Annotated in this window: 52 protein-coding genes and 1 pseudogene; 25 read left to right on the top strand and 28 right to left on the bottom strand. The window is 69.0% G+C overall.

From position 1 onward, the window contains the following. Positions 1-29: 29 nt before the first annotated feature. Complete coding sequence (locus tag ASF53_RS12115; RefSeq protein ID WP_056198219.1) at positions 30-1,463, top strand: mannose-1-phosphate guanylyltransferase/mannose-6-phosphate isomerase; 1,434 nt, start codon at positions 30-32, stop codon at positions 1,461-1,463. A 48-nt stretch (positions 1,464-1,511) separates the two neighbouring features. Here ASF53_RS12115 and glpD read toward each other — a convergent pair whose 3' ends face one another. The 4 genes from glpD to ASF53_RS12095 all read right to left on the bottom strand — a co-directional run bounded on the left by glpD (position 1,512) and on the right by ASF53_RS12095 (position 3,819). Continuing rightward, positions 1,512-3,017 (bottom strand): glycerol-3-phosphate dehydrogenase, encoded by a 1,506-nt coding sequence (gene glpD, locus ASF53_RS12110; protein WP_056198217.1) that lies wholly within the window; start codon positions 3,015-3,017, stop codon positions 1,512-1,514. After that, a complete protein-coding gene (locus ASF53_RS12105) occupies positions 3,014-3,316 on the bottom strand; it encodes a hypothetical protein (protein ID WP_056198215.1) in 303 nt (100 codons plus the stop codon). The genes glpD and ASF53_RS12105 overlap by 4 nt, the downstream gene beginning before the upstream one ends. 8 nt (positions 3,317-3,324) lie before the next feature. Continuing rightward, complete coding sequence (locus ASF53_RS12100; RefSeq protein ID WP_056198213.1) at positions 3,325-3,510, bottom strand: hypothetical protein; 186 nt, start codon at positions 3,508-3,510, stop codon at positions 3,325-3,327. Between the two features lie 99 nt (positions 3,511-3,609). Beyond that, positions 3,610-3,819: a hypothetical protein gene (locus ASF53_RS12095; protein ID WP_056198211.1), complete on the bottom strand. Its 210-nt coding sequence runs from the start codon at positions 3,817-3,819 to the stop codon at positions 3,610-3,612. A 328-nt stretch (positions 3,820-4,147) separates the two neighbouring features. On the opposite strand from ASF53_RS12095, the gene ASF53_RS12090 reads away from it, so the two are divergent. Then, a complete protein-coding gene (locus ASF53_RS12090; RefSeq protein ID WP_056198209.1) occupies positions 4,148-5,788 on the top strand; it encodes an inorganic phosphate transporter in 1,641 nt (546 codons plus the stop codon). Between the two features lie 12 nt (positions 5,789-5,800). On the opposite strand, the gene glcE is transcribed toward ASF53_RS12090, so the two are convergent. Both glcE and ASF53_RS12080 read right to left on the bottom strand, forming a co-directional pair. Further along, positions 5,801-6,991, bottom strand: coding sequence for a glycolate oxidase subunit GlcE (gene glcE, locus ASF53_RS12085; protein WP_056198207.1), 1,191 nt, complete (start codon positions 6,989-6,991; stop codon positions 5,801-5,803). Positions 6,992-7,090: 99 nt separating this feature from the next. Then, a complete protein-coding gene (locus ASF53_RS12080; protein WP_056198205.1) occupies positions 7,091-8,551 on the bottom strand; it encodes a lipopolysaccharide biosynthesis protein in 1,461 nt (486 codons plus the stop codon). Between the two features lie 161 nt (positions 8,552-8,712). Here ASF53_RS12080 and ASF53_RS12075 point away from each other — a divergent pair, with 161 nt between their 5' ends. Further along, positions 8,713-9,354, top strand: coding sequence for a MarC family protein (locus ASF53_RS12075; RefSeq protein WP_056198496.1), 642 nt, complete (start codon positions 8,713-8,715; stop codon positions 9,352-9,354). A 27-nt stretch (positions 9,355-9,381) separates the two neighbouring features. Here ASF53_RS12075 and ASF53_RS12070 read toward each other — a convergent pair whose 3' ends face one another. Further along, complete coding sequence (locus tag ASF53_RS12070; protein WP_056198203.1) at positions 9,382-10,386, bottom strand: magnesium transporter CorA family protein; 1,005 nt, start codon at positions 10,384-10,386, stop codon at positions 9,382-9,384. A gap of 215 nt (positions 10,387-10,601) precedes the next feature. Here ASF53_RS12070 and groES point away from each other — a divergent pair, with 215 nt between their 5' ends. The 3 genes from groES to ASF53_RS26675 all read left to right on the top strand — a co-directional run bounded on the left by groES (position 10,602) and on the right by ASF53_RS26675 (position 13,105). Beyond that, positions 10,602-10,892, top strand: a complete 291-nt coding sequence (gene groES, locus ASF53_RS12065; protein WP_003603800.1) for a co-chaperone GroES — start codon at positions 10,602-10,604, stop codon at positions 10,890-10,892. Positions 10,893-10,982: 90 nt separating this feature from the next. Then, positions 10,983-12,623: a chaperonin GroEL gene (gene groL / locus ASF53_RS12060; RefSeq protein WP_056198201.1), complete on the top strand. Its 1,641-nt coding sequence runs from the start codon at positions 10,983-10,985 to the stop codon at positions 12,621-12,623. 272 nt (positions 12,624-12,895) lie between these two features. Then, positions 12,896-13,105 carry a hypothetical protein gene (locus tag ASF53_RS26675; protein WP_286134354.1) on the top strand — a complete coding sequence of 70 codons (210 nt, stop codon included), beginning with the start codon at positions 12,896-12,898 and terminating at the stop codon, positions 13,103-13,105. A 141-nt stretch (positions 13,106-13,246) separates the two neighbouring features. Here the strand turns inward: ASF53_RS26675 and ASF53_RS12050 are convergent, their stop codons facing one another. Both ASF53_RS12050 and ASF53_RS12045 read right to left on the bottom strand, forming a co-directional pair. Beyond that, positions 13,247-13,771 (bottom strand): hypothetical protein, encoded by a 525-nt coding sequence (locus tag ASF53_RS12050; protein ID WP_056198197.1) that lies wholly within the window; start codon positions 13,769-13,771, stop codon positions 13,247-13,249. Then, positions 13,761-14,660 carry a ParA family protein gene (locus ASF53_RS12045; RefSeq protein ID WP_056198195.1) on the bottom strand — a complete coding sequence of 300 codons (900 nt, stop codon included), beginning with the start codon at positions 14,658-14,660 and terminating at the stop codon, positions 13,761-13,763. Before ASF53_RS12045 ends, ASF53_RS12050 begins: the two co-directional genes overlap by 11 nt. Positions 14,661-14,964: 304 nt before the next feature. On the opposite strand from ASF53_RS12045, the gene ASF53_RS12040 reads away from it, so the two are divergent. After that, positions 14,965-15,363: an MAPEG family protein gene (locus ASF53_RS12040; RefSeq protein ID WP_056198193.1), complete on the top strand. Its 399-nt coding sequence runs from the start codon at positions 14,965-14,967 to the stop codon at positions 15,361-15,363. An 18-nt stretch (positions 15,364-15,381) separates the two neighbouring features. On the opposite strand, the gene ASF53_RS12035 is transcribed toward ASF53_RS12040, so the two are convergent. Next, positions 15,382-16,449, bottom strand: a complete 1,068-nt coding sequence (locus tag ASF53_RS12035) for an adenylate/guanylate cyclase domain-containing protein (RefSeq protein WP_056198493.1) — start codon at positions 16,447-16,449, stop codon at positions 15,382-15,384. Between the two features lie 295 nt (positions 16,450-16,744). Beyond that, a complete protein-coding gene (locus tag ASF53_RS12030; RefSeq protein ID WP_056198490.1) occupies positions 16,745-18,928 on the bottom strand; it encodes a transglycosylase domain-containing protein in 2,184 nt (727 codons plus the stop codon). Between the two features lie 495 nt (positions 18,929-19,423). Here ASF53_RS12030 and ASF53_RS12025 point away from each other — a divergent pair, with 495 nt between their 5' ends. Next, a complete protein-coding gene (locus tag ASF53_RS12025) occupies positions 19,424-20,725 on the top strand; it encodes a PepSY-associated TM helix domain-containing protein (protein ID WP_056198192.1) in 1,302 nt (433 codons plus the stop codon). Between the two features lie 2 nt (positions 20,726-20,727). Here ASF53_RS12025 and ASF53_RS12020 read toward each other — a convergent pair whose 3' ends face one another. The 3 genes from ASF53_RS12020 to ASF53_RS12010 all read right to left on the bottom strand — a co-directional run bounded on the left by ASF53_RS12020 (position 20,728) and on the right by ASF53_RS12010 (position 23,489). Then, complete coding sequence (locus tag ASF53_RS12020) at positions 20,728-21,510, bottom strand: restriction endonuclease (RefSeq protein WP_056198191.1); 783 nt, start codon at positions 21,508-21,510, stop codon at positions 20,728-20,730. A gap of 219 nt (positions 21,511-21,729) precedes the next feature. After that, a complete protein-coding gene (locus ASF53_RS12015; protein WP_056198190.1) occupies positions 21,730-22,245 on the bottom strand; it encodes a Ros/MucR family transcriptional regulator in 516 nt (171 codons plus the stop codon). A gap of 593 nt (positions 22,246-22,838) precedes the next feature. Then, on the bottom strand, positions 22,839-23,489 hold the full coding sequence (locus tag ASF53_RS12010) for a class II aldolase/adducin family protein (protein ID WP_056198487.1): 651 nt from the start codon (positions 23,487-23,489) through the stop codon (positions 22,839-22,841). A gap of 330 nt (positions 23,490-23,819) precedes the next feature. Between ASF53_RS12010 and ASF53_RS12005 the strand changes: the two genes are divergently transcribed. Continuing rightward, positions 23,820-26,519: a bifunctional acetate--CoA ligase family protein/GNAT family N-acetyltransferase gene (locus tag ASF53_RS12005; RefSeq protein ID WP_056198188.1), complete on the top strand. Its 2,700-nt coding sequence runs from the start codon at positions 23,820-23,822 to the stop codon at positions 26,517-26,519. Positions 26,520-26,597: 78 nt separating this feature from the next. Here the strand turns inward: ASF53_RS12005 and ASF53_RS12000 are convergent, their stop codons facing one another. Then, positions 26,598-27,125: a Dps family protein gene (locus tag ASF53_RS12000; RefSeq protein WP_056198186.1), complete on the bottom strand. Its 528-nt coding sequence runs from the start codon at positions 27,123-27,125 to the stop codon at positions 26,598-26,600. 147 nt (positions 27,126-27,272) lie between these two features. Then, positions 27,273-29,009 carry a L,D-transpeptidase family protein gene (locus ASF53_RS11995; protein WP_056198184.1) on the bottom strand — a complete coding sequence of 579 codons (1,737 nt, stop codon included), beginning with the start codon at positions 29,007-29,009 and terminating at the stop codon, positions 27,273-27,275. A 437-nt stretch (positions 29,010-29,446) separates the two neighbouring features. On the opposite strand from ASF53_RS11995, the gene ruvB reads away from it, so the two are divergent. Continuing rightward, the gene (ruvB, locus tag ASF53_RS11990; protein WP_056198182.1) at positions 29,447-30,517 is read left to right on the top strand and encodes a Holliday junction branch migration DNA helicase RuvB; all 1,071 of its coding nucleotides are present in this window, start codon (positions 29,447-29,449) and stop codon (positions 30,515-30,517) included. Next, positions 30,510-31,451, top strand: a pseudogene (locus ASF53_RS11985) (metallophosphoesterase). The gene ruvB and the pseudogene ASF53_RS11985 overlap by 8 nt, the downstream one beginning before the upstream one ends. Positions 31,452-31,516: 65 nt before the next feature. Here ASF53_RS11985 and ASF53_RS25725 read toward each other — a convergent pair. Further along, entirely contained in the window at positions 31,517-31,744 is a 228-nt protein-coding gene (locus tag ASF53_RS25725; protein WP_156635523.1) for a hypothetical protein, read from the bottom strand. A 13-nt stretch (positions 31,745-31,757) separates the two neighbouring features. Between ASF53_RS25725 and ASF53_RS11980 the strand changes: the two genes are divergently transcribed. Beyond that, a complete protein-coding gene (locus tag ASF53_RS11980) occupies positions 31,758-32,474 on the top strand; it encodes a DUF4142 domain-containing protein (protein ID WP_056198181.1) in 717 nt (238 codons plus the stop codon). A gap of 170 nt (positions 32,475-32,644) precedes the next feature. Continuing rightward, complete coding sequence (ybgC, locus tag ASF53_RS11975) at positions 32,645-33,076, top strand: tol-pal system-associated acyl-CoA thioesterase (RefSeq protein WP_056198179.1); 432 nt, start codon at positions 32,645-32,647, stop codon at positions 33,074-33,076. Here ybgC and ASF53_RS11970 read toward each other — a convergent pair. Both ASF53_RS11970 and ASF53_RS26670 read right to left on the bottom strand, forming a co-directional pair. After that, positions 33,063-33,908: a methyl-accepting chemotaxis protein gene (locus ASF53_RS11970; RefSeq protein ID WP_286134351.1), complete on the bottom strand. Its 846-nt coding sequence runs from the start codon at positions 33,906-33,908 to the stop codon at positions 33,063-33,065. The genes ybgC and ASF53_RS11970 overlap by 14 nt on opposite strands. A 43-nt stretch (positions 33,909-33,951) precedes the next feature. Further along, positions 33,952-34,314: a hypothetical protein gene (locus ASF53_RS26670; protein WP_286134350.1), complete on the bottom strand. Its 363-nt coding sequence runs from the start codon at positions 34,312-34,314 to the stop codon at positions 33,952-33,954. Positions 34,315-34,747: 433 nt separating this feature from the next. Here ASF53_RS26670 and tolQ point away from each other — a divergent pair, with 433 nt between their 5' ends. From tolQ to tolB, 4 genes are all read left to right on the top strand, one after another. Beyond that, a complete protein-coding gene (gene tolQ, locus ASF53_RS11965) occupies positions 34,748-35,464 on the top strand; it encodes a protein TolQ (protein WP_056198177.1) in 717 nt (238 codons plus the stop codon). Between the two features lie 34 nt (positions 35,465-35,498). Then, positions 35,499-35,948, top strand: coding sequence for an ExbD/TolR family protein (locus ASF53_RS11960; protein ID WP_056198174.1), 450 nt, complete (start codon positions 35,499-35,501; stop codon positions 35,946-35,948). Positions 35,949-35,962: 14 nt separating this feature from the next. Then, positions 35,963-37,336 (top strand): cell envelope integrity protein TolA, encoded by a 1,374-nt coding sequence (gene tolA, locus ASF53_RS11955; RefSeq protein WP_056198172.1) that lies wholly within the window; start codon positions 35,963-35,965, stop codon positions 37,334-37,336. Between the two features lie 77 nt (positions 37,337-37,413). After that, positions 37,414-38,754, top strand: a complete 1,341-nt coding sequence (tolB, locus tag ASF53_RS11950; protein WP_056198170.1) for a Tol-Pal system beta propeller repeat protein TolB — start codon at positions 37,414-37,416, stop codon at positions 38,752-38,754. 776 nt (positions 38,755-39,530) lie between these two features. Here tolB and ASF53_RS11945 read toward each other — a convergent pair. After that, positions 39,531-40,166 (bottom strand): glutathione S-transferase N-terminal domain-containing protein, encoded by a 636-nt coding sequence (locus tag ASF53_RS11945; protein WP_056198484.1) that lies wholly within the window; start codon positions 40,164-40,166, stop codon positions 39,531-39,533. A gap of 269 nt (positions 40,167-40,435) precedes the next feature. Here ASF53_RS11945 and ASF53_RS11940 point away from each other — a divergent pair, with 269 nt between their 5' ends. From ASF53_RS11940 to gltX, 6 genes are all read left to right on the top strand, one after another. Further along, positions 40,436-40,717, top strand: coding sequence for a hypothetical protein (locus ASF53_RS11940; RefSeq protein ID WP_056198168.1), 282 nt, complete (start codon positions 40,436-40,438; stop codon positions 40,715-40,717). Between the two features lie 162 nt (positions 40,718-40,879). Then, complete coding sequence (locus tag ASF53_RS11935) at positions 40,880-41,314, top strand: DUF4345 domain-containing protein (protein WP_056198166.1); 435 nt, start codon at positions 40,880-40,882, stop codon at positions 41,312-41,314. Continuing rightward, the gene (locus ASF53_RS11930) at positions 41,311-43,347 is read left to right on the top strand and encodes an FUSC family protein (RefSeq protein WP_056198164.1); all 2,037 of its coding nucleotides are present in this window, start codon (positions 41,311-41,313) and stop codon (positions 43,345-43,347) included. Before ASF53_RS11935 ends, ASF53_RS11930 begins: the two co-directional genes overlap by 4 nt. 8 nt (positions 43,348-43,355) lie before the next feature. Then, on the top strand, positions 43,356-43,550 hold the full coding sequence (locus ASF53_RS11925; protein WP_056198162.1) for a DUF1656 domain-containing protein: 195 nt from the start codon (positions 43,356-43,358) through the stop codon (positions 43,548-43,550). Next, positions 43,547-44,626 carry an efflux RND transporter periplasmic adaptor subunit gene (locus tag ASF53_RS11920; RefSeq protein WP_056198160.1) on the top strand — a complete coding sequence of 360 codons (1,080 nt, stop codon included), beginning with the start codon at positions 43,547-43,549 and terminating at the stop codon, positions 44,624-44,626. The genes ASF53_RS11925 and ASF53_RS11920 overlap by 4 nt, the downstream gene beginning before the upstream one ends. A gap of 56 nt (positions 44,627-44,682) precedes the next feature. Further along, the gene (gltX, locus tag ASF53_RS11915; RefSeq protein ID WP_056198159.1) at positions 44,683-46,032 is read left to right on the top strand and encodes a glutamate--tRNA ligase; all 1,350 of its coding nucleotides are present in this window, start codon (positions 44,683-44,685) and stop codon (positions 46,030-46,032) included. Here the strand turns inward: gltX and ASF53_RS11910 are convergent. The 5 genes from ASF53_RS11910 to ASF53_RS11890 form a co-directional block, all read right to left on the bottom strand. Beyond that, positions 46,029-46,808 carry a class I SAM-dependent methyltransferase gene (locus tag ASF53_RS11910; protein WP_056198158.1) on the bottom strand — a complete coding sequence of 260 codons (780 nt, stop codon included), beginning with the start codon at positions 46,806-46,808 and terminating at the stop codon, positions 46,029-46,031. The two genes, gltX and ASF53_RS11910, sit on opposite strands and share 4 nt — an antisense overlap. After that, positions 46,805-47,293 (bottom strand): VOC family protein, encoded by a 489-nt coding sequence (locus ASF53_RS11905; RefSeq protein ID WP_056198156.1) that lies wholly within the window; start codon positions 47,291-47,293, stop codon positions 46,805-46,807. Before ASF53_RS11905 ends, ASF53_RS11910 begins: the two co-directional genes overlap by 4 nt. A gap of 88 nt (positions 47,294-47,381) precedes the next feature. Then, entirely contained in the window at positions 47,382-48,596 is a 1,215-nt protein-coding gene (locus ASF53_RS11900; protein ID WP_056198154.1) for an MFS transporter, read from the bottom strand. Between the two features lie 173 nt (positions 48,597-48,769). After that, positions 48,770-50,881 (bottom strand): OmpA family protein, encoded by a 2,112-nt coding sequence (locus ASF53_RS11895; RefSeq protein WP_056198481.1) that lies wholly within the window; start codon positions 50,879-50,881, stop codon positions 48,770-48,772. A 163-nt stretch (positions 50,882-51,044) separates the two neighbouring features. Continuing rightward, the gene (locus ASF53_RS11890) at positions 51,045-52,136 is read right to left on the bottom strand and encodes a DUF2865 domain-containing protein (RefSeq protein ID WP_056198152.1); all 1,092 of its coding nucleotides are present in this window, start codon (positions 52,134-52,136) and stop codon (positions 51,045-51,047) included. Between the two features lie 73 nt (positions 52,137-52,209). Between ASF53_RS11890 and ASF53_RS11885 the strand changes: the two genes are divergently transcribed. Further along, the gene (locus ASF53_RS11885; RefSeq protein ID WP_056198150.1) at positions 52,210-52,764 is read left to right on the top strand and encodes a CreA family protein; all 555 of its coding nucleotides are present in this window, start codon (positions 52,210-52,212) and stop codon (positions 52,762-52,764) included. A 13-nt stretch (positions 52,765-52,777) separates the two neighbouring features. On the opposite strand, the gene ASF53_RS11880 is transcribed toward ASF53_RS11885, so the two are convergent. Continuing rightward, complete coding sequence (locus tag ASF53_RS11880; RefSeq protein WP_056198148.1) at positions 52,778-53,101, bottom strand: hypothetical protein; 324 nt, start codon at positions 53,099-53,101, stop codon at positions 52,778-52,780. A gap of 328 nt (positions 53,102-53,429) precedes the next feature. Between ASF53_RS11880 and cysS the strand changes: the two genes are divergently transcribed. After that, positions 53,430-54,869, top strand: coding sequence for a cysteine--tRNA ligase (gene cysS / locus ASF53_RS11875; protein WP_056198146.1), 1,440 nt, complete (start codon positions 53,430-53,432; stop codon positions 54,867-54,869). A 48-nt stretch (positions 54,870-54,917) separates the two neighbouring features. Here the strand turns inward: cysS and ASF53_RS11870 are convergent, their stop codons facing one another. Continuing rightward, complete coding sequence (locus tag ASF53_RS11870) at positions 54,918-55,709, bottom strand: class I SAM-dependent methyltransferase (protein ID WP_056198144.1); 792 nt, start codon at positions 55,707-55,709, stop codon at positions 54,918-54,920. Continuing rightward, on the bottom strand, positions 55,709-56,311 hold the full coding sequence (locus ASF53_RS11865; protein ID WP_056198142.1) for an LOG family protein: 603 nt from the start codon (positions 56,309-56,311) through the stop codon (positions 55,709-55,711). The genes ASF53_RS11870 and ASF53_RS11865 overlap by 1 nt, the downstream gene beginning before the upstream one ends. Between the last annotated feature and the right edge of the window lie 209 nt (positions 56,312-56,520).

Here is a 56,520-nt window from a genome sequence, read left to right as displayed (position 1 = left end):
CGCCTCTCGATACGCGACGGGGCTGGGCAATGGCCGAGGCAGACCACGAAACAATTCTGCCCGTGATCCTGTGCGGCGGCTCGGGCACGCGGTTGTGGCCGGCCTCGCGCGAGAGCATGCCGAAGCAGTTCACGCCGCTGGTCGATCCCACGACCTCGACCTTTCAGGCCACCGTCCGCCGCGTCGCCGACGCCGCGGTGTTCGCCAAGCCGACGGTCATCGCCTCGGCCGAGTCCCGCTTCATCGTCGCCGAGCAGCTCGCGCAGAGCGGCATCCGGGCCGACATCCTGCTCGAACCCGAGCGGCGTGATTCTGCCGCCGCCGTCGCGGTGGCCGCGCTCCACGGCGCGCGGCGCGGGCCGGAGACGGTGGTGCTGGTGATGGCCGCCGACCACGTCATCGAGGACGCCGCCGCCTTCGCCCGCGCCGCGCAGGAGGCGGCTCTGGGCGCCCGGCTCGGCCAGATCATGACGCTGGGCATCACCCCGACCCGACCCGCGACCGAGTACGGCTATATCCGCACCGGCGGCACGCTTGCCGACGCACCGGGCCTCTTCCGGGTCGAGCGCTTCGTCGAGAAGCCGGACGCGGCCGGCGCCGAGCGTCTGATCGGGGAGGGCGCCCTGTGGAATTCGGGCTACTTCCTGTTCCGCGCCGATGTGATGATCGCCGAGCTGGAAGCGCACGCACCCGACGTGCTGGAAGCCGCCCGCGGCGCGCTCGCCAACGCTGCCACCGATCTCGACTTCATCCGGCTCCAGGCGGAGTCCTTCGCGCAGGCGCCGAAAACCTCGATCGACTACGCGGTGATGGAGCGCACCACCCGCGCGGGCGTGCTCGCGGTCTCCTTCGCGTGGTCGGATGTCGGCACCTGGGACGCATTGTGGCAGGTGCTGGCACGCGACGCGAAAGGCAACGCCGTGCGCGGCCGCGTCGAGCTGGTGGAGACCACGGGCAGCCTTGTCCATAGCGAGGGCGACGGGCTCACCACCGTGGTCGGGCTCGACGACGTGGTGGTGGTCGCGACCCCCGACGCGGTGCTGGTCGCCTCCAAGGCGAAATCGGGCAAGGTCAAGGATCTCGTGACCGTCCTGCGCGAGAAGGCGCACCCGGAAGCGGATGCCCACCGCCGGATGTACCGCCCCTGGGGCTGGTATCAGCGCATCGATATCGGCGAGCGCTTCCAAGTGAAGCGCATCATGGTGACGCCGGGCGGCCGGCTCTCGCTGCAAAAACACTTCCACCGGGCCGAGCACTGGGTGGTGGTGAAGGGCACGGCCGAGGTGACGCTGAACGATTCGGTCGTTCTCGTGCACGAGAACGAGGCGGTCTACCTGCCGATCGGCTCGATGCACCGGCTGACCAATCCCGGCAAGATCCCGCTCGAACTGATCGAGGTGCAGGTCGGCTCCTATACGGGTGAGGACGATATCATCCGCGTCGAGGACGTCTACGGGCGGTAGAGCATCGTCTTTCTCCGAAAGCCGGAGGCCACCTTTCGGGATGATGCTCTAAGCGCCGGGATCGGCGGGCGTGTGGTTGAGGGTACGCCCGAGCCGCGCGACATCCGCCCGGCCGATCCTGAGCCCGAGCTTCGAGCGCCGCCACAGGATGTCGTCGGAGGTGCGCGCCCATTCGTGCCGCACGAGGTAATCGACCTCGCGCGCGCTGAGATCGCCGCCGAAGGTCTCGCCGAGATCGGAGAGCGCCCGCGCATCGCCGAGCAGATGCTCAACGCGGGTGCCGTAGGCGCGGGCGAGCCGGCGGGCGCTCGGCTCCGGGAGGAAGGGCCGCTCGGCCACCAGCCTCGCCAGGAACCGCTCGAAATCCGCGCCGTCCATGTCACCGCCGGGCAGGGGGGCGGTTCCGGTCCAGGCCGGCTTCAGGCCGGGCAGGTGCGGCCCCAACCGGTCGAGGGCGTGCTCGGCGAGCCGGCGATAGGTCGTGATCTTGCCGCCGAACACCGACAGGACCGGCGGACCGTCGGTATCGAGTTCGAGCACGTAGTCGCGGGTCACCGCCGAGGCGTTCGCCGCCGCGTCGTCGTAGAGCGGTCGGAGCCCCGAAAAGCTCCAGACCACGTCGTCCGGGCCGATCGCCCGCGCGAACGAGCGGTTGATGCAGGCGCAGAGATAGCGCGTCTCCTCGGCCGAGATCGCGACCGGACCGGGGCCGCCCTCATGCGCGACATCGGTGGTGCCGATCAGGGTGAAGTCGCGCTCGTAGGGGATGGCAAAGACGATGCGCCGGTCCGGCTGCTGCAGGATATAGGCCTGATCGCCCTCGTAGAGGCGCCGGACGACGATGTGGCTTCCCTTGACGAGGCGCACCTTTGGCCGCGCCTCGACGGAGAGCGTCCGCAGCAGGGTCTCGCCGACCCACGGCCCGGCGGCGTTGACGATCGCCCGCGCCCGTATGCTCTCCCGCCGCCGCCTGTCGGAATCGTAGAGGGTGACGGTCCAGGCGCCGTCGTCGCGACGGGCGGATTCCACGGCGGTCCGGGTGCGGATCTGCGCACCGCGCTCGGCGGCGTCGAGCGCGTTCAGCACGACGAGGCGGCTGTCCTCGACCCAGCAATCGGAATAGGCGAAGCCCCGCGTCAGCCGCTTCTGAAGCGGCGCGCCGGCCGCATCGCGATCGAGGCGCAACGATGTCGAACCCGGCAGCGTCTTGAGGCGCGTGAGGTGATCGTAGAGGAAGAGCCCGAGCCGCAGCATCCAGGCGGGCCGCAGCCCCGCATCGTAGGGCAGGACGAAACGCAGGGGCCAGACGATGTGCGGCGCCAGCCGCATCACCCGCTCACGCTCGGCCAGCGCCTCGCGCACCAGCCGGAACTCGTATTGTTCGAGGTAGCGCAGGCCGCCATGGATCAGCTTGGTCGAGGCCGACGAGGTATGCTCGGCCAGATCGCCCCGCTCGCACAGCAGAACCCGCAAGCCCCGACCGGCCGCGTCACGGGCGATCCCGGCACCGTTGATGCCGCCACCGATGACGAGGAGGTCGAACGGGTCGCTCACAGGCGGGCCAGACCGCTGACGCTGACGACGATCCCGATCAGTACGACGGCGCCGAGGCAACGCCGCCACGGATTGACCCCGCGGGCGATCTCATCGACCGCCCAGACGGTGAGGCTCAGGAGGGCGACGACACGAAGGCCCACGAAGACCGGAGCCGGCAGGCCGGGCATCGTCGCTTCGAGGAGCCATTCCAGGGCCGAGGCCGCGGCGAAGATCCAGAGCGGCCCATTCGGCCATTGGCCGATCACGACGGCGCCGGTGCGCCGGTCGCGGAAGAACCAGTCGAAGGCGCGGCGCAAGCGGGGCCTCAGATCGCGCTCGTGCCTCGGGCGGACCGGATCGGCTCGCAGATCTTCGGGCTGATCCGGTCGAGATGCGGGCAGGCATTGGTTTCGTACCAGCCGCGCAATTCGGGCTGGTTCGGCGCGACGTACATGGCCGTCAGTACGAAGCCGCCCGCGAGCACGATCAGAAGCAGAAGAAGGTTGCGCAAGAGACGTCTCCAATCCGACGAGCCTCGGAGCGGAGGCCGGTCCATCGCGGCAGACGCGCGAGGGCCGGGAGAGTTCCCTGGCCGTACGCCGCAGCGCCGTCATCGGCGCATGTCATCCAGCGTCTGCGGCCGGGTATGGGTCAACGGCCCCTGCGAGCCGGGTAGGAGCCCGAGATCCTGAAGCCAGAGCATGGCGAGCACGCCCGCGATCAAACTGCCCAGCCCCATGAGAAGGGTGAGGTGGCGCCGCCGGACGATGATGAGGATCACCACGACGAGGAGGGCGAGCGAGAGCGCGAGCGTCAGCATGAGCGTCCTTCTACGACGATCCGGAGCCCGGCGTCCCGTGGTTCGATGCAACCGCCGAGGCCGCCATGCACTGCGCCGGTTTTCAATCCAGACTCGGCCGACGAACTGCACAGATCGGGATGGCCGAAAGTGAGGGCCGCCGAAATCTGCTTTTGCCTCATGTCATCCAACCTTCACGGAACCTCTCCACTGAGCATCATTTGTAAGCTTGGCGTTGGGTCGGTCGATGGGCGGGCACCGCCGCGCGACCGGCTGCGACAAAGTCCAAGACCGTATGACCCGGTCCCCGGCACAGCCGAGGGCCGCGGTCGTTTCCTTCGAGGTTCGGATGTCAGATGCGCTCAGCCTGCAGGACGGGGGTCCGGCACCCGCCGAAGCCCGTTCGTCCCGGGGCCCCAATCTCGACGGCCGGATGCATCCGGGCGGAACGGTCCTCTTCCTGCTCGTGCTGGTGGGCGGGATCGGCTACGCGCTGTTCAACCTGATCACGGACATGCAGGCCGCCGGCCAGCCGCCGCTGGCGATCGGCGCCTTCGCGCTGCTCGGCCTCGCGCTGCTCATCGCCCTCGGCTTCGAGTTCGTGAACGGCTTCCACGACACCGCCAACGCCGTGGCGACGGTGATCTACACCCACAGCCTGCCGCCGGTCGTCGCCGTGGTCTATTCCGGCGTCTTCAACTTTCTCGGCGTCCTCGTCTCGACCGGCGCCGTCGCCTACAGCGTCGTCACGCTTCTGCCCGTGGAACTGGTGCTGAAGACCGGCTCCTCGGCCGGCTACGCGATGATCTTCGCGCTGCTCATCGCCGCGATCGTGTGGAACCTCGGGACATGGGCGCTCGGCTTGCCGAACTCGTCCTCGCACGCGCTGATCGGATCGGTTCTCGGCGTGGGCATTGCCAACCAGCTCCTCGCCACCGAAGGCTCGGAAACCTCCGGCGTGCAGTGGGATCAGGCTTGGAGCGTGCTGCGCGCCCTGCTGTTCAGCCCCCTCCTCGGCTTCGTCATGGCGGCGGCGCTGCTGCTGACAATGCGGTTCGTGATCCGCAACCGCACCCTCTACCAAGAGCCGGAGGGCGACGCGCCGCCCCCGCTCTGGATCCGCAGCCTGCTGATCCTCACCTGCGGCGGCGTCTCCTTCGCCCATGGCGGCAATGACGGACAGAAGGGCATGGGCCTGATCATGCTGATCCTGATCGGCGCCGCGCCCACCGCCTACGCACTCAACCGCACCATGTCCGAGTCGGAAACCCCGCATTTCGTGCAGGTCTCGGAGCGGGCCCGGACGGTGTTCCAGAACCGGGCGGAGCAGGCCCCGATGCCGAGCCCGGCCGACGGCCGCGCGCAGATCACCGAGGCGCTGGGGAAGAAGGATCTCGACCAGCCGGAGATCCACGCGGCCCTGGCCGCTCTCTCGGACGACATCGCCACGAAGGTGAAGGAATACGGCGCGATCCGCCACGTTCCGGCAGCGGCGACGCCGAATCTGCGCAACGACATGTACCTCGTCTCGGACGCCATCCACAGCCTGAAGAAGCACGAGGGTCTCTTCGTCGGCGCGGAGGCCGAGGCGCTGAAGGCCTACGAGACGAGCCTCAACGACGGCACCCGCTACATCCCGACCTGGGTGAAGGTGTCGGTCGCCCTGGCGCTCGGCCTCGGCACGATGGTCGGTTGGAAGCGCATCGTCGTCACGGTCGGCAGCCGCATCGGCAAGAAGCACCTGACCTACGCGCAAGGTGCGTCCGCCGAGATCACGGCGGCGGGCACGATCGGTCTGGCGGAAGCCTACGGCCTGCCGGTCTCGACCACCCACATCCTGTCGAGCGGCGTCGCCGGGACCATGGCCGCCAACGGCTCGGGCCTGCAATGGGGCACCGTGCGCAACCTCGCCGCCGCGTGGCTGCTCACCCTTCCGGCGGCGATCACCCTGGCCGGGCTGCTCTATGCCGGCCTGCGGCTCGTGTTCTGAGGCTGCGTTCGACTACACGCCCGCATACATCCGGCCGGGGTTGAAGATCCCGGCCGGATCATGCGCGGCCTTGATGCCGGCGGTGATCCGCATCAGCGGTTCGGGCAGCGGATCGAAGACGGGGACGGCCGCGCGCAGGGTCTCGGGCGCGCGCACCAGCGTGGCGTGCCCGCTGCCGGCGGCCTTCACCGCGGCTCGGATCACCGCGGCCCCGGCATCGTCGGCAGCGTCGGTGGCGAGCCAGATCAGGCCGCCGCCCCAATCGTAGAACCAGCGCGCGGGGCGATCGGCGGCAATTGCCGCGGTGACCGCCGGGCCGCGGGTCGGCGCGGTGGAGATGCGCCAGATCGCGGCCTCGCGCGGCTCGGCCAGCGGGGTCGCGTCGCGCACGGCCCGCCAGAGTGCCGCGCTCTCCTCGCCCTCGACGATCTGCGGCTCGCCGTAGCGGCGCAGCAGGCGGCGCAGCTCGCCGAGACGGTAGCCGACGGATTTGGCGAAGCCTTCGACGCGCATCAGCGTGCGCGGCTCCGACCCGCCGAGACCGGCTGGCCAGTGGGCGGCGCCGGTCAGTTCGAACGGCGAGCCGAGGGCGGTGGCGAGCGCCTCGACCGCCGCGGCATCGGCCAGACCCGGCAGCACGAGGGTCGCGACCTGCTCCTGCACCGGCAGCACCTTGAAGGTGACTTCCGTCAGCAGGCCGAGCGTGCCCCAGGAACCGGCCATCAGCTTCACGAGGTCGAGGCCGGTGACGTTCTTCATCACCCGCCCGCCGGACTTGATCGGCTGGCCGCGGCCGTTGACGAAGCGCACGCCGATCAGGCTGTCGCGGGCCGCGCCCGCATTGATGCGCCGGGGGCCGGAATTGTTGGCCGCCGCCACCGCGCCGAAGGTCGGCGCGCCGGTGGAGCCGAGGAGCGGGCGGTGATCCATGGGCTCGAACGGCAGCATCTGCCCGCGCCCGGCCAGGAGTGCCTCGACCTCGGCGAGCGGCGTGCCGGCACGGGCAGCGACCACCATCTCGGCGGGCTCGTAGAGGGTGATGCCGGTTAGCCCCGTGGCGGCGAGCGTCGCCTCGTCCTGCGGCGGACGGCCGAACGCCGCCTTGGTGCCGCCGCCGACGAGACGCAGCGGTTCCGACCGGCCGGCGGCCTGCGCCACGATGGCAGCCGCCTCCTGCTCGCTCGCCGGCGCGTATGAGGTCATCGTTTCCGTCCCGTGGGATTTTTCTGAAGCTTCGAGAAGCTCCCGGACTCAAACCCCGTTTGGCCGGAGGTGGCAAGCCGCGTCTGTGGTCGGCTACGTCTAGCGCGCGGCGGCCGGAAGCCGCTTCGGGAAACGCTGGCGCACGGCGCTGCGCAGGCCGGCAATGTCGAGAAACCAGACGAGGGCCCCATAGACCAGCACGCCGGCGGCGATGCAGGCGGGCAGGGCGAGCGCCGGCTCCAGGGCGCGGAACGGCAACACGGCCAGAACCATGGCGAGGCAGGCGGCGGCGGTGAGGGCGAGGTCGCGGCCCGGCAGGCGCAGGCGCTCGATCCCCGTCAGCGCCCGCAGGCCGAGCACGGCGACCGCCGCGACGAGGCCCAAGGTCTGCGCGACAGCGACGCCCTGCGGCCCCATAACCCGCGGCAGCAGGACGAGGCCGACGGCGTTGACCGCCAGCCCGATGAGCGCGGCGGCGACCACCGGGCTCGTCCGGCGTCGGATCTGGAAGATGGGATTGAGGGCGAAGTTCATGATCGAGAGGCAGAACAGGCCCGGGATCAGCAGGTCGGTATAGTCCGCGAACGGCCCGCGGAACTCCTCCGGCACGATCAGCGCCTGGAGGGCCGGCGTCACCGCCCAGTAGCCGGCGGCGCAGGGCAGGAGCAGCGCCACGACGATGGCGATGTTGCGCGCGACCTGGGTCTCGGCGGCCTCGCGGCCGTGATGCTCCTCGGCCTGCACGGCGATCTGGAACAGCAGGAGATCGAGCGCCGCGCCGAGCGTCGAGAAGGCCCGCGAGCTGAGATCGGCGGCGAGCGCGAAATAGCCGGCCTCGGCAAAGCCGGCGGTGCCGGCAATGGCGGCGCGGTTGAGGAACGGCATGATCTGATAGACGGCGTTGGCTGCGATCAAGGGCAGGCCATAGGCCGCGAACAGGCGCAAAGTTTCACGGGCGCGGCCATCGGGCAGGGCAGGGGCGTGCCCCAGTGCCGTGTCGCCCAGGATCTTGCGCATCGGCAGCACCGCCAGGAACTGGCTCATGCCCCCCGCGATCAGCACCCAGACCGGCTGCGGAAACAGCCACGCGGTGCCGGCCATCAGCACGAAGGCCAGCACGTTCTTCCACACCACGAGCCGGAGATAGGCCCCGCCGATGAAGCGGGCGCGGGCCAGCGCCGCGTGATAGTCGAACAGCCCGATGCCGATGGCCGCGACCATGGTGCCGGCGGTCATGACGAGCCGGCCTTCAGGAGTCGGATTGACGGCGATTCCGAGCCCGGCGCAGAGGGCGGCGGTGGCAAACAGCGCCAGCGCGATGACGCAGTAAGCCCGGTCGAGACCGTGGCGAATCCACGGCTCGGCCTCGCGCACCCGCGCCGAGTAGAACCGCGTTGCCGAGAGCCGCAGCCACTCGAACAGGATCGTGTTGAGCACGACCGCGCCGGCCGTCGCCAGGGCGAACCGGCCGAAATCGGCCGGCCCCAGCATCCGGGCGATGGCGATGCCGAGGACGAAGTTCAGCCCGGCATTGAGGACGAAGGCGGCGATGACGGCCATGGATTGGGGTGCGCTGCTCGCTCAGCCTGGAGCCTGAGGACGAGCCTCGCAGCTAGCCGCCAACAAAGCCTGAATTGTGGGGCGAGCGCGTGATGAACCATCGGCGCCGGGTCGAGGCCAGAGCCATGCTATGGCTCCGGATCTCGAAACCGGGGTTCGCGATGTCTGTCGATCTGTCCTTCGTCACGAAGGTCTTCGCCGCGCTGTTCGCCATCATGAACCCGATCGCGAATGTGCCGGTGTTCCTCTCCCTCACCGATGGCGCGTCGGACGCCGTGCGGCGGCGCGTTGCCGTCATCGCCGCGATCGGGACGACGATCGGCTGCCTCGTTTCGATCGTGGCCGGGCAGGCGGTCCTCGATGCCTTCGGACTCAGCGTCGACGACTTCCGTCTGGCGGGCGGGCTCATCGTCCTGACGATCGCGCTCTCCATGCTTCAGGGCTCATCGAGCCAGACGCACGGCCGCAGCCCGAAGGAGAAGCAAGACCCGATCGATGCGGAAAGCGTCGCCATCTACCCGCTGACCATCCCCCTGCTCGTCGGGCCGGGGACGATCGCGACGCTCATCGTGTTCGGCCATACCGCCAAGGCGCAGGCCAAATGGCCGGAACTGGCGCTCGGTGTCGGCGCCTTCCTCGCGCTTCTGACGGTCGCGCTGCTCTCAGCCCCCTGGCTCGGCCGCCACCTGTCCGCGACGGCCACCGCGATCACGCGCCGGCTGATGGGCATGATCCTGGCCGCGGTTGCGATGGAGATGATCGTGACGAGCCTGCGAAACCTGTTCCCCGGCCTCAGCCATTGAGCCGCGGGGCGCTCCCGAGACGCGGCGTTACAGCCAACCCTTCGCCTTGAAGTAGAGCAGCGGCACGATCGCCGAGATCGCGATCAGGGCGAGGCCGTAGGGGTAGCCGTAGGCCCAGTCGAGTTCGGGCATGTGCTTGAAGTTCATGCCGTAGAGCGAGGCCACCAGGGTCGGCGGCACGCCGACCACGGACACGACGGTGAGAACCCGGAAGGCGTTGTTCTGCTCGATATTGATGAGCCCGAGCGTCGCGTCGAGCAGGAACTGGACGGTCTCGGAGAGCCGCGTCTCGAACTCGTCCAGCGAGGCGATGTCCTGCGCCAGCGTGTCGAAGCGCGGCGCGTCGCCCTCCTCGAGGGTCTGCCCGCACTCGCTCTTGGCGAAGGCGATGATGCGTCCGAGCCCGAGCAGGCTGGCGCGGACCTTCGACAGCGACTTGCCGTGGCGGCCGACCGAACGGAGCAGACGGCGCAGGGCAAGGTCGCGCCGCTTCGGCGCGGTGGCGTCCCCCTTGCGGGCACCGGGCCGGGCGCCGGAATCGAAATCGAAGATGCGGGTGGAGAGCGTATCGAGATCGCCCGACATCTCTTCGAGAAGGTCGGCGAGGTTATCGACCAGTTCCTCGACCACGAGCAGGAACATGCCCGTGCTGGTGCTGCCGTCGCCGTCACGCTCATCCACACGTTTCCGGACCGCCGCAATGGCGCGCATGTCGTGGAAGCGGACCGTGACGAGGTGGTCCGCGTTGAGCAGGAAGCCCAGCGGCTTCAGGCTGAAATCGGACCGGTCGAAGGTCACCATCGGCGTCGAGAGGGAGAGGCCGTCGCGGTTGCGGCGCAGGCGGCTCGACGACTCGACCTCGCTGAGCGCGGCGCGCGAGGGCACGCGGATGCCCGCCTTCTTCTCGACCTGCGCGGCCTCCTCGGCCGTCGGATCGTTCAGGTCGATCCAGACGGCGTGATCGGGCAGGCTCGCGCCGCCCCCCGAGCCGCCCTGCTCGACCGCGCCGTTTGCCCCATGAAGGCTCATCATCGGGAGAATTTGTCCCCGTCCCGTCCCAGCTGCGCGGGAAATTTGCGTGAAATCACCGCAGCCGGGAAGAAGCTGCGCCTTGACTCAAAAACGCCACGCGCCTATCTCGCCACCGTCGTTAGCACTCACTTGCTTGGAGTGCTAACAATCAGGTGGATCGCGGTCGTCCCGGCCGCATGAAGACCAACCGCCATTCCGAAGCAAGAGGGCAGCTCATGAAGTTCCGTCCGCTGCACGACCGCGTCGTCGTCCGTCGCATCGAAAGCGAAGAGAAGACGAAAGGCGGCATCATCATCCCGGATACCGCCAAGGAGAAGCCGCAAGAGGGCGAGATCGTCGCCGTCGGCCCCGGCGCTCGCGACGAGCAGGGCCGCGTCAACGCCCTCGACGTGAAGGTCGGTGACCGCGTGCTGTTCGGCAAGTGGTCCGGCACCGAGGTCAAGATCGACGGCCAGGATCTCCTCATCATGAAGGAATCCGACATCATGGGCGTCGTCGCCCTCTAAGGCGCGCACCCGTCCACCGCCCTTGGAGGCCGCCAGGGTCTTGCCCTCGGCCGGCTTCGGGGCCCCTTCCATCATTCGAGGTAAACTCACATGGCAGCGAAAGACGTACGTTTCTCCGCCGACGCTCGCGACAAGATGCTGCGCGGCGTCGACATCCTCGCGGATGCCGTCAAGGTGACGCTCGGCCCCAAGGGCCGCAACGTCGTGATCGAGAAGAGCTTCGGCGCGCCGCGCATCACCAAGGACGGCGTCACCGTCGCCAAGGAGATCGAGCTCTCCGACCGCTTCGAGAACATGGGCGCCCAGATGGTGCGCGAAGTGGCCTCGAAGACCAACGACATCGCGGGTGACGGCACCACCACCGCCACCGTGCTGGCCCAGGCCATCGTCCGTGAAGGCGCCAAGTACGTCGCCGCCGGCATCAACCCGATGGATCTGAAGCGCGGCATCGACCTGGCCACCCAGGCTGCCGTGAAGGACATCACCGCCCGCGCCAAGAAGGTCGCCTCCTCCGAAGAGGTCGCCCAGGTCGGCACGATCTCCGCCAATGGCGACAAGGAGATCGGCGAGATGATCGCCCACGCCATGCAGAAGGTGGGCAACGAGGGCGTCATCACCGTCGAGGAGGCCAAGACCGCCGAGACCGAACTCGACGTCGTCGAGGGCATGCAGTTCGACCGCGGCTACCTCTCGCCGTACTTCGTGACCAACGCCGAGAAGATGGTCGCCGAGCTCGAGGATCCCTACATCCTCATCCACGAGAAGAAGCTCTCGTCGCTGCAGCCGATGCTGCCGGTGCTTGAGGCCGTTGTGCAGACCGGCAAGCCGCTCGTCATCATCGCCGAGGACATCGAGGGTGAGGCGCTCGCCACGCTCGTCGTGAACAAGCTGCGCGGCGGCCTCAAGGTCGCGGCCGTGAAGGCTCCGGGCTTCGGTGATCGCCGCAAGGCGATGCTCGAGGACATCGCGATCCTCACCAAGGGCCAGACCATCTCCGAGGATCTCGGCATCAAGCTCGAGAACGTCGCCCTGCCGATGCTCGGCCGCGCCAAGCGCGTCCGCATCGAGAAGGAGACCACCACGATCATCGACGGTCTCGGCGACAAGGCCGACATCGAGGCCCGCGTCGGCCAGATCAAGGCGCAGATCGAGGAGACCACCTCGGACTACGACCGTGAGAAGCTCCAGGAGCGTCTGGCCAAGCTCGCAGGCGGCGTCGCGGTGATCCGCGTCGGCGGCGCGACCGAGGTCGAGGTCAAGGAGAAGAAGGATCGCGTGGACGACGCGCTCAACGCCACCCGCGCTGCGGTGGAAGAGGGCATCGTCCCCGGCGGCGGCGTCGCGCTGCTTCTGGCCAAGAAGGCGGTTGCCCAGCTGAAGTCCGACATCCCGGACGTCCAGGCCGGCATCAAGATCGTCCTCAAGGCGCTCGAAGCCCCGATCCGTCAGATCGCCAGCAACGCGGGCGTCGAGGGCTCCATCGTCGTCGGCAAGATCACCGACAACGGCGGCGAGACCTTCGGCTTCAACGCCCAGACCGAAGAGTATGTCGACATGATCCAGGCCGGCATCGTCGACCCGGCCAAGGTCGTGCGCACCGCCCTTCAGGACGCGGCTTCGGTCGCCGGCCTGCTGGTGACCACGGAAGCCATGGTCGCCGACGCGCCGAAGAAGGATGGCGGCGCCCCGGCGATGCCGGGCGGCGGCGGCATGGGCGGCATGGACTTCTAAGTCCACGCACCCGACCGAAGAACGGAGGAGGGGTCGCCGAAAGGCGGCCCCTTTTTCGTTCGTAGGCCGCGCAAGCCACTGGCGATGCGGCGACGGTGCCCGGCGCGTCCCTGGGAAAAGCGTCAGGGGTTTATCCTATGCAGTGGCCGGGGGTGGCGAGGCTCGGGCAGCCTCGGAGCGTTGTCGGCCAGACGCCAGCGAGTACCGTGACGGACCGTATACCCGCCCCATCGCCCCCTGACGTCAACGCCCGCGAGACGATGCTGAGTCTGATGCGAGCGCTGACGGAGGGAATACGGATCGATAGCCTGATGGCCGATCAGCTTTCTGAGATCTCGGATCGTGCCCGGCTCTGCGGCGAGGCGGAGATGGCCGACGGGCTGCTCGACGTCACGCGGCAGCACCGGGTCGCGGTGCTGGAAGGGCAGGGCCGGCTCGCCGCCCTCGAAGCGCAATACGAGGCGCTATTTCCGGACGCTTAGAGCATCACTCCGAACGGTGGCCTCCGGCTTTCGGAAAAAGTCGACCCAAAAACAAAAGCCCGGAGCCACGTCCCGGATCCGACATCCAGCACGAGGCTCCGGGCTGACGCTCTGGGCAAAAGGGTTTTTGGGGGAAGGGCCTCAACCCTTCTTCTTCTTGCCCTTCCGGTCCCTCTCCTTGTCCTTCTTCTCGCGGCCTTCCTTCGCGGGCGGCGCGTCGTGGTCCTTGCCGTCCCACACTGCGGCGAAGGGGCGGTTGGCCAGGGCGCGCTCCGGGGGGGCCTCGGCAGCCCGCAGCTTCGCCGGGCTGTCCTCGACGCGGGTCTCACCCTTGCGGAACGGCGCCTCGCCGGCGGCCAGCGCGCTGAGGCGGTGGCGGTGCCAGCCCGGCGTCGCGGTCTTCAGCGAGGGGTGGTGCGGGTCGAGGCGGGTCACCAACCCCTTCACCTCGGCCTCCGACATGCCATCGACGATCAGGGCCAGCGTCTCGCTGCCCAGCACATCGCGGATCAGGCGCAGCGAGGGCGCGCGCAAGGACCGGGCCTTGAGCTGCTTTACGACGAGGGCACGGGCGGCTTTGGGAATCTCGGTGCGGATGTCGGGAAACGCTTCCGGCTCGGAGGCCATCGCCTGCAACACGGCATAGCCATCGACATCAAGGGCCATGGAGAATTTCCTTCACTTCCGCGACCAGCGGGATCAGCACGTTGGGGACATGGGCGCCATACTTGGCGGAGAAGGTCGGGGGTGACCCGTCGGCGGGAACCAGCGCGTCGGCGAGCGCCGCCGCTTGCGGAATCCGGGTTTCGAGCAAACGGAAGCCGGCATCCTCGGACCGCGCCTCGGCCTCGAGCCGCGCCAGGGTTCGCTGATGCTGGCGCACCTGGGCCTGGAAGCGGGTGACGAGGACGTGGGGCGCGCTCTTCGGCGCGATATGGCTCGCCTGCCGGCTGGGGCGCCGCCAGACGGTCTCGACGAAGGCGTTGAGCCCGTAGGTCGAGAGAAAGTCCGGGATCGAGGTGACGAGGACGAGGTCGGCGGCGCGCACCGCCACCTCGGTCATCGGCGAGATGCCCGGCGCGCAATCGAAGAACACGTAGTCGTAATCCTCGGCCAGCGGCACGAAGTCGTCCTGAAAGACCTTCCACAGCTTCTCGTCGATGGCGTGCATCGAGAATTTCCGCTCGGTCAGCTCGTAGAGGATCTCCCGTTCCACCAGCCGCAGATGCGGGCCGGACGGCAGCAGCGAGAGCGCGAGCGGCGCGTTCTTGTGGATGGTCAGGCTCACGCCGGGCTGGATGCGGGCGGAGAGGTTCGGTTTGTGGCGGGTGATGAGCTTGAGGGCGAGATAGGCCTCCAGCGTACGCCCGCGGACGATCATCTCGCCGAGCAGCGTATCACCCGCGAGGCAGACCGACACGCTCGCCTGCGGGTCGAGATCCACCACGAGCACCCGCGCCCCGTCGGCGGCCAGCGCCTCGGCGAGCATGACCACGGTGGTGGTCTTGCCGACCCCGCCCTTCATGTTCGCCACCGCGATCAGCTTGCCGCCCACCGATATCCTCCTGAACGAGCCTCGTGCCCGGCCATGCTCCGCCGACGGGCCGAGCCCGCCCATGCCCTTCTAGCGCATCGCCTTCCGCGGAAGGCCGGCAACACCTTTCGGTAGAATGCTTAATGTCATTCCCATCACCCGCCGCGCCGAGCGGTCTGCGGGACCCATCATGACCGTTGCGTCACGGATACGCCTTCGTGATCGCCGGCACGGGCGGAATACGGCGCCGATAAGCCTAGTTTGCGAAGTGCCAACGACATCCGCCGTCCGGCGGGTCGCTCCTTCGATCCGAGGTTCTTTTACCGTGATTTTTCCGACCACCACGGCCTTCTACGCCGCGATTCTGGGCCTGATCTATGCCGGATTGTCCGGATGGGTGATCGGCGGCCGGGTCTCCGGCAATGTCCTGTTCGGCGATGGCGGGCAAGACGCGCTCCAGCGGCGCGTCCGCTCGCACGGCAACTTCCAGGAATACGTGCCGCTGACCCTTCTGCTGATCGCGCTCTATGAGGCGAGCGGCGGCGCCCATGGCTGGGTTCAGGGCCTGCTGATCGTGCTGGTGATCGCGCGCATCCTGCACCCGATCGGGATGCTCGCCCCGGCGAATTCGCCGCGCCAGTTCGCCTGCCGCGGCGGCGGCATTCTCGCGACGCTGGCCATCATGACCATCGCATCGATCCTGCTGCTACTGCGGGTGAGCTGAGCGGCGAGTTTCCCCGCCCTACGGCGCGGCGGCGATCCGCGGCGCCGTGGCCTCGGCCAGGGCCGCGGTTCCGTTGCGTTCGAGGGTCGCGACGGCAAGGGGCTGCCCGCGCCCGCGCAGGGCGTGGGTGCCGAGCGGCTTCACGACGACGCCGTCGGGTAGCCGCGGCAGCCGCTTCAGCAGATCCTCGGAGATCAGGGTATCGACGCCGAGCGGACGGCACAGGGCCTCGACGCGGGCGACGACGTTCACGGCGTCACCGAAATAGGCGATCTTGTGCCGGTCCACCCCGACTTCGGCCGTCACCACCGGTCCGCCATGCAGGCCCGCCCGCAGGCGCGGCACGGTGCCGAAGCGCGCCTCCCAGCCCTCCGCCTCCGCCTCGATGCGCTCACGCACCGCGAACAGGCACTCGACGCAGCGCGCATCCTTCAGGCCACGCTCCATCGGCCAAGTGATCATGGCCAAGTCGCCGATATAGTCATCGGTCGAACCGTAGAACCGGCGCACCGGCTCGGCGAGGGTCGCGAAGACGGCGCTGAGATATTCCTGCGCGCGCAGGTCGCCGTGGGTCTCGGCGAAGGCGGTGGAGCCGACCACGTCGAGGAACAGGAAGATGCGCTCCTCCTCCACCGGGCGATGGTAGCGCCCGACGAGGAAGTTGATGAAGACCTCACCGCCGATCAGATCGCGCATGCGGATGACGAAAACGAGCAGGGCCGAGACGGCGAGCGCGTAGGCCAGCACCCGCGGCGTGGTGCGCACGGCCTCCTCCAGGCTGTCGCCGGTCAGGCCGAGCAGCCAGACGACGAAGCCGCCGAGCGCGTTGCCGACGACGATCATCGCCACGTAGGAGAGTTCCGCCGCGACGACGTAGAGCCCGGCGGGCAGGCGCCGGATGCGCGACTGGACGCCCGCCAGCAGGACGCCGCGGTCGAAGGCCAGCGCCGAGACGCCGACGCACAGGCCGTAGGTGAAGCCGGCTGCCGGGCTCGCGCCGCCGGCGAAGATGACGTTGTAGAGCAGCCCCGCGCCGCCCGCAGCGAGCAGGATGAGAAGCCAGAACCAGCGATGGTGCGGCAGCATCAGATCGGGCTCCGGCGGCCGGCGGAGGAGGATGCGCCCGGCCCGTTCGCGGAGGCCATGGGGCCATGCGGGCAACGGTCGGGCAGGCGGGTCGACACGGAGGCTCCTTACCGTCGGCAATCAGGAGGTGCGAGCGGAGCCCACAATCCTCTCCCGACCGTCGGAGGGTCATGCCTTCAACGTGGCGCGAATGTGGCGCACCGCCGCATGCTCGGTTCGGGCGCCGCCCGAATTTTTGTCAGCCGCCGCGCGACGGGAGGGATTCACCGCTCCCGTCGGGCAAATCGGGCAGCGCCTACTCGCCGACGCCGAACAGCTTCTCGAGGAAGTTGCGATCGTCCCGGCTCGGACCACGCCCGCGCCCAACCGAGCGCGGGGGGAGGGCGGAGGCCGTCTGCTCCGGCTCGCCGAGCAGGGCGCCGATCAGGCCGCCGGGTCCGGAATCCCGCTCGGGCTGCGCCTCGGGCCGCGGTGCGCGCCAGCGGTTCATGCCCGGCAGGCCCACCGGCTTCTCGCCCTTGAGCGCCGTGGTCATGTAGTCCTTCCAGATCTCCACCGGCAGGCTGCCGCCGGAGGCGCGCTTGGTCGGCTCGCCGTCGTCGTTGCCGAGCCAGACCCCCGTCACCAAAGTGGCGGAGTAGCCGACGAACCACGCATCGCGGAACTCCTGGCTGGTGCCAGTCTTGCCGGCCAGTTCCCAGCCGGGAATTTCGGCCTTCTTCGCCGTGCCCATGGTGAAGACGTCGTGCATCATGGCGTTCATCATGCCGACGGCGTTGGGGTCGATGACGCGGCCGAGCCCGCCTTCGCCGCGCTTGTAGAGCACCTTGCCGGTGGCGCTCTTGATGGTGGCGATGACGTAGGGAATCACCCCGTTGCCGCCATTGGCGAAGGCGCAATAGGCGCCCACCATTTCGAGCGGCGTCACCTCCGAGGTGCCGAGCGCGATCGAGCCGTTGGCCTGGAGCGAGGACGAGATGCCGAGCCGCTGGGCGGTCTGCACCACCGCCTTCGGGCCGACCTCCTGGCCGAGTTTCACCGCCACCGTGTTGAGCGAGAGCGCCAGCGCCTCGCGCAAGGAAACCGCGCCGCGATAATTGTGCGAGTAGTTCTCCGGCGCCCAGTTGCCGATCCGCACGGGCGCGTCCTCGCGGATCGTGTCGGGGGTCAGGCCGCGCTCCACCGCCGCGAGGTAGACGAAGGGCTTGAAGGCCGAGCCCGGCTGGCGCTTGGCGGTGGTGGCGCGGTTGAACTGGCTCTGCGCGTAGTCGCGCCCGCCGACAAGCGCACGGATCGCCCCGTCCGGCCGCATCGAGACGAGCGCGCCCTGGCCGACATTGTAGCGGCTGCCCTTGGCGTTGAGTTCGTCGGTCAGCGCCTTCTCGCCGGCCGTCTGCATGCTCGCATCGACGGTGGTGGCGACGACGATGTCCTCGTCAAATTTCGGCAGGAAGTCGTCGAGCACGTCCATCACGAGGTCGGCGACGTAGTTCGGCGAGCCGCCGCCGCGGCTCGAGGCGGGCCGGGCGGGCTGGGCCAGCGCGACCTTCGCGTCGGCGCTCTTGGCAAAGCCCAGATCTTCCATCGCCGCGAGCACCTGGGCCGCGCGGGCCTGCGCCGCCTTCAGGTTGCGGTTCGGCGCCAGCCGCGAGGGCGCCTGAACGAGGCCGCCGAGCATGGCGGCTTCGGCCAGCGTCACGTTCTTGGCGGGCTTGCCGAAATAGCGCTGGGCCGCGGCCTCGACGCCGTAGGCGCCGGCCCCGAAATAGACCCGGTTGAGGTAGAGTTCGAGGATCTCGTCCTTCGAGTATTTGTGTTCCAGCCACAGAGCCAGGATCGCCTCCTGGATCTTTCGCGAGGCGGAGCGCTCGGGCGTCAGGAACAGGTTCTTGGCAAGCTGCTGGGTCAGCGTCGAGCCGCCCTGCGCCACGCCGCGCCGGGTCAGGTTCTGCGTGATCGCGCGGGCGATGCCCACGGGATCGATGCCGAAATGGTCGTAAAAGCGCCGGTCCTCGATCGCGACGAAGGCGCGCGGCAGGTAGGGCGGCAATTCCTTGATCGAGACGACGCGGCCGCCGGTCTCGCCGCGATTGGCGAGCAGGCTGCCGTCGCTGGCCAGAATCGCGATGTTGGGCGGGCGCTTGGGAACCGCGAGCTGGTCGATCGGCGGCAATTGTGAGGCGTGGTAGGCGATGAGGCCAGCGAGCCCGATCGCCACCCAGATGCCGAGGACGACACCGGCATAGACCAGACGGCCGAGCCAGGAGCGCCGCCGCGGCGGGCGCCGTCCGTTGCCGCCGCCGGAGGCCTTGCGCGCACGCGCCTTCGGCGCCGCAGCGGGGCGGCCGGCCGAAGCCCGCTGCCCGCCCGCGGACCGGTCGTTGCGCGACAGGCGCACGTCGAGGCGGCCCGGCTCGCTCCCTTCCGGGATGTCGAAGGTGGGTTCGCTGCGTGGTTTGCGTCCGCGAGACTGCGCCATGCGTTCCATGCGTCCGGGGCTGCCGATCCCAGAGAGGATCTGATCCTTCGAAGGATCTTACCTCCGACGGATCTTGCCTCCCGCGACCGTGCTCCCCTGCTCGGGATCCGCGCGTCGGTAGTTCGCCGGATCGATCCCCTCGGATGCGCCGGCTGGCCCTGCGGCACGGCGGGTCGCCCCCTTGCGTCAGAGACAGTAATTGCGGCGGGTTTAAGGGTTGTTAAGCCAGCCGAAGCACGCCCGGCGGATCTTGACCGGGCCTTTACCGGATCTTAACGCGTGATCGTGTCGCGCACGATTCAAGGGCTGGCCAAAGGGTTGGCCAGGGGTGGCGTATAGCCGTGGCAAGCTTTATCGACGGGTTCGCCCTCACCGCGCAGGCATGAGGGCCCGCACAAGGGACTGAACCGGACCGGGGCGTGTTTGTCCGAGGGCCGGATCGCCTTTCCTTCTCCGTCGGCGGTCGCTCCGTCGCGGACAGAGGCTCGAGGGTTGATGGCGCGCTCCGTTTTCGTCCTTCTCCACCGCTGGGCCGGCCTGACGATCGCCGCCTTCCTGCTCGTGGCGGGGCTCACCGGCGCGGTGATCTCCTGGGACCATGAACTCGACGATTGGCTGAACCCGCATCTCCACACGGTCGAGAGCCGCGGACCCGCGATCCCCGCCCTCGACCTCGCGCGGCAATTCGAGGCCCGAGAGCCGGGCGCCCGCGTCGCCTATCTCCCGCTGGCGGCCGAGCCCGGCGAGTCGCTGTCGCTGTTCGTGATGCCGCGGGTCGATGCGGCGACCGGCGGCCTGCACACGCTCGGCTACAATCAGGTCTTCCTCGACCCGGTGACGGGGGCCGAACTCGGCCGGCGGGAATGGGGTCAGGTCTGGCCGATCACCCGCGAGACGCTGATCTCGTTCCTGTACAAGCTGCACTACTCCCTGCACCTCCCGGAGATGTGGGGCGAGGAGCGCTGGGGCATCTGGCTGCTCGGGATCGTCGCCGTCGTCTGGATGCTCGATTCCTTCGTCGGTTTTTATCTCACGCTGCCGGTGCGCAAACCCGCCAACCCGGCGCGTCCGGCGGCCGTCGAGCGGCAGCTCGGCCGGGGCTGGTGGTCGCGCTGGAAGCCGGCCTGGAAGGTGAAGACCGCGGGTAGCCCCTACCGCGTGACCTTCGACCTGCACCGCGCCTTCAGCCTCTGGACCTTCGCGCTGCTGTTCGTGCTCGCCTTCACGGCCTTCTCGCTCAACCTCTACCGCGAGGTGTTCCTGCCGCTGATGTCGAGCGTCTCGCAGGTGACACCCGAGCCGTCGAACACCCGCCCCTTCGTCTCACCGCTCAAGCCGATCGAGCCGGGGGTGGATTACGCCCGCATCCTGGAGGCAGCGCAGGCGGAGGGACAGCGCCGAGGCTGGAAGGAGCCGGTCGGCGCCCTGGCCTACGCGCCGCTGCAGGGCTTCTACACCGCCCGCTTCTTCGCGCCCGGCGACGACCATGGAGCGGCGGGCGTCGGCCCGGCGGCGATCTATTTCGACGGGGGAGACGGCCGGGTGATAGGTGACCGTCAGCCCTGGGTCGGCACCGCTGCCGACATCTTCGTGCAGGCGCAGTTCCCGGTGCATTCGGGCCGCATCCTTGGCTTGCCCGGCCGCATCCTGATCTCGCTCATGGGGCTCGTCGTGGCGATGCTGTCGGTCACCGGCGTGGTGATCTGGTGGCGCAAGCGTGCGGCGCGGCTGTCGGTTCGGCGCAAGGCCGTGGCGCTGCCCGCCCGCCCCGTCAGCCGGCCGGTGCCGGCGGAGTAGGCTCAGCGCCCGGCCGCCAACGCACGGCGGCCGGCCCGGCGGGTCCGAGCCAGGGTCGCAAGGTCGTCGTGGTGGAGGAGCAGGACGCCGGTGGTGCCGGCGAGCTTGCGGGCGGCGGGGGTGAAACCGGCATTCGAGACCACGGCCGCCATGTCGCCCGACCAGTGCAGGGCGGCGGCCGCAACTTCCTGCACCGCGGCGTTGCCGACCGGGCGGCCGTAGCGCTTGCACTGCACGATCAGGCGCAGGCCCGCCTTTTCGGCGATCACGTCACAGCCCTGGTCGCCGCTCGCCCCCGTGGGCCGGGCATCCCAGCCCGCCTCCCCCAGAAGTTCGGCGCAGTATCGCTCGTAGGCGATCCCGTCCTCCGGCGTCTCCATTTCGTCGGGCAGTTCGTGCGCGCAGGCCACCCGCTCGATGATGTCCACCATCTCATCGAAGCGCGGCTCGGCGTAATCGGAGAAGCCGCGCGCCTCGACGAGCGGCAGGACGGTGCGCTCGACGAAGTACTCGCGCTCGCGCAGCCAGCCATCCTCGATGGTGTTGCCGTAGGCGTCGAGGAAGCGCTCCTGCCGCCGTCGCAGGGCGAGCGTCGCGGCATGCCGGCGGGCGATGCGGCGCACGAGGGCGCGGAAGCGGCGCGGTCGGTCGAGGCGATGGAGGAGAATCGCGCCGCAGACCGCACCCGTCGCGGCGAGCGCCGGGGCTCCGTAACGGATGGCGGCGCCACCCCCGAGGACGACGGTCCAGAACAGGCGCGTAACGATGGTCGACCGGCCGGACATCATGTCTCCCGCGAGAGACCGGGACGATGCCCGGACTGCACAGGAACTGTTCCCGCCGAGCGGTTGCCCGACTTCTAACGCCGAGACTTGATCCTGCCCTCGCCGACGGAGGACAGCCGCATCGCGTGTGGATAAGCGGCTCCGGCGCACACCCGCCGTCCAGAGGCCGGGCGATCGATGGCGACCCGGCCTTCTACGATGTCGGTCGGCGCGATGCGCTCAGACCGCGTCCGCGGTACGGGCCCGGCCACGGCGACGCGGCGCCGAAGCGTTGGTCTCGGCGGCCGGCTCGGATGCGGCGTCCGTCGTCGTCTTGGCGGGCCACTTCCGGCGCTGCTGGCCGAGGCCCATGGTCCGGGCGAGTTCCGAACGGGTTGCGGCGTAGCTCGGTGCAACCATGGGATAGTCGTCGGGCAGGTTCCAGCGCGCGCGGTACTCGTCGGGCGAGAGATTGTAGCGCGTCCGCAGATGCCGCTTGAGCGACTTGAACTTTTTGCCGTCTTCGAGGCAAATGAGGAAATCTTGCTGGATCGAACGCCGGATCGACACGGCCGGTGTCGGGGCCGGTTCTTCAGGCTCAATTGGCTTATTCGATAATTGTGCCAGCGCACCGTGAACCGACGTGATCAGCCCGGGCAATTCCCCGACCGCCAGGGAGTTGTTCCCGACATAGGCCGACACGATATCCACAACCAAGGCCACGTGATCGCCAGCGGAGCCATCCTCAAGCGACATCCTCAATATCCCTTCTGATATTTGCAAACGACGAACTTCAATAGGCGCTACAACGAAGACGCCATCATTGCCGAGCACGCTGCGACTGCGCTGAATGACGCAGGACTTAACCTTTGATGGGCCCGGCTGCAAGATGGATTTTAGCGTCTTCCAAAAATCAATTGAACTTTCGGCCGTTTGACAGGGCTATTGCGGTAAAAGTCGCATCAGAAACTCCACAAAAATCTCCCGACATCCGGTATAATTCCGAAATGCAAGACGGGACGATTACGTAGATCGATTGGGCACAGTCGTGTGAAAGCGTCGCCCGAGACCTGCCGTCACTTGCAAAATGGCAAGGTCAAAACCATCGAAAGCGGCATCGTCTAAAGACGGTTACTCAAATTTATCGCAAAATTTTCCACAAAATTCCAACTTACTAATATATAATTACGATTATATTGTATTTATATACCGATTTCAGCAGTAAAATTAATGATCATAAAATTGAAAAGCCTGCCTTCAGAATAATTTATCCTTCATTCGCCGTAAAATAAGCTGAAAATCCAAATCATTTGGCATCCGCGCAAATCGAAAACGCTGAAGGCGCAGACTTACTGCTCGGATTTCTCGCGGGGACCATAGGACTTGAAGCGTTCGACCGTCTCGGCGACCTCGGCATCGGACAGCACCACCGGCGCGCCGACCTGCAATGCAATCGCGTACTGGCGGCACAGGGTCTCGACCTCGACGGCGAGCCACATCGCCTTCGACAGATTCGGCCCCGTGGCGATCATGCCGTGGTTGGCGAGCAGGCATGCGCTGCGGCCATCGAGGGCATCGAGGGCGAAATCCGAGAGGCGCTGCGTACCGTAGGGCGCGTAGGGGGCGCAGCGGATGGTCGGACCGCCGGCCATCGCGATCATGTAATGCACCGCCGGAATCGACCGGCCGCAGATCGCGAAAGCCGTCGCGTAGGGCGGATGGGCGTGGACGACGGCGCCGATCTCGGGCCGGGCCGCCAGGATGTCCCGGTGGAAGCGCCACTCGGAGGAGGGCGCCAGCGGATGATCCCAGTTCCCATCGAAATCCATGGGGACGAGGTCGTCGGGGCCGAGTTGCTCCGCCGGAATCCCGGAGGGCGTCACGAGGAAGCCGCTTCCGGTTCGGACGGAGAGGTTGCCCGACGTCCCCTGGCTCAGGCCGAGGTCGAGCATCCGGCGCATCGATTCGACCATCGCTTGACGGGTCGCGAAAGTCGGCACGGACAACTCCTCTAACGGCGGATCGATCATACGATGCGGAATGGGCTTTGTCGGACGCGATTCGACCAGCCATCGCCGGGACCGGTGCCTGACCTTAGCCGCAGGAGCAAGCGGGCGAAACAGGGGCAGGTCGGTGCGGGCCCGGATCGCCGACTCGCGACGCCTGCCGTTCCAGTCGGCCGGAACGCTCGCCGAGTACGAGTATTGGAGAGAGATGTACGCGCGGCACGAGACTTTCGTGCGGCCCCGGCGCGCCAAATGCGGTCGATCCGGTCTATCATAGGGCGGTTTGACGCTCGGCCTCGCGCCTTGAGATGATATAGGCGGCCCATGAGCACCTATCGATTCGAGGCTCTGCTCGTCCCGCGCCGCATCGCCGTGGTCGGAGCGGGTGATCGCGCCGGCTCCGTCGGCCGGGCGATCATCGACGGCCTGCGCGCGGGCGGATTCACCGGTGACATCGTCCCGGTCCATCCGCGCGAGACCAGCGTCGATGGGTTGGCCTGCAGCCCGCGCCTCGCCGACATTCCGCAGGCCCCCGATCTCGTGATGGTCGCCACGCCCCCGGCGGCGGTGCCGGGCATCGTCGAGGAGGCGGGGCAGATCGGCGCCGCCGCGGCGGTGATCCTGTCGGCCCATCTCGGCGTCGGCGAGGCGGCCCCGGCCGGCGCCGCCCAGGCGGCGGCCCGGCGGCACGGATTGCGGCTGATCGGGCCCGACAGCATCGGGTTGAGCGTGCCGGCGCGCGGCCTCAATGCGAGCCTGCTCGCCCGCCCGCCGAAACCCGGCGATCTCGCCCTCATCTCGCAATCCGGCACCGTCGCCTCGGCCATCGCCGAATGGGGATGGCGGCACGGGGTCGGTTTTTCCGCGGTGATGACGCTCGGCCGCTCCGCCGACATCGACATCGCCGATTGCCTCGACCACTTCGCCGAAGATTTCCACACCCGCGCGATCATCCTCTCGCTGCACCACGTGGACGATGCGCGAAAATTCCTCACGGCGGCCCGGGCGGCGGCCCGCGCCAAGCCGGTCGTGGTGCTGCGCACCGGGCGCCACGACGCGCCCGGCCGGCGGCCGGAGACCCATACGGGCGCGCTCGCCCGGCCCGGCGCCGTCTACGAGGCCGCCTTCCGTCGCGCGGGCCTGCTCGCGGTGGACGGGCTCGATGCCATGTTCTCCGCCGTCGAGACCCTGGGGCGTCAGCGGCCCTTCCCCGGCAACCGGCTGATGATCGTCTCCAACGGCCGCGGCATCGGTGCGCTCGCTGCCGACCGGCTGGCCGACCTCGGCGGCACGCTGGCGGAGCCCGCTCAGGCAACGCAGGATTGCCTCGCTCCGGTGCGGCACGGTGGGCAAGCCAACCCGCTCGATCTCGGCATCGACGCGGTGCCGGGGGATTATGTCGGCGCCCTGGAGCCGCTGCTCGCCGGGCGCGACAGCGACGCGATCGTCTCGATCCATGTGCCGACCGCGCGGGCGGGCAGCCGTGAGGTGGCCAAGACCGTGGCCGGCGCCGTCGCCAAGGCGCGCTCGGCCGGGCGCCGCAAGCCCGTCTTTGCGGTCTCGATCGGCGAGGACGAGGCGATCCGCGCGATCTACGCCGACGCCAAGATTCCCCTCTTTGCCACCGATGCCGACGCGGTGGAGGGCTTCCTGCACCTCGTGCGCTACCGCGAGGCGCAGAACGACCTGATGCGCACGCCGGACGCCTTGCCGCGCGACTTTACGCCGGACGTCGCCGCCGCGCGCCGCATCGTGGACGAGGCGTTGGCTGAAGGGCGCACCTGGCTCGACCCCTACGCGGTGACCGAGCTGTTGACCGCCTACCGAATCGTCTCGGTGCCGGTCACGCTGGCGCCCGATCCCGATGGGGCTGCAGCAGCGGCGTGGCCGCTGATCGCGGGCGGCGGCACCGTAGTGCTCAAGCTGGTCTCACCGGACGTGGTGCACAAATCTGAGGTCGGCGGCGTGCGCCTCGGCCTCACCTCGGAGGCCGACGTGCGCGAGGCGGCCCATGCGATGATCGCGCGGGTCCGAGAACTCCGCCCCGATGCGCGGGTGGCGGGCTTTGCCGTGCAGCCGATGCTGCGCCGGCCGCAGGGGCGGGAGCTGATCGCGGGGCTTGCCGAAGATCCGGTCTTCGGACCCGTGGTGGTGTTCGGGCGCGGCGGCACGGCGGTCGAGGTGATCGACGACCGGGCTCTGGCGCTGCCGCCGCTCGATCTGGCGCTGGCAAGCGAACTGATCGGCCGCACCCGCGTCGCCCGCCGTCTCGAAGCCTATCGCGACGTGCCGGCGGCGGATCTGCCGGCCATCGCCCTATTGCTGGTCAAACTCGCCCAACTCGCCGCCGACCTGCCGGCGGTGCGCGAACTCGACATCAACCCCCTGCTCGCCGACGCCGACGGCGCGGTCGCCCTCGATGCGCGGGTGCGCATCGCACCGGAGCCGAGCCGGCCGGAGCGTCGCCGGGGCAACTGGCACCCGCGCTTCGCGATCCGGCCCTATCCGTCCGATTGGGAGCGGCGGCTCGATGTCGGGGAGCGCTGCGTCCATGTCCGGCCGGTCCGGCCCGACGACGAGGGCATGTTCCGCGCCTTCTTCGCGCAGGTGGATCCCGAGGATGTGCGCCTGCGCTTCTTCGCCCCGGTGCGGGACTTCAGCCACGCCTTCCTCGCCCGGCTGACCCAGCTCGATTACTCCCGTGCCATCGCCTTCGTCGCCTTCGACGAGGCGGCGGAGGAGGACCGGCGCATGCTCGGCGCCGTGCGCCTGCACGCCAACGCCAACCACGACACGGGCGAGTTCGCGATCTTGGTGCGTTCCGACATCAAGGGGACGGGCCTCGGCGCCGCCCTCATGCGGATGATGATCGATTGGGCCAGGGCCGAGGGCATCGCCGTGGTCGAAGGCAGCGTGCTCGCCGAGAACCGGCCGATGCGCGCGGTCTGCCGCCATCTCGGCTTCGTGGAGAAACCGGTTCCGGACGACCCGAGTCTCGTGAAGGCGACGCTGACCGTCGGGTAGTCGTCGCGTTCGGTTCCGCAGACATGAAAAGACCGCCGACCCTCTCGGATCGGCGGCCCATCTTTACCGAGAAAAGGCTCAGTGACCGCTGTCGGTGGCCTCGCGGGTCGACTCGTAGAGGAACCACGTGCGCTCCTCGGACTGGTCGATCCACTCCTCGATGAGGCTCGTGGTCGAGACGTCGTTGGCTTCGTCGGTGATGCTGTGCAGCTCGCGCATGTTGGCGGTGAGCGCCTTGTTGTCGTCGCGCAGTTCCTTCAGCATCTCCAGTGGGCTCACGTAGTCCGCGTTGTTGTCGGGAACGCGCTTGAGCTGCTCGGCCTGCCCAAGGGAGCGAAGGGTCGTGCCGCCGATCTTGCGGGCGCGCTCGCCGACGGCGTCGATAATCGCGAAGATCTGCTCGGACTGCTCATCGAGCAGCAGGTGATAGTCGCGGAAGTTCGGGCCGCTGACATGCCAGTGGAAATTCTTGGTCTTGATGTAGAGCGCGAAGAGATCCGACAGGAGAACGGTCAGACCCTCGGAGATCTTCTTGACGTCGTTCGGGTCGAGATCGGTCGGGGTGTTGAGCCGGTCACTCGGGACGCGCAGCTTGGCTTTAGCCATGAGGTGATATCCTTAACACTCTGCAATCGAATTCTGACCGGCGACAACCACGCCGGTACTCGATCGGCAGAATGAGGAAGCGGGAACCTTTGTTCCGCTCCGCATGGCTGCGCTGCTGTGGATGGGACGCGGCGCCGCGCGGGCGCCTCAGCCCCGCCCGCCGACGAGGCCGGGCGGCATCGGGACCGGCTCGCTCTCCGGCCCACGGGCGGGCGGCGCGGCTTTCCGGGCCTGCGGCTTTTGCGGAGCGGGCAGGGCGGTTGCAGGCGCCGGGGCGGCAGCGGCCCCGACCGGCGCGGGCCTGGCCGGTGCGGGCTTCACCGGCGCAGTCTGCGCGGCGGACGGCAGGGGACGCGGCGCGACGCCCGGTGCGGCCGGGCGAGGGGCCGGCACCGCGCGGGGCGTGATGGCACCGGTGGTCGTCACATCGGGGACCGGCGGTGTCGCCGCGGCCGGGGCCGGAGGCGTATCGAGGCCGTAGATGTCATCGCGGAAATGCACCCGTCCGTCCGAAGTCGCGTAGCCGGTCATGTAGACGAAGGCGACCGGCGTCGGCTTCACGAGCTTCACGTCGCGCCGCTCATCGACGGCGATGGCGGTCTCGATCTCGATCGGCCCCCAGGCGGAGCCCGCCCCGTTCGGTCCTTCGGTGCCTTGAAGCAGCCATGCGGCGAACTCCTTCACTTGGCCGACGCGGACGCAGCCATGCGAGTGGAAGCGCACTGAGCCGGCGAACAGGGATTTCGACGGGGTGTCGTGCATGTAGATCGCGTGGCGGTTCGGCATGTCGATGCGCACTTGGCCCAGCGAGTTGTCGAGGCCGGAATCCTGGCGCAGCGTGTAGTTGGTCGCCTTCTGGGTGTTCCAGTCGATCGCGTTCGGATCGACCTCGACGCCGCCGGGGCCGAGGATGCGGATGCGGTTCTTGGCGAGATAGCCCGGATTCTTGCGCATCGTCGGGATGATCTCGTTCTTGATCACCGAGACGGGCACGGTCCAGGTCGGGTTGAGGTTCACGTCGGTGATGCGGGTCTCGACCGCGGGCGTCTGCTTGTCGGGCGAGCCGACCACGGCGACGTAGCGGCGGGTCACCGCGCCGTTCTCCACCGCCTCCACCGTGGCGGAGGGGATGTTCACGATCACGTAGCGCTCGCCGAAGCCGAAGCCCGACCCCAGCAGCCGCTGGGCCGAGGCGCGCAATTGCCGCTGCCGCACGTCGGCCGGCACGTTGAGAGCGTTCAGCGTGAGGCGGCCGAAGATGCCGGCATCCGGCAGGCCGTGGCGGGCCTGGAACGCCTTCACGGCGGCCACCAGCGGCGGGTCGAACCGGTCGGAGGGCGGCGCGTCGGCGGGTAGGTCGCCGGTCAGGGTGAGGTGATGGCGCAGCGAGGGGATCGCGGCGTGGCTGTCGCCGGGCTTCGGGGCGAAATCGGCGGGCAGCGTCTTCCAGCCGCCGGCCTCGGCATAGACCTGATAGCGCTCGGCGGCGCGCATCGTGTCGACGAAGGTCTGCGCGGTGTAGCTCGGCAGCGGATCCTCGGAAACGCGGGCATAGACGACCGGCGGCAATTCCCGCGATGCCTTCTTGGCCGGAGGGGTCTCGGCCGGAACGGCCACCGTGTCGGCGGTCGGGCGCTCCAGTTTCGGCGCGGTTTTCGGATCGACCTTGGGCTCGGGCTTCGGATCGGCCCTCAGCTCGCGTTTCGGCTCCGGCGCGGCCTCGGCCTTCGGCTCGATCCGCAGGTTGATCCGGGAATCCGGCTGCGGCTCGGGAACGGACTCGGCCCGGAGCGGGGCGGCGAGCAGCAGGGCGAGGGCGGCGCCCGTGCCGCCGATGAGCCGGGCGCGGCGGGGCCTGCGCAAGGCGGGGATAACATTCGGCATCGCGGATCTCATCGGGTGCACGGCCCGATCATCGGCGGGGTTGGTTACCAACTCGCTCACGCCCTCGCCCACGGCGTGTGCCGAAGCACGCAAGCCCCGCAGAAGCAGACCGCACAGCGACGGCACGAAGCCGTTCGAGCGGCTTCGCGGCGCGGGGTTTTCGAGGCTTGAGCCCCGGAAAGCATCGAGCGGAGCGGAAGCCTAAGCCCGCGGAGGCGGGCGTCGGCGACTGAGGCCAGCAAAAATCCAGGGTGAGCGCCTTCGGGCGATTGCCCTGGAGCAGTCTGTTCTGCCGCGGTGGTGCGGGCGTGCAGGATGTGCAAAACGCGAGGTCGGAATGCCTCACGAGACGCCCGGTCGCCGACCGTTTCCCCTCGGGGCGACGGCGCCGCGGGCGTTTTGCGAGGGCCATTCGGCCGACGCCCCGCGAGACCCCCGTGAGCGAAGACAAGACCGCCAAGCCCGGCAAGACCCTGCTGAGCCCCGAGCGCCGGCCGGACGACGCCGACCAGTCGATCCGCCCCTTGAGCCTCTCCGAGTTCATCGGGCAGCGGGCGGCGCGCGCCAACATGCAGATCTTCATCGAGTCGGCCAAGAAGACCGGTCAGGCCCTCGATCACGTCCTGTTCGTCGGCCCGCCGGGCCTCGGCAAGACGACGCTGGCGCAGATCGTCGCCCGCGAACTCGGCGTCAACTTCCGCTCGACCTCCGGCCCGGTGATCGCCAAGGCCGGCGATCTGGCCGCGCAGCTCACCAATCTGGAGGAGCGCGACGTCCTGTTCATCGACGAGATCCACCGCCTCAACCCGGCGGTGGAGGAAATCCTCTACCCGGCGATGGAGGATTACCAACTCGACCTCATCATCGGCGAAGGCCCGGCCGCCCGCTCGGTGAAGATCGAGCTGCCGAAATTCACCCTCGTCGGCGCCACCACCCGTGCGGGCCTGCTCACCACGCCGCTGCGCGACCGCTTCGGCATCCCGATCCGCCTCGAATTCTACGAGATCGACGAGCTGGAACTCATCGTCCGCCGCGGTGCGCGGGTGCTCGGCCTCGGCATGTCGGAGGAGGGCGCCAACGAGATCGCCAAGCGGGCCCGCGGCACCCCGCGCATCGCCGGGCGCCTGCTGCGCCGCGTGCGCGACTTCGCCATCGTCGAGGACGCGACGACGGTCAGCCGCGCCATCGCCGACCGGGCGCTGCAGATGCTCGACGTCGATCCCGTCGGCCTCGACGTGATGGATCGCAAGTATCTCACCCTGATCGCCACTTCGTTCGGCGGCGGCCCGGTCGGCATCGAGACCATCGCCGCGGCCCTCTCCGAGCCGCGCGACGCGATCGAGGACATCATCGAGCCCTACCTGATCCAGAAGGGCTTCGTGCAGCGCACCCCGCGCGGGCGGGTGCTGACGCCACATGCCTTCCGGCACATGGGCTTTGCCGAACCCCGGCGCGATCCCGGCTCGCAGTTCGGCCTGTTCGGCGGCAGCGACGACCCGGATGCCTGAGGACCGAAGCTCCGCCTCCGTCACGCGACGGACGGTGCCGGTCGGGCTCGGCGCGACGGCGCTGACCGGGGCGGGTACGGGCGCCTATGCGGTCGGCATCGAGCCGATGCGGCTCGCGGTGACGCGCTAACGCCTGCAGCCGATCGGCCCTTGGCCGGAGGGCCTGACCCTGCGGATCGTCGCCCTTGCCGACATCCATGCCTGCGAGCCCTGGATGTCGACGGCACGCATCGCCGGGATCGTCGCGGCGGCCAACGCCCTCCAAGGCGACGTGATCGTGCTGCCCGGCGACTACGTCGCCGGCATGCGGGTCGTCACGCGCTACGTGGACGCCGCCGAATGGGCGCCGGTGCTCGGACAACTCGCGGCACCGCTGGGCACCTACGCCATCCTCGGCAATCACGATTGGTGGGAGGACAAGACGGCGCAGGCCCGTGGTGCCGGCCCGACGATCGCGGGCGAGGCGCTTCGGCGCGTCGGTATCCCCGTGCTGGAGAACGACGCGCTGCCGCTCTCGGTCAAAGGTCACACCGTCTGGCTCGCCGGCCTTGGCGACCAGCTCGCGCTCCTGCCGGGTCGGAAGCGCCATGGTCATCCTCGCATCGGCCTCGACGACCTGGCCGGCACGCTGGCGAAGATCCCAGACGGCGCGCCCGCGATTCTGCTGGCACACGAGCCCGACATCTTTCCGCAGGTGCCGCCGCGGATCGCGCTCACGCTCTCGGGCCATACCCATGGCGGACAGGTGCGCCTATTCGGCCGCTCCCCCGTCGTCCCCTCCCGCTACGGCAACCGCTTCGCCTACGGCCATATCCGCGAGCAGGCGGACCTCATCACCTCCGGCGGGCTCGGCACGAGCATCGCGCCGGTGCGATTCGGCGTGCCGCCGGAGATCGTCGTGGTCGATCTTGGAACCGATGGCCGGAAACGCTGAGATATGCGCTGGGGACATATCACCGGCGTCGTGAGCGGAGCAAAAATAGGGATGTTTTAATCGTTTCAGACTGAGCCGGCGATGCTCTTCGCCACGATTATCCATTGCAAAACATTGTTATAAAACAACTTATTCAAGACAGGTTGTTTCTTCCAGCGGCAAACCGGCGCATCGACACCTCCCCAAGGGGAAGCCCGCTGCATGCGGAACAGGCGTGCATCGCACAAGTTGAGGCCCCGACCACGCCCTTCGGGAGCGCCGGCCCCAACGAACGATTCCAGCACGACCTTCAAGGAACTCTCCGCCATGAAGACGACCGTCCTGGCCGCCCTCGGCCTGTCCGTCGCTGCCCTCGCCACGCCCGCCCTGGCTCAGGACGCCCTGCCGCTGCGCATCGGCAGCGACGCGCCGATCGGGCGCGCCGGAACCGACACCCGCGACTTCCGCGCCGAGGCCCTGCGCTCGGATGCCACCAGCATCGAAGCCAGCCGGATCGCCCTGGAGCGTTCCCGCAATCCGCGCGTGCGCAACTACGCCAACCGGATTCTGGTCGAGCGCCAGGCCACCACCCGGGCGCTGCTGCCCGAGGGCACCTCGCTGACCGCCAGCGGTCGCGTCGTCTCCGACCAGCAGGGTATCCCCACCCGCCTCGACAACCCGATCGGCGTGGTGCTGGCCCCGGTGACGCTGGCCGCCAACATCGGCACTGGCATCGTCGGCGGCGTGCTCGGCGGGGTCGGCCTGATCGACAACAGCCCGGGTGAGCCCGGCCGCCGCGTCGCCCTCGGCCCGAACGGCCAGCAGCGCCTGGAGCGCCTGCGCTCCGCCCGCAACAGCCGCGAGTTCGACCGGGCCTATATCAACGGCCAGGCCCGCTCGGATGCGCGCACCCTGGCGCTCTACGGCACCTATGCCCGCAACGGCGACAGCGCCGCCGGCCGCACCTTCGCCAACGAGGCCCTGCCCTACATCGCCGACGAGCACGCCCACTCGGCCAGCCTCGCGAACCGCATCGGCGGCTGATCGACGCGAACCCGACTACCGTGCAGGGCCGCCCTCGAAAGGGGCGGCCCTTGCCATTCGAGACACCGTTTCAGGTGCCGAGCCGGCTCGCCGACCGGGGCGCAACCCGACCTCTCGCCACCTGTGACGAGACTCGCTACATGACGGGATCTCCACGAACCCGGACGTCCATGGATCCGACCACAGGCGCCGACGCGCACCGCCTTCCGCTGCGCATCTACTACGAGGACACCGATTTCTCGGGCTTCGTCTACCACGCGAGTTACCTGCGCTTCATGGAGCGGGGCCGCACCGAACTCCTGCGTTCGCTCGCGGGCGACCAGTCGAAGATGCACGCGGAAGGCACAGGGCTCGTCTTCGTCGTGCGGAAGATGACCCTCGACTTTCTCAAGCCCGCCCGCATGGACGACTGGATCGAGGTTCACACCCGGTCGAGCGAGTTGCGCGGCGCCTCCATGCACCTCGCCCAGGAGGTCCGTCGCGGGGACGCGGTGCTGGTGCGCGCCGAGGTCGTGGTCGCCTGCGTCAGGAACGGCCGTGCGATCCGCCTTCCCGACGGATTGCGGCGTGCCCTGACGCCGGCCGGGCTCAGATCCGCCTGACCTCGACCAGGAAATCCTGAACCGCCCGCGTCACCTGCTCCATCTGCCGGTCGAGGATCGTCGTGGCGGAAAGGACCGAGCGGGCCGAGCCGGCCGAGGTCTCGGCCGTGGCGGCCACCTCCTCGATGCTGCCTCCGACGAGCCCGGTGCGGTCGGCCGCCTCGCGGGCGCTCCGGCTGATCTCGCCGGCCGTGACGGATTGCTCCTCGACCGCGGCGGCGATGGTGGCGGCGCCCTCGTCGAGGCCGCGGATCACCCCGGAAATCCGCTCGATGGCCGCGACCGTCTGCGAGGTTGCCGCCTGGATCAGCCCGATATGCTGCGCGATCTCGCCGGTGGCCTTGGCGGTCTGTCCGGCGAGCACTTTGACCTCGGTTGCCACCACGGCGAAGCCCCGTCCGGCCTCGCCCGCCCGAGCCGCCTCGATGGTGGCGTTGAGCGCGAGCAGGTTGGTCTGGTTCGCGATCGAGCTGATCAGCCCGACAACCTCGCCGATACGCTGCGATGTTTCCGAGAGGGCCTTCACGCTCTCCATCGCCGAGCCCGCCTCGGTCACGGCCTGCCCGGTCGCGGCGCTGGAGCGGCTCACCTGCCGGGTGATCTCGCTGTTCGAGGCGGTCAGTTCTTCGACGGCGGCGGCGACGGACTGAACGTTCATCGTCGTGTCGTTCGCTCCGCTCGCGGCGCTGTCCGCAGCCCGGGCGGTCGCGTCGGTCGCCGAGAGGACCTGCTCGGCCGCTCCGCGCATCGCACCGGTGGCCTCGGAGGCCTCGCCGAGTGCGGCCCGGACGGAAGCGTCGAAGCTGGCGATCGAATCGGCGAGGGGCGTCACGTCGGCCCAAGACAGGACGGCGGCGATGTATCGCCCCTCCACATCACGGACAGGGGAGACGTGGAGATCGAGCGTCTTCGGGCCGAGCTTGATCTTGGTGCGCCAGGGCAGACGGGTCGGGTCGGCGACGATGCTGCGCTGATGGGTTCTTATGGAACACGTCCATCGTGAGCCCCACCATGGCGTCCGGGTTCACGGAGGCCGGCAGATGGGCCCGCAGGCTGTGCAGCGTCTCGACGCTGCGCCGGTTGGCGAAGGTGATCGTCGCGTCCGTGGGGTGGAGGACGAGCACGTTGACGGGAAGCGCATGCATGATCGCCGCGAAATCGACGGCGTGCCGCTCCTGCGGCCCCGGATTCTGCTCAGCCGGATACCTCGCGGGAAAGAATTTTCGCTTGCGTATCATGGGAGCGCTCTCCCTCGTGCAGGGCTCAAGCAGCCCTCATCGCTTGAGAAACAAGACATAACATGTTTATTTATGTTTCGTAAACGGACGCGAAAACTTAACCACTGATCGATAAAATCAATTGAGCTGCAATTCCAAAGCGTTTCAAAACTGATTTTTGTCCCGATCGAATGCGGGATTTTGCGCCTGAGCCTCTCGCCTGCCCGGAAGGAGGCGAGCGCACGGGCCTGACCGTAACGCGATCTTAACCCTGACCCGGCCTTAGACTCGAATGCGAGACGCTGCGCGCTGCGCCGCAGAACGGACGGAGCCGGCACCGGTCCCGACCCTTACTTTCGACAGATTCCCGAGTGATCTCAATCGGCATCGCTCAAAGGATCAGTCGGCAGTCCGGTGCGCTCTTGCGCGGCCCTGACGACGCGAGGATCGTTCGATGACTCCAGCCGATGCCATTCAGGCCGCGCCCGTCGCAGACATGAGCCTGTTCGGCCTGTTCTGGCAGGCCCACTTCGTCGTGAAGCTCGTGATGGTGGGCCTGCTCGGCGCCTCGATCTGGTGCTGGTCGATCATCGTCGACAAGACGCTCCTGTTCCGGCGCACGGAAGCCGAGATGGATGCCTTCGAGGAGGCGTTCTGGTCCGGCCGCTCGCTGGAGGAACTCTACCGCTCCTTCAACGACCGCCAGCCCACCGGCCTCGGCGCCCTGTTCGTCGCCGCCATGCGGGAGTGGAAACGCTCCTTCGAAGGTTCGGGCCGGCAGATCCACTCACTGTCGCAGCGCATCGACAAGGTGCTCGACGTCACGATCCAGCGCGAGGTCGAGCGGCTCGATTCCCGCCTCCTGTTCCTCGCCTCGATCGGCTCGGCGGGCCCCTATATCGGCCTGTTCGGCACGGTCTGGGGCATCATGACCGCCTTCACCTCGATCGCGGCGTCAAAAAACACCTCGCTCGCCGTCGTGGCGCCCGGCATCGCCGAGGCCCTGTTCGCCACCGCCATCGGCCTGTTCGCGGCGATCCCGGCGGTGCTCGCCTACAACAAGCTCCAGGCCACCGTCGCGAAGTCGCAATCGCGGCTCGAAGGCTTCGCCGACGAGTTCTCGGCGATCCTGTCACGCCAGATCGACGAGCGCCTCTCGGTCGCCGCATGACCGTGTGAAACAGATCGAAAGCGGAGCTGAATCGATGGGCATGACGCACGGCGCGGCGCAGGGTGGCGGCAAGCGCCGCCGCCGCGGACGGCGCGGACCAGGCGCCATCAACGAGATCAACATGACGCCGTTCATCGACGTCGTGCTGGTGCTGCTGATCGTCTTCATGGTCGCGGCGCCGATGATGACGGTCGGCGTGCCCCTCGACCTGCCGCAATCGAAGGCGAGCCCGCTCAACTCCGATATGAAGCCGATCACGCTGTCGATTCGCCGGACCGGCGAGATCTATCTCGGTGAGATCGAGCTGAAGGACGACGACATCGTGCCCCAGCTCATGCAGACCTCCAAGACCGGCACCGAGGAGCGGGTGTTCGTGCGCGGCGACAAGCGCGTCGATTACGGGCGCGTGGCCCAGGTGATGGCGATCGTGACCGGCGGCGGCTTCAAGAAGGTCGCCCTCGTCACCGAGCCGGAATCGAATTAGCGGAGCAAGGCACCGTGGCTCTGCGCTGGCCTGAGTCTTTTCGAAATCGCGAGCCCGGCGTCTGGATCTCGGCCGCGGCCCATGCCGCCGTGCTGGGCGCCGCCCTGTTCGCCGTCGCCGCGCCGGCCCTGCCGGACGCGCAGGAGGGCGTGCCGGTCGAGGTGCTGACCGAGCAGCAATTCTCGGAATTGACCCGCGGCGAGCGCAACGCCGAAAAGCCCGAGAACACCCCGAACCGCGCCGACCGCATGGCGGAGAAGCACGAGCAGCGCGAGCCCGAGAACGCCAAGACCGACGCGCCGGCCGCGCCCACCCGCACCGCCGACACCCGGCTCGCCGCCGTCGATGCGATGCCGCTGCGGGCCGACTCCGCCGATCCGGTAAAGGAGGAGGCGGAGGCTGCCGCGGCCAAGGCGGAGGCCGCCAAGGCCGAAGCCGAGAAGGCGGCCGCAGCCAAGGCCGCCGAGGCGAAGGCCAAGGCCGAGGTCAAAGCGAAGGCGGATGCCGCCGCCAAGGCCGAAGCGGCGAAGGCCGAAGCGGCCAAGGCGGCCGAAGCGAAGGCCGCCGCCGCGAAGGCGGAGGCCGAGAAGCGCGAGGAATTGCAGAAGCTGGTCGAGCGCGAAGAAGCCGAGGCCGAAGCCGCCGCCAAGGCCGCCGAGGCAAAGGCCAAGGCGCGCGCGGAGGCCAAGGCGAAGGCTGACGCCAAGGCCAAAGCGGAGGCTAAGGCCGAGGCAGAGGCGAAAGCCGAAGCGAAGGCCAAGGCGGACGCCGCCACGAAAGCCGAGGCGGAGGCCGAGCACCGCAAGCAGGTCGCCGAAGCCAAAGCCAAGGCGGATGCCGAGGCCAAGGCGAAAGCCGACGCCGCCGCGAAAGCCAAGGCCAAGGCGATGGCCGACGCCAGGGCGAAGGCCGATGCCGAGGCCAAGGCACGCCAGCAGGCGGAACTCGCCAACAGGACCAGCCCGGGCGACAGCCGCGAGACGCAGACCCGCGCCGCCTCGCAATCGACCGGCGCGACCGGCCGCGAAGTGCAGCGCACCGCCTCGCTCGGCGCGGCCTCCGGCACCGCCCAGCGCCTTTCGCCGTCGCTGCGCGACGCCCTCGTCGGCATGCTGCAACAGCAGATCGAGCGGTGCTACTCTGCGCCGCCCGGTGCGACGCAGGGCGTGGTGCTGCCGATGCTCGACATCCGCCTCAACCCGGACGGATCGCTCACCGCCGAGCCACGGGTCATGCGCGCCGGCAACAACTCGGTCGATCAGTCGATCGCCCAGGCGGCGCTTCGGGCGGTGCGGCGCTGCGCGCCCTTCAAGATTCCGGCCCAGTACGCGCCGTATTACAACGACTGGAAGGCCATCAACGCCGAGTTCGAGTTCTCGCCCGTGTGATCCGCCGGCTCGACCCGCCGATCCACCGCGTCATCGGCCTTCCCTTCTCGCATCCCTGAACGACCTGGACTTGTCCCATGCCTGGAACAGCCTTCACCCGGCGCACCCTCCTGCCGGCGCTCACGGCCGCGCTCGGCGTCCTCGCCCTGGCCCTGCCCGCTGCGACGCCGGCGCGGGCGCAGCTTCAGCTCCGCATCGGCAGCGGCGCCTTCCAGCCGATGCCGATCGCCATCGCCGACTTCGCGGGGGATGCCAGCCTCGGCACGCTGGTCGCCAGCGTCATCACCAACAACCTGCGCCGCTCCGGCTACTTCACGCCGCTGGAGAAGGGGCGCTTCCCCGAGAACCCGAGCTTCGACGCCGCGCCGAACTTCGAGGCGTGGAAGGGTGCCGGCGTCCAGGCACTGGTGACCGGCCGGGTCGGGCGCGACGCGTCGGGCCGACTCACGGTCGCCTTCCGCCTCTGGGACGTGGCCTCGGGCCAGCAGATCACGGGCCAGCAATACGGCACCGACGTCGCCAATGCGCGCCGCACCGGGCATCTCGTCTCGGATGCGGTCTATACCAAGGTCACCGGCCTCGGGCCGTGGTTCGACAGCCGGGTCGCCTTCGTCGATGAATCCGGCCCGAAGGAGAACCGCCGCAAGCGCCTGATGGTGATGGATCAGGACGGCGCCAACGTTCGTGCGCTGACCGGGGGCGGCGACGTCTCGGTGGTGGCGCCGCGCTACTCGCCGGCGGGGCAGGACATCGCCTTCATGACCCAGGCGCCGGGCCAGCAGCCCAAGGTCCAGATGATCGATCTGGAGACCGGCAAGCGCCAGACCGTCGGCAACTTCGCCTCGATGAGCGCGAGCCCGCGCTTCTCGCCGGACGGGCGCCGCCTCGTCATGAGCGTGCAGCAGGGCGGCAATGCCGACATCGTCACCGTCGATATCGCCTCGAAGGCGCAGACGCCGGTGACGCAGGGGCTCGCGATCGACACCTCACCGAGCTACGCGCCGGACGGCAGCCAGATCGTGTTCGAATCCGATCGCGGCGGTTCGCAGCAGATCTACGTGATGGGCGCCGACGGCTCGAACCCGCGCCGGCTCTCCTTCGGCGAAGGTTCGGCCTCGCAGCCGGCTTGGTCGCCCCGCGGCGACCTCATCGCCTTCACCCGGCAGCGCAAGGGCGGCTTTGCCATCTGCGTGATGAAGCCCGACGGCTCGGGCGAGCGGGTGCTGACCGAGGGCTTCCACAACGAGAGCCCGACCTTCGCGCCGAACGGCCAATACGTGATGTTCTTCCGCGATCCCGGCGGCCAGGGCGGCGGCAAGCTCTACATGGTCGATATCACCGGCAAGGTGGAGCAGCCGGTGCCGACCCCGTCCTTCGCCTCGGACCCGACCTGGTCGCCGCTTCTGTCGGGCAAGTAATCCCGGGCAAGTAATCCGGCCGGGCGTCGCCGGTTTCGTCGCCACGAGACCGGCCGCGCACCGCACGGTGTGCGGCTGAAGTCTCGCTGTGACGGCACGGCGCGTGCTGAAATCCGCGCGAGCCTCGACGGCTGGCACGGCGAAAACCTTTGCACTGATAATAGGAACCGCGGCGGAAGCGATCCGCAGGTGGGGCTGATGCGTGTTCGAAGTCGTGCCGTGTCGGCCGCTTCTGCGCCCCTAAGGATCTGCTTCCGTCCGGTGTTCGTGGCGGGCCACTCAGTCCGAGACCGAACGGGTTCTCAGACTATCGTCGTGGCTTCACGCTGCGGTGGAGTCATCCCAGTCTCCTCCAGCTTTCGCCAACAAACCACGCGAAGACCACGCGGTGACTTGGCCGATGTGCTTGCAAGTGCGAAGCACGAAGGTAGACTGCGTCCGTATTGGCAGGTCGTCAAGCGGGAATTTGCCGCCAAGCCTTCTGATTTTTGCCCCGACGAATGCTTGCCGAGCAAAATCGTTCGCCGGCAACGGCTTACGGCCGGCGCCGCGCAAGGGCTGTCTGCATCGGGCGGGAAACGAGCGCCGGATCCCCCCGTCACGGCGGATCGCTGCCGCGGGCGGACACAAAGCAGCATCAATCGTCCGCGAGATTGGGGAGCCTGTCCTCGCCTCTAACCCGGCGTTCGGACGGGCCCGCGGGCCGGCCTGAAGCTCCCCGGCAGGTGTGCCGGCCCGCGGACAAACCTGTCTCGGACCTGTCGGATGCTCTCGCGTCAGATCGCGGTGAGGCCGCGCTGCACCGCCGGCCGGGCAAGCAACGCGTCGAGCCAGCGGCGGACGTTGGGCAGTTCCTCGATGGCGATGCCCTGCTTGCCGTGGAACTTCGCCCAGGTCAGCGCGGCGATGTCGGCGATCGAGTACGTGTCGGCGAGATATTCGTGGGCGGCGAGCCGTCGGTCGAGGACGCCGTAGAGGCGCTTGGCTTCTTCCGTGAACCGATCGATGGCGTAGGGGATCTTCTCCTGCGCGTAGATGCGGAAATGGTGGGCCTGGCCCAGCATGGGCCCGAGGCCGCCGACCTGCCAGAACAGCCACTCATCGACGGCGGTGCGGGCGCGCTCGTCGTTTGGATAGAGGCAACCGGTCTTGCGCCCGAGATATTGCAGGATCGCACCTGACTCGAACACCGAGATCGGCGCGCCGCCCGGCCCGTCCGGATCGACGATGGCCGGGATCTTGTTGTTGGGAGAAATGCTGAGAAAGTCGGGCGCCATCTGCTCGCCCTTGCCGATATTCACCGGCACGACCCGGTAGGGCAGACCGCACTCTTCGAGCATGATCGGGATCTTCCACCCGTTCGGCGTGCTCCACGTGTAGAGTTCGATCGGCTGCGCCGTCGTGACCGCCATGCTGGCATCCCGGAAAAGCGGGCCCGCGCCCATCTTCATGTCACGGGGTAGCGCGGAACGGCCCGGTGGCTCAAGCCAAAGGCCAAGCTCTGCGCAGAGACATTGCTCGAAGCCGCATGAGACGCTTTGCGGCGGCAAGCGCGCGACCGTAACAAAACCGGAGCCATCGTGTGCAAGTTGTAGAGGGCGCTTGCTCTTTGGCCCCTGATGCGGCTGTGATGCGGCGTGGACGGCGAAGCCGCCGAATCCAACCCACCGGAGTTGCCCGAATGCTCTCTCGTCTCTTCGCCGCCGCCCTGCTGGCCGCGCCGCTCCTCCTGGCCCAGGCCGCCACGGCCAAGGAAGCCTGGAATGCACCGAGCGCCAAGGAGACGGCCAAGGAGCAGACCGGGAAGGAGCCGAGCGTGGCGCAATCTGCCGCGCGCGAGCGGCAGAAGAAGTGCGGCGCCGAGTGGCGCGCGCTCTCGGCCCCCGAGAAGACGGCCCAGGGTCCGAAATGGCCGCAATATTACAGCAAGTGCGTCAAGCGCCTGAAGGAACAGAAGGCCTGACGCGGTCGGGCGCCGCCCGCGCCGACGATCGAACCGGCACCGGGTGAACCGAACGGCAGCGAAGGTGTTGCCCTGCCGACCTGTCCTGACGGGCTCCCGAGCCGCGGCGGATGCCGGCTGTGCGCGGGAGCGCCTTGAATCGAAGACGAAAGCCTCACCGATATGGAGCGTGAACGCCGCATCCTGCAGCGCACGGTGGCGGTCGCCGCCATCATCCCCGTCCTGGCGGGGCTCTACGGCGTGCTGTTCGGCATCGACGGCATCGGCGGCGGTACCCCGGTCAACGTCTCGGCCGACAGCCATTTCCGCTACCTGTCGGGCCTGCTGACCGGGATCGGCATCCTGTTCTTCACCTGCGTGCCCGGCATCGAGGACAAGTCGCGGCTGTTCCGCTTCCTCACCCTCGTCGTGGTCCTCGGCGGGTTGGCACGGCTGCTCGGGCTTTCGCTGACCGGCGTACCGTCGCTGACCATGCTGGCGGCGCTTGCTCTCGAACTCGTCGTCACGCCGCTGCTGTGCCTGTGGCAGATGCGGGTCGCGCGCCAAGCTCGGGACCAGCGGCAGGAACTGGCGCCCGGCCTCGAGACGGTGCGGTGAGCGGGGCAGCGCAGCCGACCGGCACTGCTGGCCTCGGCGAGCGCCTGATCGACACCCTCGACCGCTGGGTGCCTCAACCCGCCGCTTGGGCCTTCGCGATCCGGATCTGGCTCGCCATGATCCTGGCGCTCTACGCCGCGTTCTGGCTCCAGCTCGACAGCGCCTCGTCGGCTGCGGTCTGCGTCGGCATCCTCGCACAGCCCAAGCGCGGCCAAGCCCTGTCGAAGGCCGGCTACCGCTTCCTCGGCACGGTGGTCGGCGGCATCGTCGGCATCGTTCTGATGGCCCTGTTCGGGCAGGACCGGGTGCTCCTGCTCGTCAGCTTCGCCTGCTGGCTCGGCCTCTGCGTCTTCGTCGCGCAATTCCTGCAGGATACCCGCGCCTACGGGGCGATGCTCTCCGGCTACACCGTGGCGATCATCGCGATCGCGCATATCGATGCGCCACAGACGGTGTTCGATGCCGCCCTCGGCCGCGTCGCCGCGATCGCCGTCGGCATCGTCGCGATCACCTTCATCAACGATGCCCTCGCCTCGCCGAGCACGTGGAAAGCTCTGCTCCCGCGCCTCGCCGCGGCCCATGCGGCGGCCAAGGCCTTTGCCCGCGAGAGCCTGACGCAGGGCGATCCCGGCCCCGAGCGCACCGCCGCCCTGATCCGGCAGATCGCGCCGATGCGGGGGGATGCCAGCGCCATCGCGGGCGAACTCGACGACGGCGTGCATCGGGCCGCGGGCGCCCGCAGCGCCATCGCCGCGCTCTACGTCCTGGCCGCAGCGAGCCGGGCGCTCGCGGCCGCGATGAGCCGCATCCCCGAACCCGACGCGCGGGTGCGGGAGGCGCAGGCGCTCGCCCTGCGCGCAGTCTCGGACGGGGAGGGATCGCAACCCGAGGCGCTCGCCCGCGACGGCGAGCGGCTGCGCGACCTCGTGGATGCCGGGATGTGCGATGCCGACGCTTCCCTCGACGCGGTCATGGCGCTTCAGCGCGCCCTCGATGTCGTCAACGCCGCGACCTTCGCCGAGGACGGTTTGCGCGCCCTCTCGGATGGCCACGCGCCCCTGCGCGACATCGCCTTGCCGACCCATCGCGACTTTCAGGTCGCCCTGCGGGCGGCGTTGCGCGTGATGATCGCGTTCGGCCTCGCCGCCGGCCTGTTCATCCTGCTCGGGCTGCCGCAATCCTCCTTCGCCCTGGTTCAGGTCGCAGCCACCTGCTCGCTCTCTTCGGTCACGCCCGATCCGCGAAAATTCGCGCAGGGCGTCTTGATCGGGATGCCGCTGGCCGCCCTCTGCGCCGGGTTCATCCTGTTCGTGATGCTCAACGGCAATCAGGGCTTCCCCCTGCTCGCCATTGCCATGGCGCCGCCGGTCTTCTTCGGCTGCCTCGTCTCGCTCCATCCGCCGAGCTTCACCATCGGCTTCATCACCCTCGTCTTCACGCCGGTGCTGCTGGCGCCGGAGAACCCGCAATCCTACGATCCGCAGACCTTCCTCGTGAACGCGCTGCTGGTCGTCTTCGCGGCGGTGATCCTGTTCCTGACGATCCGCCTCGTCCTGCCGATCTCCGCCTCGCAGCACCGGGCCTTCGCCCTCGAGGAGGCGCGTGAAGACCTCGCCGAAGCGTTGGCCGGGGAGGGAGGCGACGCCACCACGCGCACCAGCCTCAATGCCGACCGGCTGTTCCAGTTCTCGGCCTGGAATTCCGGCAGCGGCGCGGTGCGCCGGGCGAGCCTGCATCACGCTTTCGCCGTCGCGCAGTTGGAGGCCGCCGCCGCGCGGGCCCATGCCCAACTGCGCGCCCTGAGTGACATCCGCAGCCTCGCCCCGCTGATCGGTCAGGCGCGCGACGCGCTCGCCGCCGCTGCCTCGGCCGATCTCGACCGGGCGGCGCGCGCCCTGATCGGCGCGGCGCGTGTGCAGGACCGCACGGTGCGCATGCAGCTCGCGCGGGCCGCAACAGACCTCGCGACGGCCTCGCGCGTTATCGGGCGGCACCGGCGATTCTTCCGGCGCTTTTCCTTTCCCAGTTCCTGACGTCTTCCATGCAGCACGACCTCACCATCGGCGGGATCCTGGTCTCGCCCTTCATCGCCTACGCGCTGATCGCCTTCGCGCTGCTGGTGGCCCTCCGGGTCGTGTTCCGCTGGATCCGGTTCGGGCGCTTCGTCGCCAACCCGCCGCTGGCGGAAGCGGGGATCTACGTTTGCCTTCTCGCGCTCGTGGTGGTGCTCTTGTGAAACGCGACGACGACGCGCCGGCCGAGAGCCGGCAACAGGATCCCATCCCGGACGACGCGACGCCTTCCGACGAGCCGCGCAAAGGGCAGAGCCCGGCCAAGGCGCCCCCGGCCGCGCGGCGTCGGCGCGGGGCCCGCCTGCTGCGGCTGGCCGCGACCGGTCTCGTCCTCGCCTTCGCGGCGGTGGCGGCCACAATCCTCTGGCAGTTCTACGTGACCGCGCCCTGGACCCGCGACGGGCGGGTCCGCGTGCAGGTGGTCAACATCGCCCCGCAGGTCGCCGGCACCATCGTCGAGCTGCGCGTCACCGACAACCAGGAGGTGAAGAAGGGCGACGTCCTCTACGTCATCGACCCGTTCGACTATCAGGAGGCGGTGGTCTCGGCCGAGGCCGAGATCAAGAACCGTGAGGCCGACCTCATGGTGAAACAGGCGCAGTCGGCCCGGCGCGCCGCGCTCTCGACGGTCTCGACCTCGGTCGAGGAGAAGCAGCAATATGCGGGCACCGCCAAGATCGCCGAGGCAGCGCTCGAGACCGCCAAATCGCAGCTTTCGCAGGCGAAGAAGAATCTCGAGCGCACGCAGGTGCGCTCGACGGTGAACGGGCGCGTCACGAACCTGCTCCTGCGGGTCGGCGATTACGCCCAGACCGGCACCGCCAACGCGCGGGTGATCGACACCGATTCCTTCTGGGTCGATGGCTATTTCGAAGAGACCAAGATGGCGCATATCCGCGTCGGCGCCCCCGCCGAGATGGCGCTGATGGGCTACGGCGCCGCCCTGAAGGGCACGGTCGAGAGCCTGACGCTCGGCATCTCGACGGCCAACGCCGCGACAAGCACGCAAGGGCTGCCGAACGTCGATCCAGTCTATACCTGGGTGCGGCTCGCCCAGCGGGTGCCGGTGCGCATCCGCATCGACCACGTGCCGCCGGAGGTCACCCTGGTGGCGGGCATGACCGCGACGGTGGTGATCGGCGACGGCCGCGAGGGCCAGCCGGCCTGGGTCAAGGCAGCGCGCGACTGGATCTTCGGTCGTCCCGACCGGACCGAGCCCGGCGCGGAACCGAAGAACTGATGCCGAGACGGCACGTGGACGGTGCGATACCCACGGAAGTTGGGTAAAGCGGCGTCATGGCCGCTTCCCCCCTCGTCCGCTTCGCCCCCTCGCCGACCGGCTTCCTGCATATCGGCAATGCCCGACCGGCGCTGCTGAACGCGCTGTTCGCGCGCCGGGCGGGCGGGCGCTTCCTGCTCCGCCTCGACGACACCGACCGCGAGCGCTCGACCCAAGAGTTCGCCACTGCCGTCGCCGAGGATCTCGGCTGGCTCGGCATCGAGCCGGATCTGTTCTTCCGTCAGAGCGACCGCACCGCCCTCTACGACACGGCGGCCGAGCGGCTGAAGGCGGCCGGGCGGCTCTATCCCTGCTACGAGACGCCGGAAGAGCTGGACCGTCGCCGCAAGCGCCAGCTCGGCCGCGGCCTGCCGCCGATCTACGACCGCGCGGCGCTGGCGCTGACCGAGGCTGAGCGCGCCACGTTCGAGGCCGAGGGCCGGCAGCCGCATTGGCGGTTCAAGCTCGACCACCGCGTCGTCGCCTGGAACGACCTCGTGCGCGGCGAGAGCCATGTCGATTGCGCCTCGCTCTCCGACCCCGTGCTGGTGCGCGCCGACGGGAGCTACCTCTACACGCTGCCCTCGGTGGTGGACGACGCAGAGGTCGGCGTGACCCATGTGATCCGCGGCGAGGATCACGTCACGAATACCGGCGTGCAGGTGCAGCTCTTCGAAGCGCTCGCCGCCGCCGTGCCCGCCTTCGGCCACCATAACCTGCTGACGACGGCGGACGGGGAGGGGCTGTCGAAGCGCCTCGGCCACCTGTCGCTGCGCTCGCTGCGCGAGGCCGGCTACGAGCCCGCCGCCGTGCGCTCGCTCGCCGTGCTGACCGGCTCGGCCGAGGCCGTGCGCCCGATCGCTTCCCTCGACGAACTGGCAAGCCTTGTCGATCTCGCCCACCTCTCCCGCGCCCCGGCCCGGTTCGACCCGGCCGAACTCGATGGGATGAACGCGCGCCTCGTCCACGACATGCCGCTCGATGACGTGCGCGAGCGGCTCGCCGCCCTCGGCGTCCCGGCGGAGGCGGCCGAGCCGTTCTGGCTGGCGGTGCGGGCCAATCTCGGCCGCGTCTCGGACGCCGCCGCATGGTGGCAGGTGGTGAACGGCCCGGTGACGCCGGTGATCGCCGAGCCCGACTTCATCGCCAAGGCCGCCCGCCTGCTGCCGGAGGCGCCGTTCGGCCCCGGCACGTGGAAGGCCTGGACCGACGCGGTGAAGGCCGAGACCGGCGCCAAAGGCAAGGCGCTGTTCATGCCGCTGCGCCTCGCCCTGACCGGCCTCGACCACGGGCCGGACCTCGCGGCGCTGCTGCCGCTGATCGGGCGCGAGCGGGCGGCGCGGCGGCTTGCCGGAGAGGCCGCTTAGTCCGAAACCCCATCGGGCTCGGCCTCGATCATCATCACGTCGAGGGTGAAGCTGCCGTCGTCTTCCACCGCGAAATGGGACCGCACCGGCTCCGGCGCGCCGGTCTGAAGCGCGCGGATGGCGGCGATGCTTGCCTCCGGGGTGCCCATCCGGGCGACCCACGATGGAAACTCCATGCGCACGCGCCAACGCTTAACGGCGCCGGGCACGAAGCCGGCTTCCGCCAGCATCCGGCGCCATTCCGCCTCGCCGTAATCGCGCACATGGGACGGATCGCGCAGCAGCTCCCAGGCCTGGAGATGGGTATCGAGCAGAGGCGGCCCGGGATGCACGACATCGACGAGGCCGAGGCGCCCGCCGGGCGCCAGGACGCGGTGCGCCTCCCGCAGGGCGGCGGGGACATCGCCCCAATGGTGGGCGCTATAGCGCGACAGCACGCAGTCGAAGCTCGCATCGGCGAAAGGCAAAGCCTCGACGCTGGCCTGCCGCGTGGTGACGTTCGCCAACCCGCGCCGCCGCGCTTCCGCTGCCACCGCGTCGAGCATGGCCGGTGACAGGTCGAGCGCGGTGACGGCGCGGACCTGCGGCGCCACCGCGTAGGTCACATGGCCGCCGCCGCAGCCGAGGTCGAGCACGGCCGCATGGGGGAGGGCGCCGAAACGGGCCAACGCCGTGAGATCCTCGCCCGCAGCATGGACGGCGCTCGCGACGTAATCGGCCGCGCGGCTGCCGAACTGGCTCGCGGTATGGGCGTCGTGGTTCAGCGGTTGGCTCATGGCGTCTCATCTTTCCCGGCGGCGCGTTCGAGAGCCGCGACGTCGAGCTTCACCATGCCCTGCATGGCGGTGAAGACGCAGGCGGCCACCTTCGGATCGGGATCGGTGAGGAGGCGCGGCAGGACCTCCGGCACGATCTGCCAGGGCACGCCCCAGCGGTCGCGCAGCCAGCCGCAGGCGATCTCCGCGCCGCCCTCCGCGGTGAGCGCCAACCACAGACGGTCGACCTCGGCCTGATCCCGGCATGTGACCGAGATGGAGGCGGCGGTCCCGTAATCGACGGACATGCCGCCGTTCAGCGCCTGGAAGCTCTGCCCGCCGAGGGTGAAGGCGATCAGGATCGGCTCGCCTGTCTCGCCGCCCGGCCAGGGGCCAGGTGCGCGCTGGACGTGGTCGATCCGCGAATCGGGCACGAGCGAGACGTAGAGGCGAACGGCCGCCTCCGCATCCTTGTCGAACCACAGGCAGGTGCTGACGTTGGCCATGTCGCGCGCTCCCTTTCCGCCGCCAGGATAGCGAGCGCACCGCCCGAAATTCAATCGGGTCGCCCAGCCGTATCAAAGCTCCGGGGTGTCAGCCGCCCGTGGGCGGGAGCGGCGCGAGCCGCGTCAGGCGCAGCGCAATGAGCAATGCCGCCACGTAGAGGCTGCCGAAGAAGCCCGCGACGCCGGGCCAGCCGTAATGCAGGAAGAACCAGCCGCCCGCCGTGCCGAGCAGGGACGAGCCGAGATAGTACATGCAGAGATAGATCGCGGAGGCCTGCGCCCGGTCGGTCAGGGCCCGGCGCCCGACCCAGCTCGACGCCACCGAATGCGCGCCGAAGAAGCTGATTGTGACGACGGCGATGCCGCTGATGATGAGGACGAGGTTGTCCGCCAGCGTCAGCGCGATTCCGCCGATCCCGAGCAGGATCGCCAGCCACAGAACCTTGCGCCGCCCCAGAACCCCGGCGACGTGGCCGGTGATCGCCGAACTCGCCGTGCCGGCGAGGTAGACGATGAAGATCAGGCCGATCACCGTCTGGCTCAGGGAGAAGGGCGGTTCAAGCAGGCGGAAGCCGATATAGTTGTAGACGCAGACGAACCCGCCCATCAGCAGGAACGGCTCAACGAACAGCCAGGGCAGGCCGGCATCGCGGAAATGGTGAGTGAAGGTGCCCGGCACCTCGCGCCAGCGCATCCGGTGGGCAAGGAAGTGCTGCGAGGCCGGCAGGGCGAACTGGAAGGCGACGGCCGCGAACAGCGCCAGCACACCGATGATGCCGAGGCCCCAGCGCCAGGAGGCGTGGTCCGCGATCACGCCGGCGAGCAGCCGCCCGACCATGCCGCCAAGCGCATTGCCGCCGATGAGGAGCCCCATCGACAGGCCGATGGCGCGCCCGTGCATCTCCTCGCTGAGATAGGCCATGGCGACAGCGGGCAGGCCGCTCGCAGCGATGCCGGTGAGCGCCCGCAGCAGGAGGAATCCATGCCAGCTCGGCATCAATACGGCGCCGATGGTGAGCAGGGCCGAGGCGAACAGCGAGACCGCCATCACCCGCTTGCGCCCCCACACCTCGGAGAGCGGGCTGACGATCAGCAGCGAGATTGCGAGCGTGGCACAGGGCAGCGACAGCGCGAGGCTGCTCTCGGCCGGGGAGACCGCGAAGGTGTCGTGAAAGATCGGCAGCAGCGGCTGGACGCCGTAGAGCACCGCGAAGGTCGAAAAGCCCGCCGCGAACAGGGCGAGCGTCGCCCGGCGAAAGGTCGGCGTCCCGGCCTCGATGAACCGGTCGCTGTCGTCCGCCATCGCCGTCCCGTGCTGATCTCGCTTGACCCTCCCCCACCTAGCTGCAGGTGGGGGAGGGTCAAGCGCCTCGTCGCGGATCGGGTATTCGGGACGAGGCGCTTGATTCCCGGTTTTCGCATCGTCCTTTCCGAAGGCCGGCGGCCGCCGTTCGGGACGATACTGGGGCGCCTCGATTAACGCGGTGCCGGGGGCTGTTGCCCCTCCGCCTGCTGCTGGAGCAGCGGGGTGATGCGGCGGACGGTGACGCGGCGGTTTTCGCGGTTGGCCTCCTGCGTGTTCACCTTCAGGTACTGCTCGCCGTAGCCCTGCGTGGTGAGGTTCTCCGGCGGCACCTGGAAGTTCTGCGTCAGCACCGCGGCGACCGACTGCGCGCGGCGATCGGAGAGCGAGAGGTTGTCGATGTCCGAGCCGACCGCATCGGTGTAGCCCTCGATCAGGAAGACCTCCTGCGGGTTGTCCTTGATCGTCCGGTTGATCGCCTCGGCGATGGTCGAGAGGCGCTTGGCCTGTTCGGGCGTGACCGTGAACGAGCCCGTGTCGAAGGTGATGGTGTTGATGTCCACCGACGGCATCCGCGCACGGAGCTGCGGGCTGTAGCGCACCTGATCCAGGCTGTAGCGCCGATCGAGCTTCTGGACCGGCGGGGCCGAGAGCGCCTCGTAGACGGCGCGCTGATCGGCCTGCTCGTAATCCACCACGTAGCGGTCGCGCGGGATGCGGATGTCGGGCGGCGGCAGGTCCACCACATCCTCGTAGATCGGCCGGGGCGCGCCGCCATAGGCGTTGTTGATGATCACCACCTCGCGGCCGTCGCGGTAGCGGCGGGACCGGCGCAAGAGCCGGCCGTCATCGTCCACGACGGTGATGATCTGGCCGCCCGCCGGGCTGTCGACGTAGCTGTAGATCTCGCCGCCGCGCCGCTCGCTGCGATAGCCGCGATCGCCGTAGATGGTGCGGAAGCGCTCGTTCTCGTCGTGGCGAATGAAGGTGGTGTCACGGTCGCGCACAATGATGCGGCCGGGCTCCCGGTAATAGGTCCGGCCATCGACATCGTATTCGCGACGGTCGCGGCGGATCGTATCGTAGTCGCGCCCGCGATAATCGTCGTCGCGGAAGCCGCCGGGGACGTAGGCCGGGGTGCCGGGCACGTTGAGGCGGTCGCGACGGTCGCCACGGCGGTCGTCGGACAGGCTCTCATCGCGGCGATCACCGTCACGACGGTCGTATCGATCATCGCGGCGGTCGTCGCGCCGGTCGCCATCGCGCCGGTCGTCGAGGCCGCGGGCATCCGGCCGACCGCCGGGCTGACCGGGTTGGCGCAGGTCCGGCTGCGTGCCAGGCGGCGTCACAGGCTGGCCGGGAACACCGGGTTGCTGGTTCGGCGCCACCGGACGACCGGGGATACCCGGCTGCTGATTCGGCAGCGTGCGCGTGCCGGGCGCCTCCCGAGCGCCGTCGGGCTGCGTCGCCGTGGGTGCGGCCGGCTGATCCGGGCGGGTGGGCTGCTGCACGTTCGGCGTCGCCGGACGACCCGGAACGCCGGGCTGCTGGTTCGGCGCGGTCGTGGGCTGAGCCGGATTCGGGGCAGACGGTGGCGTCGGCTGGTTCGGGCGCTCCGCATTGGGCGGCGTCGGCGCGTTCGGAGCCCGGCGCTGGGTCGGCGTGCCGTCGGGACGATCGGCCTCGCGACCGGCGGGGCGGCCCAGACGATCCTGTCCGTCACGGTCGGGCCGCTCGGGGCTCTCGCGCCGAGCCGGCGCCTCACGCTCGGGCGCCTCGCGCCGGGCGGGTGCCTCGCGGTCCGGCGTCCGCTCACGGGCAGCGGGCGCGGCCGGCCGCTCGTCGGACCGATCGGGGCGCTGCGGCGGTGTCGCGCGCTCGGGCCGGTCCGAACGCTCCTGGCGCTCGGGACGCTCCTGGCGATCAGGGCGCTCTTGCCGCTCCTGCGCCGCCGGGCGTTCGAGACGCGCCGGACGCTCGGCGGGTTCGGGCCGCTCACGGGCGGCGGGCGCTTGGCGCGGCTCGGGCCGCTCCGGACGCTCGGATCGGTCCGGCCTCTCCCTTGCCGGCGAGCCGCCGCGCTCGACACCGCCGCGCTCCGCCGGGCCGGCACCACCGGTGCCACCCGGTCCGCGTCCGCCGCCGCGCAGTCCCTCGCCGGCATCCTCGCGCTGCGCCAGTTCGATCCGCCCGCTTTCGCCCAGAGACCGTGCTGCGGACAGATCGGACAGGACGAGCGCGGGCAGAATGGTGCCGGCAAGGAGCAGCGAGCGGGTCATCCGCATGAAGTCGGCCTCGTAAAACACAATCGGCGGTTCCGAACACGGGCGGACCGGATTGGTTCCCGATCGCTCCGCGCCGACATCCGACGGCGACCAGTCGAGGCAAGCGCTTCGTCTTCGGCTTTTCGAGCGACGAAGCCGGGCTTTGCGCCCTGCGGCGTGGGTGTCAGGGGATGGGTGTCAGGGCCGGGGGCGGAAGGAGGCTCGGCACGATCACGCGAATGGCGCTGCGGCTCTCGCCGGTCGAGCCGGTCTGTTCGGCCTCGTCCTTGACGGCCGGCGCCGCGATGCCCTCGCGGTTGGCGGCGTCGGCTGCAAGGCCCGCCGCGGTCCGGTCGGCGCGGCCGACCAGGGTCAGGCGCACCTTGGGCGCGCGGGAGAGTTTCTCGGCCGTCATCGGGGTGACGAAGATGTCGCCCTTGTGCCGCACCAGCATGCTCTCGGCCTTCACCAGAGACTGCGCCCAGCTCTGGCCCTCCTGCTTGCAGGAGCAGTCAGCGGTGAAGCTCTTGCGGAACTTGAAGGCGGTCGGCAGCGCCGTGTAGGCGCGGCTGCCTTTGACCGTAGCGGCGTATTTCAAGGCCTCGTCGCCATGCGGCATCGAGTAGGCGACCGCCTCCGTGCCGGGGCAGAGTGCCTGGCACATCTCGTCGGCCCCGCCACGCCCGTCCGGCAGGTTGCCCATCGGGAAATAGGAGCCGTCGCAGGTCTTGACGCAGATGACCTTCGGACCGCCCCGGGCGGTCTGGGCGCCGAACACGTTCTCCTGTCCCTCACCGGGGATCAGGCCGGTGCAGGCATTCGAGACGGCGGCAACGAGGTGCCGACGGCGTGCGGCGACGACCTCGCCATCCCCACCGCCATAAGTGGCGTTGAGCGAACGGATCCGCGCTTCGACGGCACCGCATTGCGGGGGCCGCGTGTCGAAGAACAGGAACTTGCCGCCCTCGCAGTTGAGGCTGCGATAGTAGGATTCGAGACGCGCGACCTCGCTCTGGAGCGCCGACGCGGTCGAGGCGCTGGCGTTGAGGTTGGCGAGTTCGGTTCGGTAGCGCTGGCAGGCCCAGACATCCGGCGCGGCCGCAGCCGGCGACGCTCCCCCAAGGGCAAGCGCGGTGAGCACGGCGCCGATTGCGCGGCGAAACTGCGGTCCGATCATCGGCATGGTGCGGATGCTGGGGATCTCGAGCAGGAGGTCGCGGGGAAGGACGCGTGAGGATGCCGGGCCGCGCGAAGCGGCACAAGCGATCACCGACATGTGTTAAAGCCCCTCGCCCTTTCGGGACAGAGACACCACGTCTCTGCGGCTAAGCTTTGAGGGGATTGCGTCGATGATGTGGCTCACGGGCACCAATGGGAGCGGTCGGCCGATGGCGGCGGGCCTCGTCGCGGGCGTTGCTGCCCTCGTCGCTTCTTGTCTCGCCGCGTCCGCCCCGGCCCAGGCACAGGAGCCCGACCGGATCTTCGACAAATCGACGGTCTGGCGCCCGCTGACACCCAACGACAAGCTCGTGGTCTACGGCATCGACGATCCGGCCGTATCCGGTATCGCCTGCTGGTACACCCAACCCGAGAAGGGCGGCATCAAGGGCACGTTCGGCCTCGCGGAGGATGTCTCGGACATCTCGCTCGCCTGCCGGCAGGTCGGCCCGGTCCAGTTCAAGGACAAGGTGAAACAGGGCGAGGTGGTGTTCAGCGAGCGCCGCTCGCTGATCTTCAAGTCGATGCAGATCGTGCGGGGCTGCGACGTCAAGCGCAACACGCTGATCTACATGGTCTATTCCGACAAGGTGGTTCAGGGCTCGCCCAAGAACTCCACCTCCGCCGTGCCGCTCGCGCCCTGGGGCACCGAGCCGCCGCCGAAATGCGCGGAGTTCGTGAAGTAGGGCGTCCGCCCGTTCAATCCTGGCAGGTGATGCGCACCGGGCGCGGCGTGCTCTTCACGGGAGCGGCGTCGCCTATGGCGCCGGTATATTCGTCCTGCGCGGCGATGCCGTAATTGGCGGCGCTGGCAAAGCCCTGCGACTCGCACCACGCATTGGCGACGACCTGCCCGCACTCGCTCGGGCCGCCGCTGAGGCACTCGCCGACGCCGTAGCCGTCCTCGGCCGGAATCAGGAACGTCTTCTCGACATGCTTGGGCGCAGGCGCGGGCTCACTGCCGGCGAGGGCCGGCAGGGCGGCGGTGGCGAGGACCAGAAGGGCGGCGACCGTGCGGCGCATGGTGAAAACCTTGTGAACGGGTTCGTTCGAGTGCGGAGTGTTCGGACGGCGCGGTAAACAATTCCTTGCCGGGCCGCTGTCGGTCGGCTGAGGGAGGGCCGATCCGCCGCCCCGCTCGAATTCATCACGGTTTTGCGGTAGCCCAACCCTGGCGCGGCGACCGTCGCGGCAGCGCAACAGCAGCGGCCGGCGGCTCCGGCGAGACTGTGGCAGCGGTGCCGTTCGGCGCCATGGGGCGGCCGGCGGAAGATGCTGGGCCGCAACGACAAACGACGAGGGCGGCAGGGGCCGCAGGGGAGGCCGGGCGAGCCCGGCAGGAACGCAGTCGATGACGCCGATGTTGCGCCTCTACAACACGCTGACCCGCGAGAAGGCGGCCTTCGTTCCGATCGATCCGACGAATGTGCGGATGTATGCCTGCGGGCCGACGGTCTACGACGCGGCGCATATCGGCAATGCGCGGCCGATCATCGTCTTCGACCTGCTCTTCCGGCTGCTGCGCCACCGCTACGGGCCGGCGCACGTCACCTATGCCCGCAACGTCACGGACGTGGACGACAAGATCAACGTCCGCGCGCTCGAACGCGGCATCACCATCCGCGAACTGACCGACGGGACGCTGGCGCAGTTCCACCGCGATATCCGCGAGCTGGGCGTGCTCATGGCCGACGACGTGAACCGCGCGGGCGAGCCGGCGCGGTTCATCGAGCCGCGGGCGACCGACCACATCGCCGAAATGCACCGGCTGATCGAGGGGCTGGTCGTCGCCGGCCACGCCTACGTGGCGGAAGGCCACGTCCTGTTCGACGTCCCCTCCATGCCCGATTACGGCGCGCTCTCGAAGCGCCCGCTCGACGAGATGGAATCCGGCGCCCGGGTCGAGGTCGCGCCCTACAAGCGCTCTCCGCTCGACTTCGTGCTGTGGAAGCCCTCGAAAGCGGGCGAACCGTCCTGGCCCTCACCCTGCGGGATCGACGCGGCCGGCCGGCCCGGCTGGCACATCGAGTGCTCGGCCATGTCGTGGAAGCATCTGGGCGAAACCTTCGACATCCATGCCGGCGGCCTCGACCTGATCTTCCCCCACCACGAGAACGAGGTGGCCCAATCGCGCTGCTGCTTCGGCACCGACGTGATGGCCAATGTCTGGCTCCACAACGGCTTCCTGCAGGTCGAGGGGGAGAAGATGTCGAAGTCGCTCGGCAACTTCATCACCATCCGCCAGGTGCTGAACGACTGGCCGGGCGAGGTCGTGCGCCTCAACATGCTCAAGACCCACTACCGCCAGCCGATCGACTGGACCCTGCGCGGCCTGGAGGAATCGAGCCGGATGCTGGACCGCTGGTATTCCGTCGTTGGCGAAACGGACGCGGCGTCAGTGCCATCGGACCGCTTTGTCGAGGCGCTCTGCGACGACCTCAATACGCCTGCTGCGATAAGCGAACTGCACCGTCTCGCGACGGCGGGACGCCTCGACGAAATGGTCCTAAGCCGAGACGTGCCGGGGCAGGCCACTCAACCGGCGGCATTAAAGGCTAGCGCCAACCTAATGGGATTCTTGCGGCAGACGGCGAGCGCGCGAGCGAATGCGGAGGTAGCGAAGGCCGGCATCGACGTGGCGCGGGTCGAGGCGCTGATCGCCGAGCGCAAGGCGGCCCGCGCGGCGAAAGACTGGGCCGCCTCCGACCGGGTGCGCGATGCGCTCACCGCCATGGGCGTGAGCGTGAAGGACAACAAGGACGGCACCACCAGTTGGACGGTGACGGGCTGAACGGCTGCCCGACCCTCGGGTGATGGCCTCGCGCAGCGCGGACGCGGATCAGCCTTTCAGCCGCTGCAACCAACCCGCACGGTGGGCGTAAGAACGCCCACTCAGGCGGCGCAAAGCCTCGGTCGTCGGCACGATCGGGTGCTCGGCATAGACCTGCGCGATCTCGGCGGCGGTGTTGGGCAGCCGCGTGAATTCCTCGACGATCGCGTCATAGTTCGTCTTGAGCGTGCGCGAGGATGGATCGAGGCCGGTGACGATGACGAGGCCGGTGGGCGCGGCGTCCACGAGCATCACGTCGAGATCCGGCCGGTAGCGCGCCAGGATCGGCACGATCTTCCAGACGTCGCCGGTCCACCAGTTCTCGAACGGGGTGCCGCGCCCGCGGATGCCGGCCTGCATCGGGTCGCGGTCGGCCATCGGCTCGGCCACCGGCAGGCAGTCGTGCATGACGATGATCGAATCTCGCCGGCAGATTGCTTCCGTGTTGAAGAAATCTCGCAGCAGGAACTCGAACAGGTGCATGCCGTCGAGGAAGGCGAGATCGATCCGGCCGCCGACATGGCGGCGCAGGTTCAGGTTCGCGAAGAACACATCGCTCATCACCTGAAACAGCGACACCCTGACCTTGTTGGCCGCGACGTTGGTCTTGAGCCGGAACTCGGGATCGACGGCGACGCCGTGGCGGCAGGCGATGCCCGAGAAGATGTCGCCGAAGGCAACGCCGATTTCGAGGTAGCGCTGGACAGCGGCATTGCGCGAGAGGCGGGCCAGCACCGTCCCGTAGAACTCGCCCTGGTGCTCGCCGGCGATGGTCTGGCCGGGCTCGATCGGGGCTGACATCAGAAGCGCTTCTCGATCAGTTCATCCGCCAGCGGTGCCGGTTCGACCCGGGCCAGAACCTCGCGCAGCGTCTCCACGACGAGGTCGGGATCCTCGCCGACGAGGTAGTTAAGGTCGAGCCCCTCGCGGATGAAGCCGTGGGCGCGCATGTGGTCGATCAGGGTGATCAGCGGATCCCAGAAGCCGTTCACCGAGAGCAGCAGGATCGGCTTGCGGTGCTGGCCGAGTTGCGCCCAGGTCAGCTGTTCGACCAGCTCCTCCAGCGTGCCGATGCCGCCGGGCAGGGCGACGAAGGCGTCGGCACGGTCGAACATCAGCTGTTTGCGGGTGTGCATGTCGGAGACGACGATCGTCTCCTGCACCGCATCGAGCATGCGCTCGCGTGACTTCAGGAAGTCCGGGATGATGCCGGTGACGTAGCCGCCCGCGTCGAGCGTCGCACTCGCGACGGTGCCCATCAGGCCGACATTGCCGCCGCCATAGACGAGCTTGATCCCCTCATGGGCCAGGGCGGTGCCGAGCCGCCGGGCGGCGTCGGCGAAGGCCGGATCGCCGCCGAAGCCGGATCCGCAATAGACGCAGACGGAGGTGAGTTGCGCCATTACGCGTCTCCCCGGCCGCGACGGCGGGACAGGGCTGGGCCTGTGTCCAAGCGACAGAATGCTGAGTTTGCCGAGGAAACGACGGCGCGGGCGTGTTCGAGCTTTGGTGTTCTTCTCATGTTCGTTAATATGTCACCGGATTTAGACGGGTTGTCGACACTCGGCGGCACATTGTGCGCGCCCGCGGCGGCCCGTCGCGTGCGGGAGTA

This window comes from Methylobacterium sp. Leaf123, assembly GCF_001423405.1.
Taxonomy (GTDB): domain Bacteria; phylum Pseudomonadota; class Alphaproteobacteria; order Rhizobiales; family Beijerinckiaceae; genus Methylobacterium.
This window is presented reverse-complemented; position numbering and strand designations above follow the sequence as displayed.

Coding starts and splice junctions, on each gene's coding strand:
- ASF53_RS12115 (WP_056198219.1), top strand. CDS start 30: ATGGCCGAGGCAGACCACGAAACAATTCTGCCCGTGATCCTGTGCGGC.
- ASF53_RS12095 (WP_056198211.1), bottom strand. CDS start 3,819: ATGCTGACGCTCGCGCTCTCGCTCGCCCTCCTCGTCGTGGTGATCCTC.
- ASF53_RS12090 (WP_056198209.1), top strand. CDS start 4,148: ATGTCAGATGCGCTCAGCCTGCAGGACGGGGGTCCGGCACCCGCCGAA.
- glcE (WP_056198207.1), bottom strand. CDS start 6,991: ATGACCTCATACGCGCCGGCGAGCGAGCAGGAGGCGGCTGCCATCGTG.
- ASF53_RS12080 (WP_056198205.1), bottom strand. CDS start 8,551: ATGGCCGTCATCGCCGCCTTCGTCCTCAATGCCGGGCTGAACTTCGTC.
- ASF53_RS12075 (WP_056198496.1), top strand. CDS start 8,713: ATGTCTGTCGATCTGTCCTTCGTCACGAAGGTCTTCGCCGCGCTGTTC.
- ASF53_RS12070 (WP_056198203.1), bottom strand. CDS start 10,386: ATGATGAGCCTTCATGGGGCAAACGGCGCGGTCGAGCAGGGCGGCTCG.
- groES (WP_003603800.1), top strand. CDS start 10,602: ATGAAGTTCCGTCCGCTGCACGACCGCGTCGTCGTCCGTCGCATCGAA.
- groL (WP_056198201.1), top strand. CDS start 10,983: ATGGCAGCGAAAGACGTACGTTTCTCCGCCGACGCTCGCGACAAGATG.
- ASF53_RS26675 (WP_286134354.1), top strand. CDS start 12,896: ATGCGAGCGCTGACGGAGGGAATACGGATCGATAGCCTGATGGCCGAT.
- ASF53_RS12050 (WP_056198197.1), bottom strand. CDS start 13,771: ATGGCCCTTGATGTCGATGGCTATGCCGTGTTGCAGGCGATGGCCTCC.
- ASF53_RS12035 (WP_056198493.1), bottom strand. CDS start 16,449: ATGCTGCCGCACCATCGCTGGTTCTGGCTTCTCATCCTGCTCGCTGCG.
- ASF53_RS12030 (WP_056198490.1), bottom strand. CDS start 18,928: ATGGCGCAGTCTCGCGGACGCAAACCACGCAGCGAACCCACCTTCGAC.
- ASF53_RS12025 (WP_056198192.1), top strand. CDS start 19,424: ATGGCGCGCTCCGTTTTCGTCCTTCTCCACCGCTGGGCCGGCCTGACG.
- ASF53_RS12020 (WP_056198191.1), bottom strand. CDS start 21,510: ATGTCCGGCCGGTCGACCATCGTTACGCGCCTGTTCTGGACCGTCGTC.
- ASF53_RS12015 (WP_056198190.1), bottom strand. CDS start 22,245: ATGTCGCTTGAGGATGGCTCCGCTGGCGATCACGTGGCCTTGGTTGTG.
- ASF53_RS12005 (WP_056198188.1), top strand. CDS start 23,820: ATGAGCACCTATCGATTCGAGGCTCTGCTCGTCCCGCGCCGCATCGCC.
- ASF53_RS12000 (WP_056198186.1), bottom strand. CDS start 27,125: ATGGCTAAAGCCAAGCTGCGCGTCCCGAGTGACCGGCTCAACACCCCG.
- ASF53_RS11995 (WP_056198184.1), bottom strand. CDS start 29,009: ATGCCGAATGTTATCCCCGCCTTGCGCAGGCCCCGCCGCGCCCGGCTC.
- ASF53_RS11980 (WP_056198181.1), top strand. CDS start 31,758: ATGAAGACGACCGTCCTGGCCGCCCTCGGCCTGTCCGTCGCTGCCCTC.
- ybgC (WP_056198179.1), top strand. CDS start 32,645: ATGGATCCGACCACAGGCGCCGACGCGCACCGCCTTCCGCTGCGCATC.
- ASF53_RS26670 (WP_286134350.1), bottom strand. CDS start 34,314: ATGATACGCAAGCGAAAATTCTTTCCCGCGAGGTATCCGGCTGAGCAG.
- tolQ (WP_056198177.1), top strand. CDS start 34,748: ATGACTCCAGCCGATGCCATTCAGGCCGCGCCCGTCGCAGACATGAGC.
- ASF53_RS11960 (WP_056198174.1), top strand. CDS start 35,499: ATGGGCATGACGCACGGCGCGGCGCAGGGTGGCGGCAAGCGCCGCCGC.
- tolB (WP_056198170.1), top strand. CDS start 37,414: ATGCCTGGAACAGCCTTCACCCGGCGCACCCTCCTGCCGGCGCTCACG.
- ASF53_RS11945 (WP_056198484.1), bottom strand. CDS start 40,166: ATGGCGGTCACGACGGCGCAGCCGATCGAACTCTACACGTGGAGCACG.
- ASF53_RS11940 (WP_056198168.1), top strand. CDS start 40,436: ATGCTCTCTCGTCTCTTCGCCGCCGCCCTGCTGGCCGCGCCGCTCCTC.
- ASF53_RS11935 (WP_056198166.1), top strand. CDS start 40,880: ATGGAGCGTGAACGCCGCATCCTGCAGCGCACGGTGGCGGTCGCCGCC.
- ASF53_RS11925 (WP_056198162.1), top strand. CDS start 43,356: ATGCAGCACGACCTCACCATCGGCGGGATCCTGGTCTCGCCCTTCATC.
- gltX (WP_056198159.1), top strand. CDS start 44,683: ATGGCCGCTTCCCCCCTCGTCCGCTTCGCCCCCTCGCCGACCGGCTTC.
- ASF53_RS11910 (WP_056198158.1), bottom strand. CDS start 46,808: ATGAGCCAACCGCTGAACCACGACGCCCATACCGCGAGCCAGTTCGGC.
- ASF53_RS11905 (WP_056198156.1), bottom strand. CDS start 47,293: ATGGCCAACGTCAGCACCTGCCTGTGGTTCGACAAGGATGCGGAGGCG.
- ASF53_RS11900 (WP_056198154.1), bottom strand. CDS start 48,596: ATGGCGGACGACAGCGACCGGTTCATCGAGGCCGGGACGCCGACCTTT.
- ASF53_RS11895 (WP_056198481.1), bottom strand. CDS start 50,881: ATGCGGATGACCCGCTCGCTGCTCCTTGCCGGCACCATTCTGCCCGCG.
- ASF53_RS11890 (WP_056198152.1), bottom strand. CDS start 52,136: ATGTCGGTGATCGCTTGTGCCGCTTCGCGCGGCCCGGCATCCTCACGC.
- ASF53_RS11885 (WP_056198150.1), top strand. CDS start 52,210: ATGATGTGGCTCACGGGCACCAATGGGAGCGGTCGGCCGATGGCGGCG.
- ASF53_RS11880 (WP_056198148.1), bottom strand. CDS start 53,101: ATGCGCCGCACGGTCGCCGCCCTTCTGGTCCTCGCCACCGCCGCCCTG.
- cysS (WP_056198146.1), top strand. CDS start 53,430: ATGACGCCGATGTTGCGCCTCTACAACACGCTGACCCGCGAGAAGGCG.
- ASF53_RS11870 (WP_056198144.1), bottom strand. CDS start 55,709: ATGTCAGCCCCGATCGAGCCCGGCCAGACCATCGCCGGCGAGCACCAG.
- ASF53_RS11865 (WP_056198142.1), bottom strand. CDS start 56,311: ATGGCGCAACTCACCTCCGTCTGCGTCTATTGCGGATCCGGCTTCGGC.